The organism is Rhodanobacter soli, assembly GCF_039523495.1.
Taxonomy (GTDB): domain Bacteria; phylum Pseudomonadota; class Gammaproteobacteria; order Xanthomonadales; family Rhodanobacteraceae; genus Rhodanobacter; species Rhodanobacter soli.
The window spans coordinates 2,874,484-2,924,496 of the sequence record NZ_BAAAFK010000001.1; the positions used below are offsets into that span (position 1 = coordinate 2,874,484).

Genomic DNA, 50,013 nt, shown 5'->3' on the forward strand with positions numbered 1-50,013 from the left:
TGATCGCCTGCGCGGCATCGCCGAGATTGGCGTGGAACAGCGCGGCACTGGCGAGCGAGAACGCAGCGAGCGCCAGCGCGATCCAGCGGGTGAATACACCGGCGAGAATGGCCAGGCCGCCGCCGAGTTCGAGCGCGATCACCAGCGGCAGCAGTGCGCCAGGTACGCCCATCGCTTCCATGTACTGCTGGGTGGCGGCGTAGCCGGCGATCTTGCCCCAGCCGGAAATGATGAAGATGAGCGAGAGGCCGAAGCGGCCGAGCAATGCGAGTGGAGCGTTCATTGGGATTCCTTGGAAATGGGAGGTGGGCGCCGCGGTCGGGTCAGGCCTTGCTGATCCAGGTCGGCGCGATCGCGGTGCCGAGGCCGGCGCCGTAGCCGAGATAGATGTTCAGTGCGGCCAGCGGTTCGAGGTAGCGCGCGTTCTTCAGCGGGCCGGCATCGACCGGCGTGAAACCGAGACTTTCGATCAGCGCCTTCGCGGTCTGCTTCGCCCGTTCGCTGTCGCCGGCGAAGAACGCCGGGGCGACCTGGCCGTCGGCAAACTGCGGGCCGTCGGCCAGCACCTGCGCGAACAGCGTGTTGAACGCCTTGACCACCTCGGCTTCGGGCAGCGCCTTGGCGATCTCTTCGGCGGCCGAAGTGTCGTAACCGAGAGTCAGCCCCATGAAATCGGCGGTCAGCGGATTGGTGATGTCGATGACGACCTTGCCCGCCAGCGAACCCAGCGAACGCAACGCCGGCACCGCATCGGCGTAACCGGTCGCAACAATGACCACATCCGAACCGGCCAGCGCGTCGACGGGGGCCGCGGCCACTGCGCCGGGGTTCGCGGCGGCGAGGGCCTGGGCCTTGGCCGGATCGCGGGCGGTGATGCGCACGGCATGGCCGGCGCGGGTGAGTTGCTTGGCAAGCGCCGAGCCCATGTTGCCGGTGCCGATCAGGGTGATGTTCATGGAAGTCTCCGTCAGGTGCCCGGGACATCCGGGCATGGAGGTACTCTATTGGCCGGCCGTATATCGATAAACTGGCTTTGGATTGACTCACTGTCTCGATAAACGAGGCAATAGGATGACACCATGGACAAATTCCAGGAAATGGCCAGCTTCGTCGCCGTGGTCGAGGCCGGCAGCTTCGTCGGCGCCGCGGACGCGACCGGGCTGTCCAAGGCGGCGGTGTCGCGGCATGTCGCCGAGCTCGAACAGCGCCTCGGCGCGCGCCTGCTGCACCGGACCACGCGCCGGCTGTCGCTGACCGACGACGGCCAACTGTTCTTCGCCCGGGCCAAGGAGATGCTGGCTGCGATCGACGAGGCGGAGTCGGAAATCAGTTCGCGCAGCGGCGAACCCAGCGGACTGCTGCGGATCAACGCACCGCTCACCTTCGGCGTCATGCACCTGGCCCCGCTGTGGGGACGCTTCGCGCAGCTGTACCCGAAAGTGTCGCTGGACATCGAACTGAGCGATCGCGTCGTCGACCTGGTCGAAGAGGGTTACGACCTGGCGGTGCGCATCACCAACCTGCCCAGCTCGCAACTGGTCAGCCGGCAACTCGCGTCGACTCGCATGGTGGCGTGCGCGTCACCGTCGTACCTGGCGCTGCACGGCACACCCGCGCACCCACGCGAACTGGCGCAGCACGAGGTCATTTCCTACAGCTACTGGGCGGCCAGGAACGAGTGGACGTTCACCGCACCCGACGACAGCCCGGTCGTCGTGCGCACCCACGCGCGCATCCACGCCAACAACGGCGACACCTGCCGCGCGGCCGCGCTGGACCACCAGGGCATCATCCTGCAACCGGATTTCCTGGTCGCCGACGATCTGCGCCGCGGCGACCTGGTCGAACTGCTGCCGACCTACCGGGCGATGACGCTAGGCATCCACGCGGTGTATCCCTCGCGCAAACACCTGCCGATCAAGACGCGCCGGCTGGTGGATTTTTTGGTGGAGGCATTTGCGGTGCCAGTCTGGAACACGCCGCGCTGAGCAGTGGCGACCGCACGGCGGCGTGAAGTCGGACCGCCGGTCGCCTGAATGTTGGTTTCCAGCCAGGAGCGACCCTTAACGCCTCAGCCTAAATACCGACAGGCGGCGCGCGATGCCCAAATATGTTGTGACCAGGAACGTTCGGATTTGACCATCGAGCAAGAGAAGCTGAGTACCGAAAAGCAAGATCGCAACGTCAAGCATCACTGGGTCGAGCAGGAAGCCGAGAAAAGCGAGTTCGGGATTCAGAACGAGTATGGCCACAACCATGACAACTACCACTCCAAGTAGCGTCCGCAACCATGGTCGCCTCCATCTGCCAGCCGGAGATATTTTTTCTGGCATTTGGCTACCTGAGTTTGGAATGCTGCCGGCCTCATGCTTGGTGAGTGTAAGTTGCAAACGCCCGTTACGGGTCGACATCAACCCTTCGTAGCTTGCACAGCTGTCATCCAGCCCGCGACGGCGGCACGCTGCCAGTCATTACCCACACTGCTCACGAAAGCAAGTGTGCAGGTGCGCTGTCCTCGATGCTCCTCGACGTTAGTTCCGAGGCATTCACCTACTCATCGCCACTCATGCGGTGAAGTAAGCAGGAGACATGTAAGGGAATGCCATTTCCTTTTGTAGGTGAATTCTTATCCACTCGGGTAAACTCTCATTTTTGACCCACTGCCGAAGAGCACAATCATGACCATTAATCTCGAAACGCTGTCTCCTGCCGAACTCAAGGCACTCATCGCCAATGCCCAATCGCAGATGCAGGCTGCTCACGCCAATCACGTCAAAGAGGTACGGGAAAAAATCGAGCGTTTGCTGAAAAGCAACGGCCTCACCCTGGCCGACGTGTATCCGACACATGGCGGCAAAGGCGCCAAGGGGCCGAAGTCGGTAGTAGCCCCCAAGTATCGCAACCCTGCGAACGCCACCCAGACATGGTCGGGTCGTGGCAAGCGACCGTTGTGGTTCGTGCAGGCCTTGAAGAAGCGCGGCACCACCGCCGAAAGCCTCCTGATCGATGGCGCACCCAAGGCGGCTCCGGCGAAGGCCGTCAAGAAAGGCGCAGCCAAGAAAGCTGCAAAGACCGCTGCGAAGAAAGCGGCCTGAGGCCCAGGCGAGCCACCTATATAAGGCCAATGGGACCATTGGGGGGGTGCCCTCCATCGCGATGCCTACAATGCGGCCGGTGACAAACCCAACGACGGAGACCAGTAGCCATGCAACGCGTAGCTGCTCTTGTCTCCGTCGTTGTCGCCTTGACCTTCGGTCTGGCCCCTGTGGGGCATAGTGCCGAGCAGGTCAAGGGGTACATCTACGATGGGACCGGCAGAGCCAACAACCTATCCATCGTCATCGATGTTGCTACTCGCGATGTCGAGATACAGGGTACGGCGCGCGCGCATCAATACCTCACGTAGCGAGATCACCAGCGCCTATGAGGATTGCAGCAACGACGTCTTTTATTGCCTAAACGGCCTGCTCGAGATCGTCATCCCCAAAGCCATGCCAATGAAGCAGTGGAAATACCACGGCTTGTCTTGCCAAAGTGTCGCGCAACCGGGAGGCGACGCCTACCTCATCACGTGTCGGTCAACCAAGTACCGTGGGCGGCCCACCTATACGTATTCGCTCTCGCGTGGCGTCGTGTCCATACGAAAGCTCTCCCGTAGCGGGTAATTACAGATATGAGTTACGCGGCGAACATGGGCTGTTTTTCGTCGGGGAATAACCCTTGGGATTGACCCTCGGACGACTTGGCCGATGCAGCTGAAGCTGGTCAGCGCCAGCTATTCTTCGCTACGGCAGATGACAAGCTCGCCAAGCTCTACATCAAGAAGAGGGTTCTACCCCGTTTTCGCGGACAGTTGAGTTAAGGCCGTGAAGGCCCAAAGGCCAGATGAAGCTTGAGCAGGCCGGGATCGATCGGCTGAAGAAGGAAAATGCCAAGCTCAGGATGGAGCGTGACATCTTGAAAAAAGCCGCGGCCCATTTCGCCAAGGAGTCGATGTGAAGTTCGGCTTCGTAGCGGCAACGGGCCGCAAGATGGCGCACCGCTGACGGGGAAACTTCGCATCCGTGACGCGGTCACTACTGGACCGGCCGTCCAGCCGCAGGGGAATGCCATGCGCGCGATCGCGAAATTCCTGCTCCGCAACCGCGGTTTCATCGCCTTCATGCTGTGCATGATCGTGTTCCGCAGCGCGGTGGCCGACTGGAACGTGGTGCCAACCGGCTCGATGCAGCCCACCATCCGCATCGGCGACCGCATCCTGGTCGACAAGCTGGCCTACGACGTGCGCCTGCCGCTGACCCACGTTTCGCTGCTGCACCTGGCCGACCCGCAGCGCGGCGACATCGTGGTGCTGGATTCGCATACCGCGCGCGAGCGGCTGGTGAAGCGGGTGATCGGTCTGCCCGGCGACCAGGTGGCGATGCGCGGCAACGTGCTCTTCATCAACGGCCATGCGGCGCGTTATGTCACCGGCAGCTATGGCGGCATCGGCGACGATCTGCGCGATCCGGCGCACTACGAAATCGAACGCTACGGCGTGATGAACCACGCGATCCGCCTGTCCGACTACCGCCCCAGCCCGGCCAGCAGCTTCGGCCCGGTGCAGGTACCCGCCGGCCGGTACCTGCTGCTCGGCGACGACCGCGACAACAGCATGGACTCGCGCTACTTCGGCTTCTTCCCGCGCGACGAGATCGTCGGACGTGCCCGCCACGTGGTCGCCTCGCTCGACCCGGAACATCACTACCTGCCGCGCACGGATCGCTTCGCCGCGCCGCTCGACTAATGCAGTCGCCATCCATCAGGGAATCTCGAACAACCATGTTTCAAGTCGGTCATCCCCGCACAAGGCATGGATCTGGCGAATCCAAAGTCATTGAAGTGCAACGACGATCCCTGCTGGCAACGCGCCGCCAGCAACCAGGTCACCTTGCGCCGGTTGACCGCCGTCGAGAGCAGATGTCGAGCAACTGGCCAAAGGTGGCCTTAAGGTACCCTCACCAACGTCCCCTGATGGAACACGATCACCCACTCGTCGCCATTGCGCCGCCAGATGGTGCTGCGACGGCTGACCCGTTCGCCCTGCTCCAGGGTATAGGTGAGCAGGTACGTGTCCGGCCCGAGTCCGCGACAGTGGAAATCACGGGTTTTCCAGGTGTGTTCGGCGGGGTCGGGGGCGCGGTGTTCCAGCACGTCGAGCACGTGGGCGCGGCTGTAGCACCGGCCGGAGGCGCCGATTTCCCAGAAGTCGGTGGCAGCCATGCGTTCGAAATCGGCTCGGGTGCTGCCGAATTCGGGGCGGTGGAAGATCGGCTCGCGCCGGCGCAGTGCTTCCAGCACGGGCAGCAGCTCGGGTGGCGTGACCAGTTCGGGTTCGGCGGGATCGGGCGTCTGCTGTCGATCGCGATTCGATGTTCGGCTCACGGCTTTTGCTCCGCTGCGACGAAGACCCCGCTACTTTGACGGGTGCCGCGGCTGGATGCGAGTGCCTTCGGGCGTCGACCGCAGCCTCCTGCCGGCAGCCCCGACGGAAGCTACTTCAGGTAGCTCTTCAGCACGGCAAGTACCGGCAACAGCTCGTCCTGCTGCTTCGCGTTGCCGGTATCGGCCACGTGGGAACGCAGGTGCCCCTCCATCACCTGGAGGATCAGGCCGTTGACCGCACCGCGCACGGCGGCCAGTTGCTGCAGCACCGCGCCGCACTCTTCATCGCCTTCGATGGCGCGTTCAAGCGAAGCCACCTGGCCGCCGATGCGGCGAACCCGGGCGATCAGTTTCTTCCGGCTTTCCTGGATGTGGGACATGGCGACAGCCTGACGGTCATATACTATGGGGGAGTATATCGCCAGAGAACGAACCATGCCCGCCCCCGACGTCTCGTCATTCACCCACAGTCACCAGTTCAACCACGTCGACGCGAAGGCGGAGCGCAACACCCGGCGCGTGGTGCTCATCACGGCGGCCATGATGGTCGTGGAAATCGTGGGCGGTTACTGGCTGAACTCGATGGCCCTGCTGGCCGACGGCTGGCACATGAGTTCGCACGCACTGGCGATGGGGTTGTCCGTCATGGCCTACGTGTTCGCCAGGCGCTACGCGGAGGATCGGCGGTTCGCCTTCGGCACGTGGAAGATCGAGATTCTCGGTGGCTACAGCAGCGCCTTGCTGCTTGCAGTCGTCGCCGCGCTGATGATGATCCAGTCGATCGAACGGCTGTTCGCGCCCGCCGCGATCCACTATGACGACGCCATCCTGATCGCGGTGGTCGGCTTGGGCGTCAACCTGCTGTGCGCCTGGCTGTTGAAGGGAGAGCACAGCCATGAGCATGGACACCAACATGGGCACGGGCACGGCCATGGGCACGACGCCCACCATCACGATGTGAACCTGCGCGCAGCCTATCTGCATGTCATCGCGGACGCGGCAACCTCGGTGCTCGCCATCGTCGCGCTGGTCGGAGGCAAGCTTTATGGCGCCTCCTGGCTCGACCCGGTCATGGGTATCGTGGGTTCGGTCCTGGTGGCGCGATGGGCTTGGGGCCTGCTGCGCGAGTCCGGCAAGATTCTTCTGGACGCCGAGATGGACCAGCCGGTGATCGAGGAAATCCGCGACGTGGTGAGGGAGCATTTCGCGACGACGGTCGTCAGCGACCTGCACGTCTGGCGCGTCGGCCGCAACAGCTACGCCTGCATCCTCGGGCTGGTGGCCACCTCGGCCATCAGCGCCGAGGAGGTTCGCCGGCAATTGGCCGTCCACGAGGAACTGGTGCACGTGACGGTCGAGATCGCCGTTGTCTGAGGGTTGCCTGAGCCGACCTCACGACAGGGCGGAATCGCGTTGCTACGCGGGCGGTTGCCACAGTTCGATGCGAGTGCCTTCCGGGTCCGTGATCCAGCCGAAGCGACCGAACTCGCTCTCATCGACGCGCTCGTCCACCGCGACGCCGGCGCTGCGCAGTTGCGCCAGCAGCGCGTCGAGGTCGTCGACGCGGAAGTTGATCATGTACGGCTGCGCGCCTGGCCCGAAGTAACCGGTGTCGGCTGCGAACGGCGACCACAGCGTGTAGCCGGGGCGTCGTTCGTTCTCGTCGAAGCGGACGCCACCCCACTCCTCGACGTTCAGGCCGAGGTGCTGCGCGTACCACGCACCGAGTGCGGCGGGGTCGCGTGACTTGAAGAAGATGCCGCCGAGTCCGGTGACCTTGGCCATGGTGTTGTTCTCTCTCGATCGAGTCTGCTGGAAAGTGCGGTGATGTCCTTCGACTTCGCTACGCTACGCTCAGGACGAACGGGTTTCGAATACGGTCGCATCGGCAAAGAACGCCTGCACATCCGCCAGCTCGCGCGTGCGCGGCATCGGCGGCAGGCTGGCGAGGAACAGCTTGCCGTAGCCCTTGCTGGTGAGGCGCGGGTCGCACAGTACCAGTACGCCGCGGTCGTGCATGTCGCGGATCAGGCGGCCGGCACCCTGCTTCAGCGCGATCACCGCGCTGGGCACCTGCCAGCCCATGAACGGGTTGATGCCGGACTGCTCCAGCGCGGCGAGGCGGGCCGTCAACACCGGATCGTCGGGCGCGGCGAACGGCAGCTTGTCGATCACCACCACGCTGAGCGCCTCGCCGACCACGTCGACGCCTTCCCAGAAACTCGCTGCGCCGAGCAGCACGCCGTGGCCGCTGGCGCGGAATTCCTCCAGCAGCCTTGGGCGCGGCGCGGTGCCCTGCACGAACAGCGGCCACGGCACCTTGTCCTGCAGCAGCTCGGCCGCCCGGCGCAGGGCGCGGTGCGAGGTGAACAGCAGGAACGCGCGACCGTGGGAGGCGTGCAGCACGGGCAGCGCGGCTTCGATCACCTGCTCGGTGTAGTCGCGGGCGTTCGGATCGGACAGGCCGGACGGCAGGTAGCACAGGCCCTGGTGCGCGTAGTCGAACGGGCTTTCCAGGCTCAATGTCTGCGGCTCGTCGAGGCCGAGCTGGCGAGCGAAGTGGTCGAAGTTGCCGGCCACCGACAGCGTGGCCGAGGTGTGGATCCACGCCGCCTGGGTGCGCTCGCGCAGGCCGCGCATCGGCACGGCGAGATCCAGTGGCGTGGCGTACAGCGCGAAGCCGCGCGGAAAGGTTTCGTACCAGCGCACGTCATGGTCGCCGTGCGACTCGACGATGCGGTCCAGCCGTTCGGTGAACAGCTCGGCGCGCTCGTGCAGGTTGGCGAAGCCACGCGAGCGCTCGGCTTGCGAGGCGAGCAATTCGGCCAGCGTGGCCAGCAGCTCGCGCAGATCGTGCAGCGACGCGCGCACGTCGGCGCGATCCTCCAGCAATTGGAATGCGCCGCGCGCGGGCAGCGACTCCATCGCCAGCCGCAGCTTGCGCAGCGCATCCTGCAGCGCCTCCACCGGCTCCAGCAGCAGGCCGATCGCGCCGGTGATGCCGTTGCATTCGGTCAGTACATCCTTGGCCATGTCGGTGAGCTGGCGCGCGCTGATGCTCTGCGAGAAGAACTGCCCGGCCAGTTCGGGGATCTGGTGCGCCTCGTCGAGGATGAACGCCGCCGCGCCGGGCAGGATTTCGCCGAAGCCTTCCTGCTTCAGTGCCAGGTCGGCGAACAGCAGGTGGTGATTGACCACCACCACGTCGGCTTCCAGCGCCTCGCGGCGCGCCTTCACCACGTGGCAATCGTCGAAGAACGGGCACTCCACGCCGAGGCAGTTTTCCGGCGTGGAGGTGACACGCGGCCACAGCGGCGATTCCTCCGGCACCTCGGCCAGCTCCATGCGATCACCGCGCCGGGTACGCGCCGACCACGCGCGAATCGTCGCCAGCTGCGCCGCCTGCGCGCGCTCGAAGCTGGCGCCTTCGCGCACGGTCTGATCGAGCCGGTACAGGCACAGGTAATTCGCGCGGCCCTTCAGCAACGCAGTTTTCAGCCGCGCGCCGAGTACCGAACGCACCTTCGGCAGATCGCGGAAATACAGCTGGTCCTGCAGCGTCTTGGTGCCGGTGGAGATGATCACCCGCTCGCCCGACAGCAGCGCCGGCACCAGGTAGGCGAACGTCTTGCCGGTGCCGGTGCCGGCCTCGGCGATCAGCGTGTCGCGCCCGGCGATCGCCTGCTGCACCGCGCGCGCCATCGCCTGTTGCGCCAGCCGCGGCGCGAAATTCGGCAGTTCGCGGGCGAACGGACCGTCGGCACCGAGCAGGGCGCCGACGTCGTCGGACTCGGTGTCATCGAGATCGTTCATCCGTCAAGTATGGCGGAGCGGCAGCGTGCGACAAAGCAGCAACGGGAACCTCGACCAACGCCGACGCATCAACTTGGCAGCAACGCGCCGCCTACCGAAGGAGAACCGACGTGAGACTGTTCGCACCCGAACTGGCGCCCGCGCTCGACCTGGTCGACATCCACGGCCAGCCGATCATGACCAGCAGCCGCGGCCGCCTCACACTGCTGTCGTTCTTCCGCGACGCTGCCTGCCCGTTCTGCAATTTCCGCATCTACGAGCTGACCAACCAGCACGCAGAGCTGGCCGCGCGCGGACTGGACATCGTCGCCGTGTTCAGCGCCTCGCAGGCGGACGTGCTGCGTTTCTCCGGACACCGGCCACGCCCGTTCCAGATTGCCGCCGACCCCACGTCGAGTGCACACGAGATCTACGGCATCGAGCGCTCGCTGTGGCGCAAGCTGAAGGCGATCGTGACGCGCGTGCCGACCCTGCTCAAGGGCATGCGCCTGGTCGGTCTGGCTGGCCTCAACACCAGCAACCTGATGCCGGCCGACTTCCTGATCAACGAGCACGGCCGCATCATCGAGGCGTACTACGGCCGTGATGCCGGCGACCGCATCCCGCTGGAGCGGGTCGAGCAGTTCCTCTCCCGCGTGCGCGCCAGACGCGCGGCATAGCCTCCGTCGCGGTACTGGCGGCCGCGCCGGCCATGGTTCACCATGCCGGCACCGCCGCGGGGGAGACGCATCATGACGACCGAATTGTGCATGCTGGTGTGGAGTGTCGTGCTGGGGCTGGTGCAGATCGCGCTCGCCGCGACCTGCTCGGTCGGCCAGCGCGGACTGGGCTGGGCCGCCAGCGCGCGGGACGAGGTGAAGCCGCCGCTCAGCGGCATCGGCGGCCGGCTGGATCGCGCCCGCGCGAATTTCCTGGAAACCTTTCCGCTGTTCGTCGCCGTGGTGCTGGCCGCGCACCTGCTGCAGCGCCACGACAACATGACCGTGCTCGGTGCCCAGCTCTACTTCTGGGCCCGGCTGGCCTACGTGCCGGCGTATGTCGCCGGCATTCCCTACCTGCGCACCCTGATCTGGGCGGCGAGCGTCGTCGGTATCGTGCTGGTGCTGGCAGCGTTGTTCTGAGCCGGCGCGCCGATCTGGTCGCAGCGAACAACTACCCGGATCGTTCCGCCAGACGCTTCGCGGTGACGCCCGGCGACCCGCTCAGTAGCGCGGAATCCCCGCCTTGTGGCACTGCCCCACCCACTTGCGTGCGGTCTCGGCGCCGGCGTGGTCGCGTGCCTGCAGGCGCATCTCCACGATGGTCTGCCAGTTGCGCGCGCACAGCGGGCCCAGCCTGGGGCCAAGCGACCAGGACTTGTGGGCCAATTTTTCGGCCGCGGAGAAATCCTTCAGGCGCACCGCCATTTCGGCGCGTTCCTGCAGCAGGTCGGGCGAATCCGGGCTGAGCTTCAACGCCTGGTCCAGCGTGGTCGCGGCGTCGGCGTATTTGCCGGCCTGTTCGTCGCGCTTGGCGGCGTCCTGCAGTGCGCCGATGCCGGGGTCACGCAACGGATTCACGGCGATGATGGATTTCTCGCGATCACCGGCGGCACGGATCGCGGTGACCTGGTCGTAGGTCGGCAGCGGTGGTTGCGGGGCCGGTGGTGGCGTGGTGGCTAACATGCCGCAGCCGGCCAGCAAGCTCGTCGCCAGCAGCAGGGAAAAACCTTTGCCCAGGTAGTGCATGATCAATTTCCGCTCGGTACGCCGGGCGCGGCAGGTGCGGCGCCAGCGGCAGGTGGGGGTGGATTGTCGCTGCCGCCGAACAGGCTCTGGATACCCTGCCAGAAACAGCCCTCGGTATCGGCCGACAAGGTGCCGGCGATCACCGGCACCTGCTGCGCACCTTCGCACTGCGATTCGGTACGCCTGCCACTGGCCGGGTTGATCCAGGCCATCTCCAGCCCCTCGCCGGGTGCGGCCGACAGCGGTCGGCTCGGCAGCTTGGCGAACAGGTCGCGCCATGCACGCAGGCCGCCGCTGGAACCGAACAGGGTGGTCGGCTTGTTGTCGTCGCGCCCCATCCAGAACACCGCCAGGTGTTCGCCGGTGAAGCCGGCAAACCAGCTGTCGCGCATGTCGTCGCTGGTACCGGTCTTGCCGGCGGCGTGCAACGAGGCCAGCGCGGAATTGCCGAGCGCGCTGGCGGTGCCGTACTCGGCCACCTGCTGCATCGCCCAAGTGGTCAGGCGCACTGCTTCCTGGTACTCGCCGCGGCCGCCCTGCACCTGGTAGCGCTTGATCGTGCGGCCGTTGCCGTCGAGCACGCCGCTTACCGCCACCAGCGGCAGCGCATGGCCGTCGGCGGCGAGGTACTGGTACAGCTGGGTCAACTGCAACGGCGCCAGGTCGAGCGAACCGATCAGCAGTGACGGGCTGGGATTGATGTCGCCGATGCCGAACGATTTCAGGAACGCCTGGATCCGCGGCAAGCCCGCCTCCATGCCCAGGTGAATCGTCGCCAGGTTCCACGAATGCGCCAGTGCGTCGACCATGATCAGCGGATCGTGGCTGCGGTGGTCGTCGTTCTGCGGCGTCCAGTAGCTGCCATCCGGCTGTCGCATGCTGATCGGGCCGTCGTTCACCAGGCTGGCCAAATTCCAGCGCTCGGGCTGGGTCAGCGCGACCAGGTAGACGAACGGCTTGATCGTCGAGCCGATCGGCCGGCGCGCGTCGAGCGCGCGGTTGAACCCCGGATCGCCGGGGATCTTGCTGCCGACCACGGCCAGCACGCTGCCGGTCTGCGCGCTGGTCACCACCGCCGCCGCCTGCACGCCGTCGCCGCGTTTGCCGAGGCCCTTCAGCGTGCTGGTGATCGCCTGCTCGGTGTACAGCTGCGCGGCCGGATCGAGCGTGGTGAAGATCGACAGGTTGCCTTCGCGCAGCGCCTTTTCGTCGAAGTCGGCGGTGATCTGCTTGCGCACCAGGTCCATGAAGGCGGGAAAGCGGTTGTGCGGCAGCTGGCCGTTCTTGACGATGTCCAGCGGCGCCGCCTGCGCGGCATTGAGCTGCGCGGCGCTGATCAGGTTGGTCTCGAAGAATTCCTGCAGCACCAGGTTGCGTCGGGTCAGCGCGCGCTGCGGCGAGCGGCGCGGATCGTAATAGCTCGGCCCCTTCACCATGCCGACCAGCAAGGCGATTTCCTGCGGCCGCAGGTCCTCCAGCCGGCGGCCGAAGTAGAACTCCGACGCCGCCGCGAAGCCGTGCACGGCCTGGCCACCCTGCTGGCCGAGGAACACGTCGTTGACGTAAGCCTCGAGGATGCGCCCCTTGCTGTAATGCGCCTCCAGCAGCAGCGACATCAGCGCCTCGTTGATCTTGCGCGTGAGGTTCTGGTCGCGGCTGAGGAACAGGTTGCGCACCAGCTGCTGGGTCAGCGTGGAGCCGCCCTGCACGGTATGCCCGGCGCGCAGGTTGGCGAACGCGGCGCGCGCGATCGCGCTGACGTCGATGCCGATGTGATGGTTGAAGTCGCGGTCCTCGACCGCCTGCAGGCCGCTGACCAGCAATGGCGGCACGTCGGCCAGGCGCACGAAGCGGCGCTCCTCCTGGCTGGCACCGTACAAGGTGGCGATGCGCGCCGGGTCCAGGTGGGCCAGCTCGATCGGCTTGCCGCTGGTCGCATCCTGCACCGACTGCACCGCGCCCCGGCCCAGCGTGACGCGGATGCGCTTGGGCAGCTCACCGCCATCCGGACCGGCGTAGCCGCGTGAGGCAATCGTGTAGCGCGCGCCCTGCTTCACCCAACCGCCGGCGACCTGGCCCTTGCCGTCGTTGCTGTAGCCGGCGAAGGTCAGTTCCAGCTCCAGCGCCGCCGGCGTCATCGGCGTGCCGACGGCCAGCGGCAAGGGCCGCGCGTAGACCTTGGTGGGCACCGCGAACACCAGTTCGTTGAAGCGGTCCTGCACCCGCTTGTTCAGCACCAGCGTGTACGGCAGCACGAAGCCGAACAGCAGGCCCATGCCGATCCAGAACGGGATGCGCAGCCACGGCCAGCAGCGGCGCGCAAACAAGCGGGTACGGGTCAGGAAGGCCAACGTGGGGAAATCCGGCAATCGAATGGTTCGATCATAGGGCCTGCTACCCGGCGGGCATATGAACGTGGCGGGCGGTTTCGTGGCGAAACGCGGGCAAATCGCGCGCCTAGCGCGGCGGCAGCCACATCGCGGGGTCGGGGCGGAACGGCCGGGGACGAATGCCGAGCAGGCGTTGCAAGTCGCCGTTGTCGGCGATCAGGTCGCTGTCGAGCCGGCTCAGCGGACCGCGCAACGGCGGCAGCGCGCGCTGGCTTAGCCGCAGCAACCAGGCCGGCAACGGCAACGGCACGGTGCTGCGCGACAGGCTATCGCGCACCCGCGCGAACATCTCGCCGGAGCGCAGCCGTTCGCCGCCGCCGATCGGCAGGATCCTGCCGGCCGCGGCCGGGCATTCCAGCGCGGCCAGCACCGCCTGCGCGATGTCGTCCGCGTGCACCGGCTGGCGCAGGCCGCGCCCGGCCGGCAGCGGAAACACTCGCAGCCGCATCGCGCGCCGGGCGATCGGGGTGAGGCTCTTGTCCAGGCCGGCGCCGTAGACCAAGGTTGGCCGCAACACGGTCCAGGCGCAGCCGTGACGCTCGCAGGCGGTGGCCAGCGCGGCTTCGCCGTCGCGGAGCTGGCGCGCGAGGTTGCGCTCGGCCGGCACGCGGGAATCGCGTTTGCTTTCGGCGCTCATCGAGCTGGTGGCGATCACCCGTGGCGCGTCGGCCAGAGTGGTCTGCGCCAGCCAGTCGGCCAGCCCCTGCAGCGGGCCGAAGCTGATGATCGCCGACAACGGCGGCAGCACCGGCACGCGGTCGGGCAAGGTTCCCTGCAGCCATTCCACGCCGGCTTGCGCAGGTCGCGGCTGCCGGCTCAGGGCGAGCACCGACTCGCCGCTGGCACGCAGGCGCGGCAACAGGAAGTGGCCGATCTGGCTGCTGCCGCCCAACACCAGTACCGTCATGCCGCGCTCATCCGCCGCCCTGCAAGCGGACGCCAAGGTCCAGCACGCGCGGATTGGAGGGAGACAGCTTGCGCGCGCGCTGCAACGACTGGCTGGCGCCGATGCGGTCGCCACGCGCCAGCTGTTGCTCGGCCTGGTCCAGCCATGCGCCGGCCAGTCGGTTGCCCAGCGCGCCCTGCGCGGCATCGCCCGGCGCCAGCTCGGCCAGGTTCGCCAGCATGTCGCCGGCCTTGCCCAGGTTGCCGGCGGCGAGCGCCTGGTTGAATTGCTGCTCGACCTGACCGGGCAAGGCCTGCAACCCATGCAGTGCCGCCTCGTTGTTGCCGTCGATCGCCAGCGCGCTGCGGTACAAGTCGTACGCGCTGTCGCCGGGCGGCATCATGATGTCGCCGTTGTTCGTGGCCGCCTGCGCACGCTGCACCAGCCGCGCTACCGCCGCGCTCTGCTGCGGCGACACGACGGCCGGTGCGGGCGCCTCCTCCGCGGCCGCCGGTGCGGCCGCAGCTGGCGGCGCCTTGTCCAGGCGCGCCCGCGTCGCGGCGAGATCGGCCGATTTCGGCGCCAGCTCCGCCGCCCGGTCGAGCAGCTTCGCCGCCTGCATCGTGTCGCCGTCGTCGAGCGCGGCGTTCGCCTGCACGGTCAGCGCCTGCGCCACCTTGCCGAGCCCGATGTGCGCCTGTGCGTTGTCCGGATCGAGCTTGAGCACGGCCTGGAAGTGGGCGAGCGCGGTGTCGTCGCCGCTGCCGTCGATGCGCCCGGCGCGCAGCGCATCCTGGCCGGCCTTGAGCGCCGCCTCCAGCGTGCTGTTGTCCTGTTTGCGCGTCTGCGCCTGCAGCGCACGCAGTGCCGGCAGCGCACCGTTGTTCGGCTGCAGCGCGGCCAGTTGCTCGATGCGCGCGTCGGCCGTGGTGTTGTCCCGCGCATCCAGCGCCGCGCGCGCCTGCACCGCCAGTGCGTAGCCGACCTGGTCGAGTCCGTGCGCCGCCACCGCATTGTCGGGATCGGCGCGCAGCACGCGCTGGTACAGCGCACCGGCGCCCTCCGGGCCGTCCAGCTTGCCGGCGGCCAGCGCCTGCTGCGCCTGGTCGACCAGGTCCACCGTATGCACCTGGCGAGCGCGGGCACCGGCGATCGCGCGATCGAGCCGGTCGATGTCGCTGCCGCCACCGAGCAGTTCGCGGGCCACTGCCGCCTGCTGCGCTGCCGGGCCCAGTTGGCCCGCCTGCAACGCGGCATCGGCCTGTGCCAGCGTGGCCTGGCCGACCTCGCGCAGGCCGTCGCGGGCGCGGTCGTTATCCGGCTCCAGCGCCGCGGCGGCCTGGAACAGTTCGCGTGCGCTGGTGCCGTCCTGGCCGTCCAGACGGCCATCCTGCAAGGCCTGCTGCGCCTGCGTCAGCACCGTGTTGAAGTCGGTGCGCGGCAGCATCCCGCGCAGGTGGTTCTGGCTGAGCCAGAGTGTGCCGACCGCCGCGATCGCCAGCAGCAGCAACAGCGGAACGACCCAGCCACGGCGACGCTTGCGCCGCGGCGGTGCGGTCGCCCTTTCATGCGGGCGGCGCGGTTCGACCGATACCTGCGGCAGGCCGTCCGCAGCCGGCGCGCGCGGGGCATCCAGTCGATCGAGGTCACCCAGGGTGGGCTCGGTGCGAATCGGTGGATGTGCGTCGTGCTGGTCTCGGCGTCCGCTCATGATCCGTGGCTGTGAAGGGAGTCGACGCAGCTTAACATCGGGCCGCCAGCCACCGGCTCGCCTACCGGCCGGCATTGCGCGGTCATTCAGCCGACGCCAACCCGCCGCACGTCGATCACGTTCGGCAGCGCCAGCAACTTGCCGAGCAGGGTCGACAGCTGTTCGAAGTCGCGCACGCGCAGGGTGAAGCGCATTTCCACCTCGCCGGTGTGCACGAACAGCCGGCTGGACGAAGCGATGATGTGGGTGCCGGCATTGCTGACGACACTGGTGACGTCCTTCTGCAGGCCCTTGCGGTCGTAGCCGCGCAGTTCGATGTCGACCTCGTACGCCTGCGCGGCGGCGCTGCCCCAGCTCACCTCGATCACCCGGTCCGGGTCGCGCCGCGCCAGCCTTGCCAGGCTGCCGCAGTTGGTGCGATGCACCGAGACACCGCGCCCCTTGGTGATGAAGCCGCGCACCGGGTCGCCGGGCAGCGGCTGGCAGCAACGCGCCAGCGTGGTCAGCAGGTTGCCGATGCCCTCGATGCTGAGCGCGCTGTGGTCGAGCGTGGCATGACGCGAAGCCACCGGCGCGCTGGACTGGGTGACCGCCGGCTCCGGCGGCTGCGCCGCTTCCTGCAGCACGCGGGCTATCTGGCCGGGGGTGATCTCGCCCAGCGCCAGCGCGATCAGCAGCTCGTCCTGGTTCTTCAGGTGGAAGTGCGCCGGCAGCTTGCCCACGTCCGCATTCGACAGCGCCAGGCGCTTCAGCTCGCGCTCGAACATGCCGCGGCCGACCGCGAGGTTCGCGTCGTGGGCGATCTTGCGGAACCACGCGCGCACCTTGTCCTTCGCCCGCGCGGTGTTGAGGTAGCCATGGTGCGGCGACAGCCAGTCGCGGCTGGGCTCGGCCACCTTGGCGGTGAGGATCTCCACCCGGTCGCCACTTTGCGGCTGGAACGTCAGCGGCACGATGCGGCCGTTGACCTTGGCGCCGCGGCAGCGATGGCCCACCTCGGTGTGCACCAGGTAGGCGAAGTCCAGCACGGTGGCGCCGCGCGCCAGGTCGAACACCTCGCCCTTCGGGGTCAGCAGGTAGACGCGATCCTCCAGCAGTTCGGTCTGCAGCTCGGCGGCGAGCGCGCTGTCGTCCTCGCCACGCGGCTCCAGCAGCTTGCGCATCCAGGCGATCTTCGCCTCGAACTCGGCGTCGCTGCTGCCGCCTTCCTTGTAACGCCAGTGCGCGGCCACGCCCAGCTCGTTGGCGCGGTGCATCTCGTGGGTGCGGATCTGCACTTCCAGGGTCTTGCCGGATGGCCCCAGCACCGCGGTGTGCAACGACTGGTAGCCGTTCGCCTTGGGCCGCGCGATGTAGTCGTCGAACTCGCCTGGCAGGTGCGGCCACAACGAATGCACCACGCCCAGCGCGGCGTAGCAGTCGGTGATGTTGTCGACCAGCACGCGCACCGCGCGGATGTCATACAGGTCGGAGAAGTCCAGCGACTTGCGCTGCATCTTCTTCCAGATCGAATAGATGTGTTTCGGTCGCCCGGCCAACTCGGCATGGATGCCGGCCGCTTCCAGCGCGCGCTGCAGTTCGTCCAGCGAGTCGCGGATGAACGCTTCGCGATCGGTGCGGCGTTCGTCGAGCAGGTCCGCGATGCGGCGGTACGTTTCCGGTTGCAGGTAGCGGAACGCCAGGTCTTCCAGTTCCCACTTCAGCTGCCAGATGCCGAGCCGGTTCGCCAGCGGCGCGTGGATGTCGCGCGTCAACCGCGCCAGCGCCTGACGCTCGTCCTCCGGCGCGGTTGCCACCGCGCGCATCCGCGCCAGTTGCCGCGCCAGCAGCACGAACACCACGCGCAAGTCGCGCACGATCGCCAGCAACAACCGGCGCAGGCCCTCCGCCGCACCCTGCGGCGGCCGTTGCGCATGCAGCGCCCACACCTGCTCGGCTGCCTGCTGGCCATCGACCAGCCGCTGCAATTCGGCCGGCAGCTTCGCGCGGCGCTCCGCCCACAACGCGGGGTCGACCCGCGCCAGTTCGAACCATGCCGCCGCCGCCTGGGTTTGCGCATCGCAACCGAGCATGCCGAGCAGGTCCAGCACGTCGGTGCACCCGGCCTGGTCCACCGCACGGGTGGCGCAGGCGTCCAGCGCGTCGGCCAGTACCGGCGGCAACGTGCCGGCGCGGTCGCGCCATGACTGCAAGCTGGTGGTGGCAATGAAAGCGGTTTGAACCATGAAACGATCTTCCTCATCGGCCGCGCTACGGCAGGCATTGCATCCGTCGTCAGCGGCTGGCATGTTCCGCCAACGCTTGGCGCGCGACCAGCTTACCGCGCAGAATCAGCGTTCACCCGCGGCATGCTGCCCTACGGATTCGCATCGGTGGCGGCCACGGCCACCGCGGCGTCTGGCCGGGGAGCGGTTTATCGCGCAGAATCGTCCCGCCCGTTTCCCTGCCCGGAGAATGCACCCATGTCGACCCGTCCGCGTCACCTGATCCGGTCATTGCTGCTGGCGCTGCCACTGTGTTGCCTGTCCGTGCACGCGCAGCAGGCCGACGACCTGCAGCAGCGCATGAGCAGCGCCGAATTCAAGGCGGCCGGGCTGGACAAGCTGTCGCCGCAGGAACTGCAGAACCTCGACGACTGGCTGCGCAAGCACGACAAGGCCGTCACCAAGATGGTCGACGCCAGCGGCAAACCGGTGTTCTATACCGAGACGCAAAAGCGCAGCAAGATCAACGCGCATATCGCCGGTCACTTCGACGGCTGGCATGGCCGCAGCCAGTTCACCCTGGACAACGGCCAGACGTGGGAGCAGGTCGGCACGGACACGCCTTCCTGCATGAGCTCGGACAACCCTGCGGTCAAGGTCAAGCCGTCGATGCTCGGCAACTGGCTGATGTACGTGGACGGCTGCAACGATTCTGCCCACGTCAAACGCGTGCGTTGACCGGGAGATTCAGCCCAGCACCGCCAATGCCTTCGCCAACCGCTTGGCCGAAACCGGTTCGGCGGTCTTCAGTTCCTGCGCGAATAGCGATACGCGCCACTCCTCGATCAACCAGCGCAGTTCGGCCAGGCCCGCCGCATCGGCACCGGCGGCGCGCTGCTGCAGATACGCACGCCAGTACGGCATCACCTGCAACATGCGCTGCTGGTCCTTCGCCGGGTCCTGGCGCAACCGCTCGCCGCGCAGGCGCATTGCCTTCAGATAACGCGGGTAGTGCGCCAGCCGCGCCCGCGGCAATTCGCGCAGGAAGCCCGGCGTGAGCAGCGCGTCGAACTGTTCGCGCAGGTCGTCGTAGCTGGCGCGCGCGAAGCCCAGCAGCGGTGGCTGCAGCCACGGCTTCAGCTCGGCCTGCGCCTCGATCACGGGTTCGGCCAGTTTCAGCCGTTCGACACCGGCGCCGAACAGCTCGCGCGAAAACTGCATGCGCATCTTCTCGAACGCGCCGGCCGTGCGCGCGTCCAGCTCATGCTGTTCGAGCAGGTCGCCGAAGCCGCCTTCGAGCAGGTCCTCGCGCAGCCCGTCCACGCTGCCAAGGGGCGCGTACTGCAAGGCCAGTGCATTGCCGATCGGCAGGCGTCGGCGCGCCTGCTTCGCCTCGCTGGCCAGCGCATTGCGCAGCAGCCGCACCACGCCTTGCCGATGCGCCGCGCGCGCTTCGTCGCTGCGCTCGAACACGCGCAACGCCACCGTTTCGCCCAGATCTACCAGCGCCGGGAACGCGGTGAGGCCGCCGTCGGAACGCACCTGCGCCGGGATCTCCTCGAAATCCCAGCTGGTCACGTCCTCGCGGGTCAGCTCGATGTCGGTCTTGCGCGAGAATGCCTCGCGCGCCTGGCCTTCCCACTGTCCGCGCAACGCGGCCAGGTCGCGGCCGCTGGCCAGCGTCTTGCCGCGCTCATCGTGCAGGCGGTAGCGCATCAGGAAGTGCGGCGGCAGTTCGACGGCAGAAAATTCCGCCGCTGCAATGTCGACGCCGGTGGCGCGCTTCAGGAACGTGGCCAGCGCCTTCGCCAGCGACTCGTCGCGCGGCGACTCGGCTTCGACAAACGCCCGCGCGAAATCCGGCGCCGGCACGAAGTTGCGGCGTTGCGCCTTGGGCAGGCCACGGATCAGCTCCGCCACCTTGTCGGCGAGCAGGCCGGGTACCAGCCATTCGCAGCGGGCGGGCGACAGCGCGTTCAACATCGCCAGCGGCAGGTGCAAGGTGACGCCGTCGGCTTCGTCGCCCGGGACAAAGCGGTATTCGAGTTTGTACCTCTGCGGCGGTATTTCGATGGCTGCAGGAAACGCCTTCGCATCCAGCCCCGCGCCACCGACCATCACGTCATCCAGCGACCAGCGCAGTGCCGCCTGCTCGGCCGGGCGCGCCTTGCGGTACCACGCGTCCAGCGCGCGGCTGCTGGCGATGTCTTCGGGCAGCTTGCCTTCGAAGAACGCGACCAGGTCGTCCTCGTGGCGGATCAGGCCTTCGCGCCGCTGCTTCGCCTCGATGCCCAGCGCCTCTTCCAGCACGCGCTGGTTCGCGCGCACGAAGTCCGCCTTGCTCTCGATGTCGCCGCGCACCAGCGCCTCGCGCAAAAAGATCGCGTGAGCCAGCGCGGGATCCTGTTGCTGGAAGGTGACCGGCCGCTTCTCCACCAGTACCAGGCCGAACAGGCTGACCTGTTCGTACGCCACCACGCAGCCGCGCTTCTTCGACCAGTGCGCGTCGCGACAATTCATGCGCAGCAGGTGCGCCGCCTGCTGCTCGATCCACAGCGGCTCGACGCGCGCATTCGTCATGCCCCACACGCGCCCGCCCACGTCGAGGATCTGCGCGGAGAAGATCCAGTTCGGTGGCGCCTTGGACAAGGCCGAGCCGGGAAAAACGTGAAACTTGCGCTCGCGCGTGCTCTGGTACGCGCCCTTTTCGTCCTTGCGCCCGACCTGGGTTGGCAGGCCGGCCAGCAAGGCGCGATGCACGGATTCGTAAAGGCGACTTGCGTCTGTTTCGGCGGATGCTGCAACCACGGGCTCGCGCACAGCAATACGCTCCGGCCCTCTCCCCCGCTCGCGGGGGAGAGGGCCGGGAGAGGGAACCTGTGCATCCAGCTTCCATCCCAGCTCCTGCACTACCAGCAACAACTGCCGATGCAGCTCGCGCCACTCGCGCATGCGCATGAAACTGAGGAAATGCCGCGAGCACCAGTCGCGCAGCTTCGACTGGGTCAGTTCCTCGTGAGCGCCGTGGTAGGCACGCCACAGGTTCAGCACGCCGACGAAGTCGGACTTCGGATCGGCGAACACGGCATGCGCGGCGTCAGCCTGCTGGCGCGCATCGCCCGGCCGCTCGCGCGGGTCCTGGATGCTGAGGAAGGACACGATGGCGAGCAGTTCGCGCAGGCTATGCAGCTTCTCGCCTTCCACCAGCATGCGTGCCAGTTGCACGTCGATCGGCAGCCGCGCCAGGGTGCGGCCGATCGCGGTGAGCTTGCGCGCGTCGTCGATCGCGGAAATTTCGGTGAGCCGGCGGAAGCCGTCGGCAACCACGCGCGGGTCGGGCGCCTCCAGGAACGGGAACTCGTCGACCTCGCCCAGCTGCAGCGCCAGCATGCGCAGGATCACGTTGGCCAGCGACGAGCGCAGCAGCTCCGGATCGGTGAACGCGACGCGGCCGGCGAAATCCGCCTCGTCGTACAGCCGGTAGCAGATGCCCGGCCCGACGCGGCCGCAGCGGCCCTTGCGCTGGTCGGCGGCGGCCTGCGACACCGGTTCCACGTGCAGCCGTTCGAGCTGGCTGCGCTGGCTGTAGCGTTTCACCCGTGCGGTGCCGGTGTCGATCACGTAGCGGATGCGCGGCACGGTGAGTGAGGTCTCGGCGACATTGGTGGCCAGCACCACGCGACGCTTCACGCCGGGCTTGAACACGCGATCCTGGTCGCCGGCGGAGAGCCGCGCGTACAGCGGCATGATCTCGGTCTCGCGGTATTGCCGGCGCGACAGCAGCTGGTGTGCGTCGCGGATCTCGCGCTCGCCGGGCAGGAACACCAGCACGTCGCCGCGCGGGTCGTCGTGAGTGATCTCGTCGAGCACCGCGGCGATGTGCTCGGCGCTGCCCTGCTGGAAAAGGGGGTCAGAGTCACTTTTCGGCCGACGCGACGGTGCGCTGGACACTCCCTCTGCCGAAAAGTGACTCTGACCCCCTTTTCCTCGCCCTTGCCGCGCGGCGATCTCGTCCAGCGAGCGCCAGCGCAACTCGACTGGGTACGCACGTCCTTCCACTTCCACCACCGGCGCGCCGTCGAAGTGTTCGGCGAAACGCGCGGTGTCGATCGTCGCCGAGGTGACGATGATCTTCAGCTCCGGTCGCTTCAGCGCGAGCCGCTTGAGATAGCCGAGCAGGAAGTCGATGTTGAGGCTGCGCTCGTGCGCCTCGTCGATGATGATGGTGTCGTACGCGGAGAGCCACGGATCGCCCTGGGTCTCGGCGAGCAGGATGCCGTCGGTCATGAACTTGATCAGGCTGCGCTCGGACACCTGGTCGTTGAAGCGCACCTGGAAACCCACGATCTCGCCCAGTGGCGTGCCGAGCTCCTCCGCCACCCGGCGCGCCACCGAGCGCGCGGCCAGCCGGCGCGGCTGGGTGCAGCCGATCATGCCGGCCTCACCGCGGCCGGCGGCGAGGCACAGTTTCGGCAGCTGGGTGGTCTTGCCCGAGCCGGTCTCGCCGGCGATCACCACCACCTGGTGCGCGCGGATCAGCTTGACGATGTCCTCGCCGCGCGCGCTGATCGGCAGCGATTCGTCCAGCCGGATCGGCGGCTTGGCGGCGACCCGGGCACGACGTCTGGCCGCGGAGCGCTCGATATCCGCGACCAGCGCTCCCAACTTGTTCTCGTCCGGTCGGCGCGACAACGCACGCCAGCGACCCAGCAGGCGACCGAAATCGCGGCTGGACACCGCATCCAGTTGCCGGCGCAGTTGGCGCAAGCCGGGATCGGCGGCGGGATCGGTAGCGGGCGGGCGGGCATCATTCATCGGACCGCACATGATAGCCGCAGGCGACGCGCCAACTTGATAGTCCCCGGCTATCGGCTGCATCGGAAGGATTCATTTCATCGCCACCGACCGACCCGCTACCGTTGGCCCATGCCGTCAACCCGTCACCTGAAGGAGCAGCACATGGCCATTTCCATCGGTATCGCCAAGAAAGATCGCGAGCAGGTCGCCAAGCACCTGTCCAGGCTGCTGGCCGACACCTATTCGCTGTACCTGAAGACCCACAGTTTCCACTGGAACGTCACCGGCCCGCAGTTCAACAGCCTGCACACCATGTTCGAGACCCAGTACAACGAACTGTGGCTGGCCGCCGACGAGGTCGCCGAGCGCATCCGTACCCTGGACGTGTTCGCCCCCGGCTCCTACAGCCAGTTCGGCAAGCTCAGCTCGATCATGGAAGAGTCCGGCGTGCCGGAGTGGAAGGAGATGGTGGGCCAACTGGTCGAGGGCCACGAGGTCGCCGCCGCCACCGCCCGCGACACGCTGAAGGCCGCCAACGCGGCCGGCGACGACGGCACCGCCGACATGGCCACCGGGCGGCTGAAGGAGCACGAGAAGACGGCATGGATGCTGCGCTCGTTGCTGAAATAGGCCAGCCGGCGTCTTGCCCACCCATCGCAGGACACCGACGGCACCTTCCCGCGAGGGTGCCGTTTTCCTGCCAGCCACCTTCCGCACGCCGTCCCGGCTGACCTTGCGCTGACCGTGCCCGACGATCTTTATTGAGCCCGATGCCATGCATTGGTTAAGCTCCTCAAGCTTTGTCGCCTGTTGCGCAGGCTTCCTCCGGGGATTTTTTTGAGCGCCACCGCAGCAAACCACAACAGCCGGTATCCGCTGCTCACGGCAATCGTGCTCGCCCTGATCGTGGCCGCGATGAACATCGGGCTGTGGTGGTACGGCAACCTGCCGCGCGGCCCGGAGGACTGGCACGGCAAGGTCGGCGGCTATGCGCTGTCGGTATTCCAGCGCTACCAGAGCCCGTTCAAGCAGGACTATCCCAGCGACGACGAGATCGCTTCCGACCTCAAGCTGCTGCACCGGTACACGGACCACATCCGTACCTACACGATGCAGCAGAATCCGCAGCTGTACCGGCTGGCGCAGAAGGAAGGCCTGAAGGTGATGGCCGGCGCCGAGATCGACAAACGCCTGGACAACAACGAGCGCGAGATCGAGCTGCTGATCGCCAAGGCGCGTGCCTATCCGGACACGATCACCCGCATCATCGTGGGCAACGAGGTGCTGTTCCGCAACGACCTCACGCCTGAACAGATGATGGCCTACCTGGACCGCGTGCGCGCCGCCGTGCACCAGCCGGTGTCGATTGCCGAGCCTGACTACATCTGGCTGAAGTACCCCGAGCTGGCCCAGCACGTGGACTACATCACCATCCACCTGTTCCCGTTCTGGAACGGCGTGGTGCGCCACGACGCGGTGGACGCCGCCTACGGCGCGTACCAGTCGATCGAGCAGCACTATCCGGACAAGCCCGTGGTGGTCGGCGAGATCGGCTGGCCGTCGAACGGCGACCGCCACGAGTACGCCGATCCCTCGGTCTCCAACGAGGCGATCTTCATCCGCGACTGGATGAACAAGGCAAAGCTCGAGCACATCGACTACTACCTGCTCGAGGCGTTCGACCAGCCGTGGAAGGAAAACCTGGGCGAAGGCCGCACCGGCGCGTACTGGGGCATGTTCAACGCAGACCGCCAGCTGAAATTCCCGCTGACCGGCCCGGTCGTCGAGGACACCGCGTGGCCGTGGAAGGCGATCGCAGCGAGCCTGCTGGCACTGCTGCCGATGATCTTCTTCGCGCGCCGCTTCAGCCGCTTCAAGCTGATGGGGCGATTGTTCTTCTGCATGCTGATCCAGCTGGCCTGCGGGCTGATCACCTGGTCGGCCACGCTGCCGTTCAACTTCTACCTGAGCTGGGTCGACTGGACCATGCTCACGCTGCTGTTCCCGGCGCAGATCGCGATCCTGGCGATCCTGCTGATCAACGGCTTCGAGTTCACCGAGGTGCTGTGGCGGCGCGAGTGGATGCGCCATGCCGGCATGCTGAAACCCGATCCGCCCGAGAAGCAGCCGTTCGTGTCGATCCACCTGGCCTGCTACAACGAGCCGCCGGAGATGGTGATCATCACGCTCGATTCGCTGGCCGCACTCGACTACGCCAACTTCGAAGTGCTGGTGATCGACAACAACACCAAGGACCCGGCGGTGTGGCAGCCGGTGCAGGCGTACTGCGAAAAGCTGGGCAAGCGCTTCCGCTTCTTCCACCTGGCACCGTGGCCCGGCTACAAGGCCGGCGCGCTGAACTTCGGCCTGAAGGAAACCGACCCGCGGGCCGACGTGGTGGCGGTGATCGACGCCGACTACGAAGTGCGTGCCGACTGGCTGGCCACCCTCACCGGCTACTTCCACGACCCGAAGGTAGCCGTGGTGCAGTGCCCGCAGGCGCACCGCGAGTTCGCACACAACACCTTCCGCCGGATGACCGCGTGGGAATACGACGGCTTCTTCCGCATCGGCATGCACCATCGCAACGAGCGCAACGCGATCATCCAGCACGGCACCATGACGATGGTCCGGCGCAGCGCGCTGGAAGGCACCGGCGGTTGGTCCGAGTGGACCATCTGTGAGGACGCGGAACTCGGCCTGCGCCTGATGCACGCCGGCTACGAGCTGGTCTACGTCGACGAGCTGATGGGCAAGGGCCTGACCCCGGCCGACTTCAAGGCGTACAAGAGCCAGCGCTACCGCTGGGCGTTCGGCGCGATGCAGATCCTCAAGGGCCGCTGGAGCTGGATGACGAAGAAGGGTCCGCTGTCGGCCGGCCAGCGCTTCCACTTCCTCACCGGCTGGTTCAGCTGGTTCGCCGATGCGCTGCACCTGGTGTTCACCCTGATGGCGCTGTTCTGGACCGCCGGCATGGTCGCCTACCCGCAGTACTTCAGCCTGCCGATGCAGCTGTTCCTGATCCCGGTGATCGGCTTCTTCTTCGCCAAGGCGATCTTCGGCATCGTGCTGTACCGCGCCCGCGTGCCGTGCAGCTGGTACGACACCTTGATGGCTTCGCTGGCCAGCATGGGCCTGTCGCACGCGATCGCGCGCGGTATCCTGCACGGGCTGACCCGCGAGAAAACTTCGTTCGTGGTCACCGCCAAGAGCCGGCGCCTGGGCGGCAGCAACTTCGCCGCGTTCGCGCCGGTGCGCGAGGAGCTGCTGATGGCGCTGGCGCTGCTGCTGTGCATCGTCGGCATGGCCGAAGGCTATGGCACGCGCTACATCGAAGGCACCTTGTGGATGTTCATCCTCGCCGCCCAGTCGATCCCGTACGTCTCGGCGGTGACCGGCGCATGGATCGCGCACAAGGCAGGCGACAAGGCCGGCTGATGCGGCCTGCCGATGCGGCCTTGGCCGCATCGGCAAATCGAACATGACGCTCCGGCTCCGATACCGCGATGACCAGCGTGCATTCATGCGAAGCCGACCTCGACTTGGGTAAGCTCCTCCTCACCCAAGCACACACTTCGAGGACGGAACCCCACGCATGCGCCGAGCCCGCCGACGCCTGAGCCTTCTGCTGTTGCCGCTGTTGCTGCTGGCATCACAGGCCCATGCCGGGGTGCGATTGGTGGTGCAGGGCGTCGAGGACCCGCTGAAGGCGGCGGCAATCGCCGGCGTGGAGCTGTCGCAATACGCCACCCGTGAAGTCAGCGATGCGCAGGTGCGGCGCCTGTACGAGCGCGCGCCCGGCCAGGTGAAGTCCGCACTGGAGCCGTACGGTTACTACGACGCCAGCGTCACCGGCGACCTGCAGCAGGTCGGCAAGGACTGGCAGGTGACCTTGCGCGTGCAGCCGGGCGAGCCGGTCAAGGTCACCACCGTCGACGTGCAACTGGACGAGGAGGCCGCGCAGCTTGCCCCGCTGCGCCGCGCGAAGCGCGCGATCGAACGGCTCAAGGACAAGCCGCTGAACCATGGCGCCTACGACGCGGCGCGCGACGCGCTCAGCGCGCAGCTCACCGCCAACGGCTTCCTCGACGCCCGCCTGCTCACCCATCGGGTCGAAGTGACCCGCGCCAACCACAACGCGGCGATCAAGCTGGCGTGGCAAGCCGGGCCGCGCTACCGCTACGGCCGTGTGCATTTCGTCGGTTCGCAGTTCGACGACGGGTTCCTCGACCGCTACGTGCCGTTCAAATCCGGCGACTACTTTTCGCAGAACCAGCTGCTGGAGCTGCAGCAGGCGCTGAACGGCGCGGACTATTTCGCGGTGGTCAACGTGCAGCCGGAAGTGGATGCGGCGAAGAACGGCATGGTCGACGTCACCGTGCAGCTGGCGCCGGCCAAGCGCACGATCTACACCGGCGGCCCGTTCATCGGCACCGACACCGGCTTCGGCGTGCGCGGCGGAATGGAGCGGCGCTGGGTCAACCGGCGCGGGCACAAGTGGAAGAACGAACTGGTGGTGGCGCAGAGGCTGAAGACGCTGTCCACGCTGTACTCGATTCCGCTGCCCGGTGACAACCAGCGCAGCTACAACGTCGGCGCGAACTTCCGCGACGCGAACACCGCCACCTCGCGATCGCGCACGCTGGAACTGGTCGGCAACGAGGCCCGCCAATGGCATGGCTGGACCCGCACCCTGGGCGTGCACGCGTTGTCCGGCACCTTCACCGTGGGCAAGCGCGGCGGCGAACCGGACAACGCGCCCGGCATCGAGCACGGCCACAGCACGCTGGTATTCGGCGAGGCCGCGCTGACGCGCAAGCAGACCGACAGCCCCGACTTCACGCGCCGCGGCTGGTTGCTCAGCGTAGCCGCGCGCAGCACCGCCGGCAGCCTGCTGTCCGATGCCAGCTTCAGCGAACTGACCGCCGACGCGAAGTGGATCCGCGCGTTCGGCACGCGCGGCCGCAACCGGCTGATCCTGCGCGGCAGCGCCGGCATCACCTGGACCGACGACTTCGCCGCGCTGCCACCGCAATTGCGTTTCTTCGCCGGCGGCGATCGTTCCGTGCGCGGCTACGCCTACCAGTCGATCGGCCCACGCAACAGCGCCGACCGCGTCATCGGCGGCCACCACCTGCTGGTCGCCAGCACCGAGGTCGAGCATTACTTCACGCGCAACTGGGGCATGGCCGCCTTCGTCGACACCGGCAACGCGTTCAGCGGCACCGACTACCGACCGAAGATCGGCGCCGGCCTCGGCCTGCGCTGGCGCTCACCGGTGGGCATGATCCGCGTCGATCTGGGCACGCCGATCCACGACGATCGCGCGCACGGCATCCAGTTGCACCTGGTGATCGGGCCGGATTTGTGACAGACGGAAATCGGAAAAGGCTCAATCATTGAACGTCGCGCCCACCACCGTTCGCCCTGAGCGCAGGCCCGAAGGGCCGAAGTCGAAGGGCAGCCCTTCGGCTCCGCTGCACTACGCTCAGGGCCTGCCCCGGACTTGATCCGGGGACGAACGGTTACCGCAACAATGCCCCGGGCAACGTGAATTCAAGCGGAGAAGATTGAAGGCATGAAGTGGTTCAAGCGCATCGCCATCGCGTTCGTCGCGCTGCTGCTGGTCGTGGCGGCGGCGCTGTGGTGGCTGCTCGGCACCGGCTCCGGCCTGCGCTTTGCACTCGCCCGGGCCCAGTCCGTCACCGATGGCGCGCTGCATGTGCAACAAGCGCAGGGCCGCCTGCTCGGCCCGCTCGACTTGGCCGGCATCCGTTACGACGACGGCAAGGGCACCGTGGCGACCGTGGCGAAGGCGCATCTGGACCTGCGCTTCTGGCCGCTGCTGGCCAGACGCCTGCACGTGCTTGCGCTGGACGTCGATGGCGTCGACGTGATCCTGCCCAAATCTGCACCGAACGACACCGCCCGCTCCGCCAGCTTCTCGTTGCAGCCACCGATCGAACTGATCCTCGACCGCGCGCACGTGGGCGCGCTGAAGGTGGCGCAGGACGGCCAGCCACTGTTCGCCTCCCATCGGCTCGACCTGGCCGGCAGCTGGACCGACCGCGGCATCGAACTGCGCCAGCTCGTTCTACAGGCGCCCAACGGCCACGCCAATCTGGATGGCACCTTGGCGATCGGCGCAAGTTACCAGGGCAAGGGCAAGGCCGCCTTCGCCTGGAAAGTCGGCGACACCGACTACGCCGGCAGCCTCGATGCGCACAGCAACGGCAAGCAGGCGCGGCTCGATCTCAAGCTCACCGCCCCGGCGGTGATGCAACTGCATCTGGAGCTGACCCAGTCCGGCGACTACGTCTGGACCGGCCAGCTCGACGCGCCGCGCTTCGACCCGAAACCGCTGCTCGGCGACAGTTCGCTGAAGGCGCTGGCGCTCGCCGTGCAAGGGCACGGCGATCGTTACAGCGGCACGCTCGAGGGCCGGCTCGAGCTCAACGACTACCAGCTCCTGTTGCAGCCGTTGCGCGCGCAGTTCAGTCACGACTTCAACACGCTGAGCCTGCAGCAGCTCAAGCTCGGCTCGCCGCAGATCAAGGGCAGCCTGGAAGCCAGCGGTACCGTGCAACTGGCCGCCAAACCGATCAGCGCCGCACTGGATATCCGCTGGAACGACCTGCTGCTGCCGGCGGACCTGGCCGGCCAGGCGCTGGCCAGTCGCGGTGCGCTCAAGGCCAGCGGCAGCGCCGATGCGTACCACGCCGAAGGCGACGTCGACATCGGCCCGCCGGGCAAACCCGCGAAGCTGGCGCTGAACCTGGACGGCACGGCCCAGCTCGTCACCCTGCACACGCTGCAACTGAAACAGGCACAAGGCGGCCTGCAGGCGCACGGTACGCTGACCCTGCAACCGATGCTGGCATGGCAGGCCGAGGCCAGCGCCGACAAGGTCGACCCCGGCCAGTTGTTTGCCGGCTGGAACGGCGCACTGGATTTCGACATCGCCAGCCGCGGCAGCCTGACGAAGAACGGCCCCGAGGCCACCCTGGACATCCGCCGACTGGCCGGCAAACTGCGCGAACGCGCTCTCGCCGGCAGCGGCAAGTTGCACCTGTCACCGGACGACGTCGTGTACGGCCAACTCCAGTTGGCCTCGGGTGGCAGCACCATCGAGCTGACGGCCCGCCCCGGCGCCAGCAACGACGCCGACCTGCAGTTGGCCATCGCCTCGCTGGGCGATTGGCTGCCGAATGCGAGCGGACGTCTGGACGGCCATTTCAGCCTCCGCGGCAGGCTGCCGAAGCTGAGCATCAACGGCCAGTTGCATGGCCAGTCGCTGGCCTGGCAGCAACAGCGGATCGACACGCTGCGCTTGATCGTCGGTCTCCCCGATACCAGCCGCCTGGCGGGGAAACTGGAGCTGCAGACCGGCAACGCCTCCCTGCAAGGCCTGCTGTTCCGGCAACTGCACCTGCTCGCCGAAGGCGGCGAAGGCAACCATCGCTTCAGCGTGGACGCCCGCGGCAGCCAGCTCTCCGGCTCGCTCGCCCTGCACGGTGCGCTGAAAGGATCCGCATGGCACGGCACGCTCTCCACGCTCGACCTGGAACCGCAAGGCATGCCCGGCTGGCGCCTGCTGCAACCCTCGCAGCTAGGCTACAACGACGGCGCGATGAACCTGTCCGAACTGTGCCTGAGCGCCGGCGATCCGCAGCTGTGCGTGGCCGCGAGGCGGGACAAGCCCGGCAACCTCGACGCCAGCTTCCGGCTGCAGGCCTTGCCACTGGCGCTGCTGCTGAACGCCAGCGGCAACGCCGACCTGCCGATGCGCGCCGACGGCTTCATCGAAGGCAGCGGCAAGATTCGCCGCAGCGCCGCCGGCGCGCTCAGCGGCAACGCCGCGATCAGCTCCGCGCGAGGCACGATCAGCTATGCCGATCGCGCCGACGAGCCCCTGCTGCGCTATGACCACCTGCGCCTGACCGCCGACCTCGCGCCCGCCGGCCAGCGCATCGAGGCACATGGCGGTCTCGACGACGGCGGCCGTCTGGACGGCCAGGTCACGATCAGCGGCGCCCGGCAAGCACTTGGCGGACAGCTCGATCTGCGCCTGAACAACCTTGCCTTCGTCGAGCTGTTCACCAGCGAGCTGGCCAACGTCAGGGGCGGCGTCGACGGCAACTTCCGTTTCGCCGGCACGCTCGACCAACCGGCGGTCACCGGCCAGGCCCAGATGCGCGGCTTCGCCGCCGAAGTCCCCTCGGCCGGGCTCAAGCTCAGCGAGGGCCAGCTCACCGTGAGCACCATCGACGCGCGGCAGTTCCTGGTCCGCGGCCAGGTGAAGTCGGGCGCCGGCACGCTCGCCATCGCCGGCAACGCCGGCCTCGGCGCCGACGCACAAACCCTGCTGACGCTCAAGGGCAGCCAGTTCACCGCTACCGATATTCCCGCCGCCAAGGTGGTGGTCTCGCCCGACCTGACCGTGAAGCAGGACGGCAAAGGCATCGACATCGGCGGGGCGCTCAGCATCGACAGCGCCGACGTGAATGCCGACAAGCTGCCCGGCGCCGGCGCCACCCAGGCCTCGCCCGATGTGGTGGTGATCGACGAAAAACAGCAACAGCAGGCCGCCAGCAAGTTGCCGATCAGCGCCCTGGTCAAGGTCGACCTCGGCCACAAGACGCATGTCGTCGGCATGGGCCTGAACGGCCGCGTCAGCGGCACGCTCACCGTGAGCGAGCGCCCCGGTCGCGCCACCACGGGCCAGGGCCAGCTGGCGGTCGATGGCACCTACCGGGCTTATGGCCAGAACCTGCAGATCCAGCGCGGCCAGCTGCTGTTCGCCAGCACGCCGATCGACAACCCGGGACTGAACCTCCGCGCCGTGCGCAAGCTCAATCCCAATGCCACCATCGACGAAGGCCAGGAAGTCGGCCTGCTGGTGTCCGGCACGGCACAGCGGCCGATCCTCACCGTGTTCTCCAACCCGGTGATGGAGCAGTCCGACGCACTGTCCTACCTGGTCACCGGCAAGCCGCTGTCGCAGGTGAAGGGCGGCGAAGGCGACATGGTGGGCGCTGCCGCGCAGGCGCTCGGCTCGGCCGCCGGCGACCTGCTGGCCAAGAGCATCGGCGCGCGGATGGGCGTGGACGACATCGGCGTCTCCAGCAACGAGGCACTGGGCGGCAGCTCGGCGTTCACTGTGGGCAAGTACCTGTCGCCGCGGCTGTACCTCAGCTACGGCGTGGGCCTGTTCGAACCGGGCGAGGTGATCACCCTGCGCTACCGCCTCAGCAAGCGCTGGAACTTCGAGGCGCAACAGGCCACCGAGTTCAGCCGCGCCAGCCTCAACTACCGCATCGAGAAATGATTGCGCGGGCATCGCCGAACGCCGGTGATAGTCCATAGGTCATGCACACAAGGCCGGCATGGCGGACTATCGTGGACGCTCCCAAAGGCGGAGGAACGACCATGCAGCGCATGCGATGGGCATTGACGGCGGCGATCCTGTGCACTCCGGCGGCATGGGCGGCGACGCCGGCGAGCCAGCCTTCCGGCATCGATCTGGCCGGGATCGACCACGGCGTGAAACCGGGCGACGACTTCTTTCGCTACGCCAACGGCCAGTGGCTGAAGACGGCGCAGATTCCCGCCGACCGCTCCAGCACCGGCACCTTCCTCAAGGTGTTCGAGCAGGCCGAGAAGAACACTGCCGAACTGATCCGCCATGCCGGCGCCGGCCATCCCGCCGCCGGCAGCAACGCGCGCAAGATCGCCGACTACTACGCCGCGTGGATGGACACCGCCGCGATCGAGCAACATGGCCTGGCGCCGCTCAAGCCGGAGCTGGCGCAGATCGACGCGATCGCCTCGCGCACCGACCTGGCCCGCGTGCTGGGCAGTCGCCTGCGCGCCGACGTCGATCCGATGAACGCCACCAACTACCACACCGAAAACCTGTTCGGCCTGTTCGTGACGCAAGGCCTGGAAGATCCCTCGCGCAACCTCGCCTACCTGCTGCAGGGCGGCCTGGTCATGCCCAGCCGCGACTACTACTTGTCCGACGACGCGCACATGGTCGCGACCCGGGCCAAGTACCGGACCTACATCGGCGCGCTGCTGAAGCAGGCCAGCACGGCCGACGCGGAGGCAAAGGCGAAGACCATCCTCGACCTGGAAACGAAGATCGCCAGGGCGCAGGCGAGCCTGCTCGACAGCGAGGACGTGCACAAGGCGAACAACCCGTGGCGCATGGCCGACTTCGCGCAGAAGGCACCGGGGCTGGACTGGGCCGCCTACTTCAAGGCCGCGGGCCTGGACAGCCAGCCGCGGGTCGACGTGTGGCAACCGACCGCCATCACCGGGCTGTCCGCGCTGACCGCGAGCGAACCGCTGCAGGCGTGGAAGGACCTACTGCTCTTCCATACGCTGGACCAGAGTGCCAACCTGTTGCCCAAGGCCTTTGCCGACCTCGGCTTCGACTTCCACGGCCGCACCCTGCAGGGCACGCCCGAGCAGCGGCCGCGCTGGAAGCGCGCGGTGGGCGCCACCAGCAACGACCTCGGCGACGCCGTGGGCCAGCTCTACGTGAAGCATTACTTCCCGGCCTCGTCCAAGGCGGAAGTGGAGCAGTTGGTGCAGAACCTGCTCGCCGCGTTCGACGAGCGCATCGACACGCTGAGCTGGATGACGCCGGCCACACACGCGAAGGCCAAGGCCAAGCTCGCCACGGTGCGCGTCGGCGTCGGCTATCCGGACAGCTGGCGTGATTACGCCGCGTTGGAGATCCGTGCCGACGACGCACTCGGCAACCAGCGCCGCGCCGAGAAATTCGAGTACGAACACCAGCGCGCCAAGCTCGGCCAGCCGGTCGATCGCGCCGAGTGGTGGATGACGCCGCAGACCGTCAACGCGGTGAACCTGCCGCTGCAGAACGCGCTGAACTTCCCCGCCGCCATCATGCAACCGCCGTTCTTCGACCCGAATGCCGACGCCGCCACCAACTACGGCGCGATCGGTTCGGTGATCGGCCACGAGATCAGCCACAGCTTCGACAACACCGGCGCCGAATTCGACGCCGAAGGTCGTCTGGCGAACTGGTGGACACCGGAAGACCTGGCCCACTTCAAGGCCGCCGGCAAGCAGCTGGCGAAACAGTTCGACCAGTACGAGGCGCTGCCCGGCCTGCACGTCAACGGCGAACAGACGCTGGGCGAAAACATCGCCGACGTCTCCGGCCTGACCATCGCCTATCTGGCCTATCACAAGTCGCTCGGCGGCAAGCCGGCGCCGGTGATCGACGGCCTGACCGGCGACCAGCGCTTCTTCCTCGCCTACGGCCAGGCCTGGCGCTCGAAGATCCGCGACGCCGCCCAGCGCCAGCGCCTCGCCACCGACGTGCACGCTCCCGCCGACTTCCGCGCACAAACCGTGCGCAACCTCGACCCGTGGTACCCCGCGTTCGAAGTGAAGCCGGGCGAGAAACTGTACCTGGCACCGCAGGATCGGGTGAAGATCTGGTAGGCGTTTTTACACTGCGGAAAACAAAGGGCCGCATGCGAGTGCGGCCCTTTTGCGTGGAGCTCGAACGGCTGTGGCCGCGACAGGCCGCAACTCGACCGGGACCTACCTCTTCCTCACTGCCCGTTGAGCAAGCGCTGCGGCATTGACCGCCACGGCGGCCCGGATGAGTTGCCTGAAGGCAGCCGCATGGATCTTATCCCCTTCGCGCAGGTCGATTGCACGCCGCGTGTTCCCTTCCAGGCTGGCATTGAAGAGGTGCTTCGGATCCTTGATCGAGGCACCGCGGGCAAAGGTGAGCTTCACCTTGTCCTTGTACGACTCCCCGGTGCAGACGATGCCGTCATGCGACCAGACCGGCGTGCCTCCCGATGTGGGCTTGGCCCATTTCCATTCCTCGCGGATATCCGGGTCGGCCTCGCGGATCAGCTGGCGGACGTGCGCGAGCACCTCGCCCCGCCAATCGCCAAGCTCGTCGATCCGCGCGGTGATATGAGCAGAAGCATCCTCGCCATCGGGCTTGCCTGCTGTCTTCATGCATCCTCCGACACTCGTTTCACGTACCGGCCGCACGCCGGCCGGGCAAGCATAACTTGGTCCCGGGAGTGCGTTGCGTCCGCGCCACGCGCGAAGCCGAGTTTGCCAGCTGGCAACGCCAACACATCAACTCCGACGCCAAAAAGCGGGTGAACGAGCCGCGTGCGCGCTACGCGCGCTGAGGCTATCGGAGCATCGCACTCCCATCTCGAATCGTGAAGCAAGGCCGTCGATGCCTCAGCCTGGGAATTGTCCCCGGCACCTATCCCTTGCGAACTGGTGGACGCCGGAAAACATGGCCCACTTCAAGGCCCCCGGCCAGCCGTGATCCATCAGGATCACGGCCCTGTTTGTTCCGGCCTCGTGGCGGCGTAGCGGTGCCGGCCGGACCGTGGCTCAGCCCACCAGCATGAATGCCCGATTCGCGACTGCGACGAGAGCCTTGAACAACAGGCCGAGTACCCAGCGGATGAAGCTCACCGTCAGCGAGGCGCCAGCCGTAGCGGTACGGCCGAGAAAACGGAAGATCGCCGTGATGATCGCGCCGACGTAGGACGAAACCTCGATGGACAGCTCGGCCCCTTTGCTGAGCAGCCATGCCAGCTGATCGAGCACCGTCATTCCCATGGTAATTTGCAGGCCAAGTGTGTTGAGCGCCAGTGTGCCGATCTTGCCCATCAGCCAGTTCAGCGCCTTGCCGATCATCATCAGGCCCCACGCACCGCCCATCAGGATACCGCCGCCACCTGCGCTTACCTGATCCAGCCAGAGCTGGGCATTCATGTCGTCTTCCGCGCTTACGCCACGGCGTGCCAACGCCCGCCAGCTGTCCTGACCGACACCGGGGATGTAGCTCAACTCCATCGAATGTGCATCGATGTTGATCAACCCCGACGGACCTGCGGTCAGCTGGTACCCCGGCTCCGCAGTCGGCACGTGGTTGAACGGAAACAGGGGAATCTTCGGAACCGGATCGGAGCGATGATGCGCGCGGTACATGTTTTGTCGGCCGACCCGGCGAGTCAGGCTGCGCGCGAAAAATGCTCCGCCTGCGCGTGGCGAACCGAAGGTATACAGCTTCACCTCGGCCGCTCCGATACTGGAGAAGTAGTCGGCATTGAGCGTGGCCAGCGCACCGCCAAGGCTGTGGCCCACGCAGTGGATCACTGTGGGGTTGCGCCCTCGCAGGAAGTTGGCCACATCCGCAGAGAACGATTTCCACACTTCATGAAAGCCGGCATGGACGAGTTGCCCACCGGGTCCCAGCTGCATGCCTATGTTGAAATTGCTGAGCCAGTCATACATCGTCTCGGTGCCACGCGTGGCCACCAGCACCTCGTTTTGGTACGAACCGGTGCCCGCCGCGATGTAACCGAAACCACTGAGCTGCTTGACCGAGATCAGTCCGCCGGAGCGGCCGGTAAACCGTGAGCCATCGTCCACGGTGAACATGTCCTCGCAGCCGAGCTTCACGCCCCGATCCGCCGACTGACTGACGCTCCGTTGACGCAGGCTATAGACACCACTGGCGATCCGGGCAGCCTGATGAGGCGTAAGTGTGCTCATGAAACCCCTCCTGGTTGGGTAAACGCAGCGTCACTGCGGCTCGCAGATGCCGTAAACCTTGCCGTGATGTGTGACCTCTGCCTCCAATCGGCAGACCAGGGAAACCGGACGCCCCCCGAGCTCGCCGTTTTCGTTGTAATTGCGCTTGTCCAGCATCCACGCCTTGTAGGTATTGCCAGCGTGGTGAATCAGGATCGTCTGTTCCACGAAGGGTTCGTGCGGCAACAGCGACCCGAGCAGCGAGCGCCCCCAGATTGCAGGCAGCGCGAATGCCCCCTGTGCGTCGGTGGTGGCCTGATCACTCCCACCCTCGTTCTTCCAACTCCATTTGTAGCTGCGCTCGATTCGCGCCCCCTCGACCGGCTTGCCTTGATCGAGCACCACTCCGCGTACCGCCGAGAAAAGACACATCTTGCCCATGGCATTCGCCTCGTCAGCAGTCGTCAACAACAGCGCACACGCAAGCAGCCCGGGCAATAGACTTGGCCCGATGCGTGAAAAACGCCAGAAAGACTTTCCCCCCCCGAAACCCGCCACCCTGCGCCGGCTTGCGGCATCCCGCTCGCTCCGTTGCACTTCCATTGCCACCCCCGTGGCCAGCTTCCATGGAACGTCAAGCAGCCTGAATACCAAAACTGGCGACGCACCACAAGTCGGCCTTCGCTGCATCCGCCCGTTATGCGCTGGCGATCACCGTATTGCCCGGTGCATTCATCCGGGATCAGCCGATGCCCAAGCCTTCGATGCCGGTAATCGCTGCCGCATCGAAACCAGCCAGCGCGGCGAAGCGGCGGCCGCGCTCGGCGTAATCCTTGAACTGGTCGAAGCTGGGCGCGCCGGGGGAGAGCAGGATCACCCCGTCATGCGGGGTGTGCGTCTTTGCTTCGGCCACGGCGCCGGCGAGGTCGGCGACGCGCATGATCGGGCAAGGTATTTCCGCGCTGCGCAGTGCCCCCTCGATGCGTGCGCCGTTGGCACCCATGCAGACGATCGCGTTGGGTGGCGCACTGCGCATGGCATCGACGAACGGCGTCCAGTCCAGCCCACGGTCGTGGCCGCCGACCAGCACGGTCACCGTGCGGCCGTGCAGGCTTTCCAATGCGGCCAGCGTCGCCAGCGGTGTGGTGCTGATCGAGTCGTTGACCCAGTGCCAGCCATCGTGCGCGCCCAGCGGCTGCAGGCGATGCGGCAGCGGGCGGAAGCGCGCCAGCGCCGGCGCGGCAACCAACGCATCCATGCCGATGGCTTCCAGCGCAGCGAGCGCGGCGCAGGCGTTGAGTGCGTTGTGCAGGCCTGGTGCGGCCAGTTGCTCGATCGGGAAAACCGCCTGCGCACCGCGGCAGATGAAACCGTCACTGACATGCCAGCCTTCTGGCGTGCCGAACAGCAGGCGATGCGAATGCATGGCGGTACGTTCCAGCAGACCCGGCTGCTGGCCGTTGACCAGCAGCGTGCGCGCCGCGTCGGCCAGCTTCAGCTTGTCGGCCACGTAGCGCTCGCGCGAGCCGTGCCAGTCCAGGTGTTCCTCGTACAGGCTGGTGACCACGCCCAGTTCCAGCGGGCCGGCTTCGCCGGTCTGGAAGCTGGACAGTTCGATCACCCACAGATCCGCCGGCTGATCGAGCAGTTCCAGCAACGGCAGGCCGATATTGCCGGCCAGCGCGGTGCGCACGCTCAAGCTTCGCGCCAAATGCGCCAGCAACGCGCTGGTGGTGCTCTTGCCTTTGGTGCCGGTGACCGCGATTGCGCGTGCATCGGGATTCTCGCCGAACCACAGTGCGGTGCCGGAAGTGAATTGCGTGCCCTGCGCTTGTGCGGCCAGCAGCGCCGGCTTGTACGCCGAGATGCCCGGCGATTTCACCACCACGTCGAACTGGCTCAGCGCGGCGGCGTCCGGTTCACCGGCGACAATTTCCAGCGCGGCATCGAACGCGCGCGCCGCGTCGGCTTCGGCGACGCTGCAGAACAGGGTCAGCGCCTGCGCCGGCAGTTGCGAGCGCAGTGCCTTGATCACGGCATGGCCTTCGCGACCAAAACCCCAGACCGCAACGCGGCGGTTGCGAAGATCGGCGAAGCGCATCAACCGATCGCCGCCAGTGCGCCTTGCAGTCGCACCGGCACGCGATGTTCGGGCGACGGCTGCAGCCACGGCTCCAGTGCCAGCTGCGAAACGTCCAGCTGCGGCAGGATCTCATTGCGGAAGCGCTCGATCAGCGCGTCCTCCTGCCACTCCGGCCGCTCACTCAGCGCATGCATCGCGGCGCGCGCCTCGGCGCCCTCGCCCACGCACTCGAACGGCTTGTGGTCCTGGTATTCCAGCAGCGCGTCGAAGCCGGCGGCCTGGCCCTCATCATCCAGCAGGTTGCGCCCGAAGATCGTCAGCAGCCGCGGCTTGGGCAGGAACGGCGCCAGCGCGAGGAACACGAAGTGGCACTTCGGGCACTGCCCGCACCAGCGATCGACCGGCTTCGGACCAAGCAATTTGAAGTTGCGGTTGCAGCTGGAGAACACGTCGAAGTACGGCGTCAGCTTCGCGAACGCGCGGGTGATCGCCAGCTCCGAGTACGGCCGCAGCAGTGAGCAGTAGTCGAGGTCGGCGGCCACGTGCGTGTGCAGCCAGTCGCCCAGCAATGTTTCGAACGCGAGGCTCTTGCTCCACTGGTGGTTCACCTGCTGGCCGTCGTACTCCAGCGTGGCGGCCGAGGCGGAACGCTCGTTGGCGAACGTGATCGAGTCGTAGCCGTACAGAACCGCGGCCACGGCGAGGATCGCCGAGTTCACCGCGGTCACCGGGATGTGTCCGTTCCACGCGCCGAGTCGGTTCAGTTCGAACAGGCCCGGCGCCAGTTCGCGCTGGATGTTCAGCGTGAGCAGGCCGGTGCGTTCGGCGCAGGCCGCGATCAAGGCGGAATTGCCGACCCATACCGCAGTCGCCTCGCCGCCGATCGCCTTGATCGCCTCCACCGCGACCAGCGAATCCTTGCCGCCGCCGATCGGCACCAGGGTGCGTTTCGGCAAGCCCAGTGCGCCGACCACGGGCGCCACACCGCCACGCGGGAACGAAATCCGCCCGCGCAGGTCCAGCCCGTTGCGATAGGCGAACTCGGCCAGGCCGTGCAGGTACAGCTGATCCAGCAGCTCCGCGGTGGCGTCGTCGAGCGGGCCATCGGCCAGCTCGATCCGCGGCGGCACGCCCGCCTTGTAGTAGCTGACGCCGGCGATCAGGTGCAGCAGTTTCAAGGCCGCGTCGAACGCCGCCGCACGCGCGGCCGGTACCGCCGGCGCATGCGGGAAGCGGATCCGCTCGACCAGTTCCTCGCCGTCGTCGAACGCATACGCCAGCTCGGCCACGCCGTCGGCGTAATGGCAACGCACGAAACGGAATACCTGGGTCAGGCGCGGTTGGATCGTGTTGCTCACATCTTTCTCCATCGCCCGCTTCACGGGAGCGAACAGGCTGATTCTAGCTTCGAGCGATGCCGACTCGATGGCGTGCGGCGGGCAAAGCGCGGGGCAAACGACGATCCCGTGACTTTCGCCCTGCTCGCATCCTTGAACAGGCGCGTTCCGGATCAGCCGTCGATCACCACCTCGTCAGCCTCGTCGCGCAGGTTGTAGTGCGAGGACATCACCTTGCCATAGGCACCGGCCTGCGCGATCAGGATCACGTCGCCCTCCTGCGCCTCCTGCAGGCGACGGTCGGTGCCCAGCACGTCACCACTCTCGCAGATCGGGCCGACCACCTGGTACAGCGCCGTGGCCGGTTCGCCGAGCCGGCTGAGGTTGACGATCTTGTGCCAGGCGTCGTACAGCGCGGGACGGATCAGGCTGTTCATGCCGGTGTCCACGCCGAGATAGCGGAAACCACCCTTGTCTTTCTGCTGGGTCACCCGCGTCAGCAGCACGCCGGCGTCGGCCACCAGGTAGCGGCCCGGCTCCATCCACAACTGGTACTGCGGATAGACCGCCTTGACCTCGCGCAGCGCACGATCGAGCGCAGCTATGTCCAGCGGCGCCTCGCCCGGATGCGCCGGCACGCCGAGGCCGCCGCCGATGTTGAGGAACACCACGCTGCCGATACGCTCGGCCAGGCTGGCCAGCTGCGCATATACCTCGCCCCAGTGCGCGGCATCGAGCACGCCCGAGCCCAGATGCGCGTGCAGGCCGCGCACGCTGACGCCATGCGTCTCGGCCAGCTGCAGGAACAGCGGCAGTTGATCCAGCGGCAAACCGAATTTGCTGGCGCTGCCGCCGGTGCGTACCTTCTCGTGATGGCCCAGGCCGCGACCCAAGTCGACCCGCAGCACTATCTCGCGACCGCGAAACAGTTCGCCCCAATGCTGCAGCGGATGCAGCGCGTCGAGTGTGATGGTGGCGCGGGTAGCCAGCGCGTGGACGTAATCCCTGCGCGGCGCGAAGTTCGGCGTGAACAGCAGCGGCACCGACTCCGCCACCACCGCGCCAACCGCCTTCAATTCACCCGGCGACACGCACTCGAACGCAAACCCCTCCGCCGCCAGCGCGCGCAGGATCGCCGGATGGGTATTCGCCTTCACCGCGTAGTGCAGCCGATCCACCGCCGCCAGCGATTTCAGCTCGCGCGCCTGCTGGCGCACCGTGGGCAGGTGGTAGACGTAGCGCGGCGTGGCCTCGGCGGCCAGTTCCAGCAGGCGTGGACGCTGCGCCTGGCGCCACCATGCCGGCACGGCGGGAACGACTTCGCCACCGCCATACAGCATCTGCCAGCTGGGACCGAACAGCGCGCTGTCATCGGTGCGCAGGGCGCCGGCGCCGATCAGCAGGTCGTGCAGGTGCGGTAGCAGCGCATCAACCACTTCCTCGTCCACCACGAAGGTGAGGTTCAAATTATTCGACGACTGCGAAATCATGTGCACGCGCAACTGGCCGAACTCGGCCAGCACGCCGGACAAGGTGTGCAGCAGCGAGCGCATGCCGCGCCCGACCAGGGTGATCGCCGCGCACGGCGCGATCACCTTGACCCGGCACACCTTGGCCAGGTCGCTGGCCAGCGCGGCGATCGCGTCGGAGTCGAGCAGGTTCTCGGTGGGGTCGAGCGACACCGTGACATTGGTCTCGGCCGAACCGATCAGGTCCACCGACAAGCCGTGCGTCTTGAAATGCGCGAACACGTCGGCGAGGAAGCCGACCTGCTGCCACATGCCCACCGACTCCATCGAGACCAGGGTGATGCCCTTGCGCGCACTGATCGCCTTCACGCTGGGCGCATGCGCGCGCACCTCGGGGCCGATCACCGTGCCGTCGAGTTCCGGCCGGTTGGTGTCCTTGATCAGCAGCGGCACGCGCGGCTCGCGCAGCGGCGACAGGCAGCGCGGGTGCAACACCTTGGCGCCGGTGGAGGCGATTTCCTGTGCCTCCTCGTAATCCAGCCGCTGCAGCAGACGCGCACCGGGCACCTGGCGCGGGTTGGCGCTGAACATGCCGGCCACGTCGGTCCAGATCTCCACGCGCGCCGCCTTCAGCAGCGCGCCGAAACACGCGGCCGAGGTGTCCGAACCGCCGCGCCCGAGCAGCACGGTGCGGCCGTGCGCTTCGCGCGCAATGAAACCTTGGGTGATGAACACGTCGCCGAGTGCGGCCAGGCGTGCGTTCAGCGCCGGATCGGGCTTCGCCGCGACCATCGCCGAGAGCAGCCGGGTGCGCTCGTTCTGGTTCGGCAGCGCCACCGCCGTCAGGCAGTCGCGCGCGTCCAGCCACTGCGTGGGCAGGCCGCTGTGGCTGAGGAAGGCCGCGCCGAGCGCGCTGGACATCAGCTCGCCGTGCGCCTGCACCTGCGCCTGCCAGGCCAGCTCGCCGCGCGCGGCGGGACCGACCTCGGCCAGCCGGGCCAGCTCGCCCAACCGTTCGCCGAGCGTGTCCGGCAACGCCAGCTGCATGTGCTCCAGCAGGTCGTAGTGGCGTTGCGCGATCGCGCCGGCCGCCGCCTTGCGCTTGTCCTGTCCGCCCTCGCCGCACAGTTGTTTCAGCGCGTCGGTAACGCCGGTCAGCGCGGAAACGACGACCAGTACGCGCGCGCCTTCGGCGCGGCGGCTGGCGACCAGCTCACGGATGTTCTGCCAGCGCGGCAGCGTGGCGACGCTGGTGCCGCCGAACTTCATCACGATCCAGGGAGCGTCGGGGGGCAACGGCGAGGAGGTTGGCGAGGTCACGTGGGTTCGCTGTCAGGGGATGGATATCCGGCCAGTGTTGCGCTGCGGCATTGGAATTGCAAATGATTTTGCGAGAGCGATTCGTTTGGACGTTTGGACGTCCGAATCGCCGCGTACCCTCCCGCAAACATGAGAAGCGCCGATCGGGGCTCCCTCCCCTGCTCGCAGGGGAGGGTTGGGGTGGGGTGCTCTGGACTTTCGGGCTCGTGTTCGGGTTTCGATGGAGAGCTGAGGTGATCCTGAAGCTCCCCTCCTCAATCCTCCCCCGGAGGGAGAGGAGGCAATGGCGTGCGGTACGCGCACATTGTTATTGGATAACTACGGGGATCTTCCCGATCCTCGCCTGCCATTCGCGCGGACCGGTCTGGTGTACCGAGCTGCCGCCCGAGTCGACCGCCACGGTGACCGGCATGTCCTCCACGGTGAATTCGTAGATCGCTTCCATGCCCAGGTCGGCGAAGCCGACCACGCGCGAGGCCTTGATCGCCTTCGACACCAGATACGCGGCGCCGCCCACGGCCATCAGGTACACCGACTGGTGTTTCCTGATCGCCTCGATCGCGGCGGGGCCGCGTTCGGCCTTGCCGACCATGCCGAGCAGGCCGGTCTGCGCCAGCACCTGCTCGGTGAACTTGTCCATGCGCGTGGCGGTGGTGGGGCCGGCCGGGCCGACCACTTCCTCGCGCACCGGATCGACCGGGCCGACGTAATAGATGAAGCGGCCGTTGAAATCGACCGGCAGCGGCTCGCCCTTGTCGAGCATCTCGACCATGCGCTTGTGCGCGGCGTCGCGGCCGGTGAGCAGCTTGCCGTTGAGCAGCAGGGTCTCGCCCGGCTTCCAGCTGGCGACGTCGTCGCGGGTCACGGTGTCGAGGTTCACCCGGCGGCCCTTGGACGCGTCGTAGGTGAGCTTCGGCCAGTCTTCCAGCGACGGCGGATCCAGCATCACCGGGCCGGAGCCGTCCAGTACGAAATGCGCGTGGCGGGTGGCGGCGCAATTGGGGATCAGCGCCACCGGGAGGTTCGCCGCGTGGGTCGGGAAATCCTTCACCTTGACGTCGAGCACGGTGGTGAGTCCGCCCAGCCCCTGCGCGCCGATGCCCAGCGCGTTGACCTTCTCGAACAGCTCGATGCGCAGTTCCTCGGCGCGATTGGCCGGGCCGCGCGCGATCAGTTCCTGGATGTCGATCGACTCCATCAGCGCTTCCTTCGCCATCAACATCGCCTTCTCGGCGGTGCCGCCGATGCCGATGCCGAGCATGCCCGGCGGGCACCAGCCGGCGCCCATCGTGGGTACGGTCTTCAGCACCCAGTCGACGATCGAGTCGGACGGGTTGAGCATCGCGAATTTCGATTTCGCCTCGGAGCCGCCGCCCTTGGCCGCCACGATCACCTCGACGGTATCGCCGGGCACGATCGACATGTTGACCACCGACGGCGTGTTGTCCTTCGTGTTGATGCGCTTGCCGGCCGGGTCAGCCAGCACGCTGGCGCGCAGCTTGTTGTCCGGGTCTAGGTAGGCGCGGCGCACGCCTTCGTTGGCCATGTCCTCCAGCGACATGGTGGCGTCGTCCCAGCGCACGTTCATGCCCACCTTGAGGAACACGGTGACGATACCGGTGTCCTGGCACAACGGCCGGTGGCCTTCGGCAGCCATCCGCGAGTTGATCAGGATCTGCGCCATCGCATCCTTTGCGGCGGGGCTTTCCTCACGCTCGTACGCGGCGGCGAGGCTCTTGATGTAGTCGACCGGGTGGTAGTAGCTGATGTATTGCAGCGCGTCGGCGACGGACTGGATCAGGTCTTCTTGCTTGATGGTGGTCATGGGGCTCGGGCAGGCGGCTTCGGTCGGGGAATTCAGGCGCCGGCGAACGGCTGATCACGGCGCATAACCCTCTTATTGTGCCGCAAATCGACCTGCCACCCGAAAGCACGCCCACGGCCGCATGCCGCGGGCATCGTGTGGCCGCACCCCGGGGCGAAGCAGTCGGCAACCACGCCGCACACCGATGCACCAGGCGCATTCCGCAGAAATTTCGCGCGGTCAGGCACTTCCCTGGTCAACTCTGCGGGTCTAGGCTCGCCGAACCAGCGCGGATGGTCTTCAGGGGCCGCGACTGGGTGATGGGGATCGACTCGATCCATGGCCACGGCCTGCCGCAAGGCACGGCGTCACTCCATTGACGTCCGCGTCCGCCAGCGGCGACCGCCTCTACCCTTGGAGATAAAGACATGCTCAAGAAATTGCATCGCACGTCGCTCGCGGCTTCGGTGGCGCTGCTGCTTTGTGGCTTCAGCACCCTCAGCTTCGCTGCCGGTGGCTCGGCTCCCACCGATCTTGGGGCAAGCAATCCGGGCCAGACGGTAAACGTCACGCTGGTGCTCGGCCTGCACAACCAGGACGCCCTGGAAAACTTCATCTACAGCACCGTCACCCGCGGCAGCCCCTCGTTCCACCGCTTCCTCACCACCGCGCAGTTTGCCGACCGCTACGGCGCCACCGCCGGCGAGATCGCCGGAGTCCAGGCCTTCCTCAAGCAACAGGGGCTGACCCAGGTCGAACTTCTGCCAAACCACCTGGCCATCAAGGTCAGCGGCACGATCGGGCAATTCAACGCGGCCTTCCATACCTCCATCCACGACTATCGCGCCAGCGACGGCTCGACCTTCCATCAACCAAGCGTGACGCCCACCGTTCCCGCGGCGCTCTCCGGCACGCTGGTGGTGGCTTCGGGCCTGAGCAGCGAGGCGCGTTATCACTCGCACCACGTCAAGGCGATCCTGCCGCCGCAGCTAGGCCCCAGTGCCAACGCCCTGGCCAGGAGCGCGGCACCGGCCACGACGTGCACCGGCAATCCCACCGCCACCTGCACGGTCGGCGAATTCACCGTGGGTGACGTGGCCAACCGCTACAACATCAACCCGCTGTACAGGCTCGGCGTGAACGGCAAAGGCTCCACCGTCGGCATCGCCACCCTGGCCGACTTCATCCCGGCCGACGCGTACGCCTACTGGAGCGCGATCGGCTTGCCCGTGAAACCCAACCGGATCACCCAGGTGCATGTGGACGGCGGCGGACCGCTCAGCGGACCTGCCGGCTCGGGCGAGACGTCGCTCGACGTGGAGCAATCCGGTGGCTTGGCGCCATGGGCGGACATCATCGTGTACGACGCGCCGAATACCGATGCCGGCTTCTTCGACGTGTTCAACCGGGCGGTGTCCGACAACAAGGTCGACAGCCTGTCGGTCAGCTGGGGCTCGCCGGAAATCTTCTACTTCCCGCAGCTCAACGGCGGCGTCGACTTCACCGACGAACTGCGCGCATTCCACCAGGTCTTCCTGGAGGCGGCGGCGCAGGGCATCTCGATGTTCGCGACCTCGGGTGATTCCGGCGCCTACGACACGGTGCGCTCGCTTGGCGGCTTGCCCACCGACCCGGTACCGCCGCCGCTCACCGCCGACGCCCCCGGCTCCGACCCGTTCATCACCACCGCGGGCGGCACCACCGTGCCGTTCTCCTACAGCTTCAGCGGCGGCCCGACGGCATCGCTCACCCGGGAAAGCGTCTGGGGCTGGGATTACATCTCCAGCTACTTCCAGACCAATTTCGGCGTGGACATCACCGATGCCGTGTTCTCGGTCGGCGGCGGTGGCGGCGTGAGCGTGTTCTGGCAGTTGCCGCGCTATCAGCTGTTCACCGGCGGCATCCGCAGGAGCGAGAAGAACCAGACCCTGCTGTTCCCGCCGTTCGACATCAACTACACGCTGCCGGCGAACTACCGCGGCCGCAACGAGCCCGACGTTTCGTTGAACGCCGACCCGGAAACCGGCTACAGCATCGTCTCGTCGCTGGATGGCCCGGGCCTGCTGACGTTTTTCGGCGGCACCAGTTTCGTCGCGCCCCAGCTCAACGGCATCAGCGCCCTGCTGAGGCAGTCGAGCCACGGCCGCGTCGGTTTCTGGAATCCGCAGGTCTATGCCCTGCAGAACATCTTCGGCTACGGCCCCTTCTCGGCCTTCAACGACATCCGCTCGGGTGACAACTGGTTCTACGTCGGCAAGCCCGGCTACGAGCCGGGCGCCGGCATCGGCACGCTCAACGTGAGCAATCTGGCCGTGTTCCTCGGCGTGTTCTGATCGGCATGTTCTGACCGCGCTTGCGGGCGCGCTGCACGGCAAGCCGCCGCCGCGAGGTGTCGGCTTGCCGCTTTCAAGGCGATGCTGCCCCACGCGCGGCTCGGCCACTTGCCGGGAACGCCCGCCGGGGCGATCGTCGAATGCTTGTTCGCCGGAGAACCGCCATGTCCCGCAGTCGCCGCTTCATCCAGCTCGACGTGTTCTCCGGCAAGCCGCTGCTGGGCAATCCGCTGGCCGTGGTGGTCGATGGCGACGGCCTCGACGACGCCACGATGCAGGCGTTCGCGCGCTGGACCAATCTTTCCGAAACCACCTTCCTGCTGCCGCCGACCAGCATCGCGGCGGACTACCGCGTGCGTATCTTCACTCCGCGCCAGGAACTGCCGTTCGCCGGCCACCCCAGCGTGGGCAGCGCGTACGCCGCGATCGAATCCGGACTGGTGCCACCGGACAAGCAGCAGCTGCTGCAGGAATGCGCGGCCGGGCTGCTGCCGGTGCGCATCGAAGGCAGCGGCAGCGGGCGGATCATCCACGTGCAGGCGCCGCAGGCCGAACTGCAGGCCGTGGCGGCGCACCAGCGCGTCCTGCTCGGTCGGGCCGTGCACGCCGAGCTCGCGGAAAACCAGCTGCGTCTGGTCGACAACGGGCCGCAGTGGTTCGTCTGCGACCTGCGCGAGGAAGCCGCCGTGCGCCAGCTGCAACCCGACCTGGCCGCGATCGGCGCGCTCTGCCGGGCCACCGGCGCGGTCGGCGTCAGCGTGTTCGGCCGGCAGCGCGCGGGCGAGGCGAGCATGGCGGTGCGCGCGTTCTGCCCGGCCGACGGCATTCCCGAGGATCCGGTCACCGGCAGCGCCAACGCCGCGATCATGGCCTTCCTCGCCGACATCGGCGATCCCGCCGGTTATGGCCTGCGCTATCGCGCCAGCCAGGGCCGCGAGGTGGGCCGCGACGGCTACGTCGAGGTGGTGCGCGACACGATGGACGGCAGCATCAGCATCGGCGGCGCCTGCACCGTGGGCATCCGCGGCGAGCTTCAGCTGGACTGAAAGAGCCTGTTCCAAATCTCCGAACGCTTGCCCGCCCAGGCGACGCCCGCCAAGCTACGGCTCCTTCCGCCAGCGACCTCCCTGCATGAACGACACTTCTCCCGGCTACGTGCGCAGCCTGCGCCCGTGGGACGCCGCCCTGATCGTGGTCGGCGGCGTCATCGGCGGCGGCATCTTCCTCAACCCCGGCATCGTGGCGCAGCGCACCGAGTCGGGGCTGGCGCTGCTGCTGCTGTGGGTGGCCGCCGGCGTGCTCACCCTGATCGGCGCACTGTGCTACGCGGAGCTGGGCGCACGCCGGCCGCGTGCCGGCGGCACCTACGTCTACCTGCGCGAGGCGTTCGGGCCGCTGGCCGGCTTCCTGTTCGGCTGGACCATGCTGCTGGTGATCTACTCCGGCTCCAGCGCGGCGGTGGCGACGATCTTCGCCAGCTACGCCGCCGCGCTGTTCGGGCTGCCGCCGGCCTGGGCGCTGCCGTTGACCGTCGGCGCGCTGGTCTTCGTCGGCGGCATCAACCTGTTCGGCATCCGCCTCGGCGCGCAGATCCAGAACCTGTTCGCCCTGCTCAAGCTGCTGGCGGTGGCAGTGCTGGTGGTGTGCGGCCTGTTCCTCGCCGGTGCCGGACACGGCCAGGTGCTGGCAATTGATCCGGCGCGCCACGGCGTCGGCTTCATCAGCGCGGCGCTGCCGGTGCTGTTCGCGTACTCCGGCTTCACCTACCTCAACAACCTGGCCGGCGAAGTGCGCGACCCGCAGCGCACGCTGCCGCGCGCACTGACCCTGGGCATGCTGCTGGTGATCGGCGCCTACGTGCTGGTCAACGTGGCTTACCTTGCCGTGCTCGGTCACGCCGGGCTCGCCGCCAGCACCGCGCCGGCGGCGGACGTGATGCAGCAGGTAGCCGGCCCGGTCGGCGCGAAAGTGATCGCGCTGGGCGTGGCGATCTCCACCCTCGGCTTTTGCAACATCACCCTGGTCGCCGGTGCGCGGGTGCTGCAGGTGATGGGCGAGGACGGGCTGTTCTTCCGCGCGGTGGCGCGGCTGCACCCGCGCTGGCGCACGCCGAACACCGCCTTGCTGCTGCTGTCCGGCTGGGCGATCGTGCTGGCGCTGTCGGGCAGCTACGGCCAGCTGCTGGACTACGCCACGTTCGGCGACTGGCTGGCCTGCGCAGTCGGCGTGGGCACGCTGTTCTGGTACCGCCGCCATGACGGCGCGTCCAGCGGCTTCCGCGTGCCCGGCTACCCGTGGCTGCCGCTGCTGTTCATCGCCGCCGTGACCGTGGTGGTGCTGCTGTCGCTGCGCGACAACCCGCGCAACACCGGCATCGGCCTGCTGATCATGGCCGCCGGCGTGCCTGTCTACGTGGTCTGGCGTCGCCTGTTCAGCCGCACGCTGCCCTAAGCAACCGGCAGCAATGCCACAATGTGCGGATCGACTTCAAGGAGATGATGGATGGCGCCCGTGCAAGCCCAGGTTCTGCCGACCAGCCAGGAAAGCGGCATCGTGGCCGAGAAGGTACGTGACGGCATCGACCTGCAGGTCAACGGCGAGCACTTCCGCCACACCGGCGATCCGCAGATGCCACTGCTGTGGTACCTGCGCGACGTGCTGCGGCTGACCGGCACCAAGTACGGCGGCGAGCAGGGCGGGAACGGCGCCGACCTGGTGCTGCTCGACGGCAAGGCGGTCTCCGCGATCACCGTGCCGATCGCCAAACTGGCCGGCAAGGCAGTGACCACGGTGGAAGGCCTGGCCGCCAACGACGGCAGCCTGCACCCGCTGCAACAGGCCTTCATCGACGAGGATGCGATCGGCTGCGGCTACTGCACGCCGGGCTGGCTGATCGCCGGGATCGACCTGCTGCGGCGCAAGCCCAATCCCAACGACGGCGACATCGACCAGTTGCCGAACCTGTGCCGCTGCGGCTGCCAGAGCCGCGTGCGCCGCGCGATCAAGCGCGCCGCCGCCGGCAAGGCGGGCCGGCCATGAACGGCAACGGCATCCGTCTCTCGCGCCGCCGTTTCCTGCAGGTACTGGCCGGCAGCGCCGGCGCGCTGGTGGTCGGCATCCGTTTCGCCGACGCCGCCGACGCGCCGCTGCCGCCG

General features: G+C 67.3%; 36 protein-coding genes and 1 pseudogene (1 of these 37 only partly in view). 18 read left to right on the top strand and 19 right to left on the bottom strand.

Going from position 1 to position 50,013, the window contains the following annotated elements:
* Both ABD024_RS13150 and ABD024_RS13155 read right to left on the bottom strand, forming a co-directional pair.
* Nucleotides 1-283 carry the 5' portion of a DoxX family protein gene (locus ABD024_RS13150; RefSeq protein WP_343853395.1) on the bottom strand. It extends 107 nt beyond the left edge of the window, so 283 of the gene's 390 nt are visible here — the first part of the coding sequence; its start codon is at nucleotides 281-283; the stop codon falls past the left edge of the window.
* Between the two features lie 40 nt (nucleotides 284-323).
* Complete coding sequence (locus tag ABD024_RS13155) at nucleotides 324-956, bottom strand: NADPH-dependent F420 reductase (RefSeq protein ID WP_343853397.1); 633 nt, start codon at nucleotides 954-956, stop codon at nucleotides 324-326.
* A gap of 123 nt (nucleotides 957-1,079) precedes the next feature.
* Here ABD024_RS13155 and ABD024_RS13160 point away from each other — a divergent pair, with 123 nt between their 5' ends.
* The 5 genes and pseudogenes from ABD024_RS13160 (at nucleotide 1,080) to lepB (ending at nucleotide 4,786) form a co-directional block, all read left to right on the top strand.
* A complete protein-coding gene (locus tag ABD024_RS13160) occupies nucleotides 1,080-1,988 on the top strand; it encodes a LysR family transcriptional regulator (RefSeq protein WP_343853399.1) in 909 nt (302 codons plus the stop codon).
* 48 nt (nucleotides 1,989-2,036) lie between these two features.
* The gene (locus ABD024_RS13165; protein WP_343853402.1) at nucleotides 2,037-2,279 is read left to right on the top strand and encodes a hypothetical protein; all 243 of its coding nucleotides are present in this window, start codon (nucleotides 2,037-2,039) and stop codon (nucleotides 2,277-2,279) included.
* Between the two features lie 399 nt (nucleotides 2,280-2,678).
* Nucleotides 2,679-3,095: an H-NS histone family protein gene (locus ABD024_RS13170; RefSeq protein WP_343853404.1), complete on the top strand. Its 417-nt coding sequence runs from the start codon at nucleotides 2,679-2,681 to the stop codon at nucleotides 3,093-3,095.
* 784 nt (nucleotides 3,096-3,879) lie between these two features.
* A pseudogene (locus tag ABD024_RS13175) lies at nucleotides 3,880-4,016 on the top strand (IS3 family transposase); the annotation flags it as partial.
* Nucleotides 4,017-4,111: 95 nt separating this feature from the next.
* A complete protein-coding gene (gene lepB, locus ABD024_RS13180; RefSeq protein ID WP_343853406.1) occupies nucleotides 4,112-4,786 on the top strand; it encodes a signal peptidase I in 675 nt (224 codons plus the stop codon).
* 200 nt (nucleotides 4,787-4,986) lie between these two features.
* Here the strand turns inward: lepB and ABD024_RS13185 are convergent, their stop codons facing one another.
* Together ABD024_RS13185 and ABD024_RS13190 are read right to left on the bottom strand one after the other, a co-directional pair.
* Entirely contained in the window at nucleotides 4,987-5,424 is a 438-nt protein-coding gene (locus ABD024_RS13185) for a nuclear transport factor 2 family protein (protein WP_343853408.1), read from the bottom strand.
* Nucleotides 5,425-5,534: 110 nt separating this feature from the next.
* Nucleotides 5,535-5,804 (bottom strand): metal/formaldehyde-sensitive transcriptional repressor, encoded by a 270-nt coding sequence (locus ABD024_RS13190; protein ID WP_343853411.1) that lies wholly within the window; start codon nucleotides 5,802-5,804, stop codon nucleotides 5,535-5,537.
* Nucleotides 5,805-5,859: 55 nt separating this feature from the next.
* On the opposite strand from ABD024_RS13190, the gene dmeF reads away from it, so the two are divergent.
* Nucleotides 5,860-6,798 carry a CDF family Co(II)/Ni(II) efflux transporter DmeF gene (dmeF, locus tag ABD024_RS13195; RefSeq protein ID WP_343853414.1) on the top strand — a complete coding sequence of 313 codons (939 nt, stop codon included), beginning with the start codon at nucleotides 5,860-5,862 and terminating at the stop codon, nucleotides 6,796-6,798.
* A 42-nt stretch (nucleotides 6,799-6,840) separates the two neighbouring features.
* Here the strand turns inward: dmeF and ABD024_RS13200 are convergent, their stop codons facing one another.
* Together ABD024_RS13200 and yoaA are read right to left on the bottom strand one after the other, a co-directional pair.
* Nucleotides 6,841-7,209, bottom strand: a complete 369-nt coding sequence (locus ABD024_RS13200) for a VOC family protein (protein WP_343853416.1) — start codon at nucleotides 7,207-7,209, stop codon at nucleotides 6,841-6,843.
* 69 nt (nucleotides 7,210-7,278) lie between these two features.
* Nucleotides 7,279-9,237, bottom strand: coding sequence for a DNA repair helicase YoaA (gene yoaA / locus ABD024_RS13205; RefSeq protein ID WP_343853418.1), 1,959 nt, complete (start codon nucleotides 9,235-9,237; stop codon nucleotides 7,279-7,281).
* A gap of 110 nt (nucleotides 9,238-9,347) precedes the next feature.
* Between yoaA and ABD024_RS13210 the strand changes: the two genes are divergently transcribed.
* Nucleotides 9,348-9,896 (top strand): redoxin domain-containing protein, encoded by a 549-nt coding sequence (locus ABD024_RS13210; RefSeq protein ID WP_343853420.1) that lies wholly within the window; start codon nucleotides 9,348-9,350, stop codon nucleotides 9,894-9,896.
* A gap of 72 nt (nucleotides 9,897-9,968) precedes the next feature.
* Nucleotides 9,969-10,358 (top strand): MAPEG family protein, encoded by a 390-nt coding sequence (locus tag ABD024_RS13215; RefSeq protein WP_343853422.1) that lies wholly within the window; start codon nucleotides 9,969-9,971, stop codon nucleotides 10,356-10,358.
* Nucleotides 10,359-10,439: 81 nt separating this feature from the next.
* On the opposite strand, the gene ABD024_RS13220 is transcribed toward ABD024_RS13215, so the two are convergent.
* The 5 genes from ABD024_RS13220 to ABD024_RS13240 form a co-directional block, all read right to left on the bottom strand.
* Complete coding sequence (locus ABD024_RS13220; RefSeq protein WP_343853424.1) at nucleotides 10,440-10,964, bottom strand: tetratricopeptide repeat protein; 525 nt, start codon at nucleotides 10,962-10,964, stop codon at nucleotides 10,440-10,442.
* 2 nt (nucleotides 10,965-10,966) lie between these two features.
* The gene (mrcB, locus tag ABD024_RS13225; RefSeq protein WP_343853426.1) at nucleotides 10,967-13,315 is read right to left on the bottom strand and encodes a penicillin-binding protein 1B; all 2,349 of its coding nucleotides are present in this window, start codon (nucleotides 13,313-13,315) and stop codon (nucleotides 10,967-10,969) included.
* Between the two features lie 106 nt (nucleotides 13,316-13,421).
* Complete coding sequence (locus ABD024_RS13230; RefSeq protein ID WP_343853428.1) at nucleotides 13,422-14,261, bottom strand: SDR family oxidoreductase; 840 nt, start codon at nucleotides 14,259-14,261, stop codon at nucleotides 13,422-13,424.
* Nucleotides 14,262-14,268: 7 nt separating this feature from the next.
* Nucleotides 14,269-15,951, bottom strand: coding sequence for a hypothetical protein (locus ABD024_RS13235; RefSeq protein WP_343853430.1), 1,683 nt, complete (start codon nucleotides 15,949-15,951; stop codon nucleotides 14,269-14,271).
* An 86-nt stretch (nucleotides 15,952-16,037) separates the two neighbouring features.
* Nucleotides 16,038-18,176 (bottom strand): RelA/SpoT family protein, encoded by a 2,139-nt coding sequence (locus ABD024_RS13240; protein WP_343853432.1) that lies wholly within the window; start codon nucleotides 18,174-18,176, stop codon nucleotides 16,038-16,040.
* A gap of 237 nt (nucleotides 18,177-18,413) precedes the next feature.
* Here ABD024_RS13240 and ABD024_RS13245 point away from each other — a divergent pair, with 237 nt between their 5' ends.
* A complete protein-coding gene (locus ABD024_RS13245) occupies nucleotides 18,414-18,893 on the top strand; it encodes a hypothetical protein (protein WP_343853434.1) in 480 nt (159 codons plus the stop codon).
* 9 nt (nucleotides 18,894-18,902) lie between these two features.
* Here the strand turns inward: ABD024_RS13245 and hrpA are convergent, their stop codons facing one another.
* On the bottom strand, nucleotides 18,903-22,970 hold the full coding sequence (gene hrpA, locus ABD024_RS13250) for an ATP-dependent RNA helicase HrpA (protein ID WP_343853436.1): 4,068 nt from the start codon (nucleotides 22,968-22,970) through the stop codon (nucleotides 18,903-18,905).
* A gap of 144 nt (nucleotides 22,971-23,114) precedes the next feature.
* Here hrpA and ABD024_RS13255 point away from each other — a divergent pair, with 144 nt between their 5' ends.
* The 5 genes from ABD024_RS13255 (at nucleotide 23,115) to ABD024_RS13275 (ending at nucleotide 34,433) form a co-directional block, all read left to right on the top strand.
* A complete protein-coding gene (locus ABD024_RS13255) occupies nucleotides 23,115-23,582 on the top strand; it encodes a Dps family protein (RefSeq protein WP_343853438.1) in 468 nt (155 codons plus the stop codon).
* Nucleotides 23,583-23,789: 207 nt separating this feature from the next.
* The gene (locus ABD024_RS13260) at nucleotides 23,790-26,390 is read left to right on the top strand and encodes a glycosyltransferase family 2 protein (RefSeq protein ID WP_343853440.1); all 2,601 of its coding nucleotides are present in this window, start codon (nucleotides 23,790-23,792) and stop codon (nucleotides 26,388-26,390) included.
* Between the two features lie 157 nt (nucleotides 26,391-26,547).
* On the top strand, nucleotides 26,548-28,323 hold the full coding sequence (locus ABD024_RS13265; protein ID WP_343853442.1) for an autotransporter assembly complex protein TamA: 1,776 nt from the start codon (nucleotides 26,548-26,550) through the stop codon (nucleotides 28,321-28,323).
* 207 nt (nucleotides 28,324-28,530) lie between these two features.
* Nucleotides 28,531-32,280: a translocation/assembly module TamB domain-containing protein gene (locus ABD024_RS13270; RefSeq protein WP_343853444.1), complete on the top strand. Its 3,750-nt coding sequence runs from the start codon at nucleotides 28,531-28,533 to the stop codon at nucleotides 32,278-32,280.
* 101 nt (nucleotides 32,281-32,381) lie between these two features.
* A complete protein-coding gene (locus tag ABD024_RS13275; RefSeq protein WP_343853446.1) occupies nucleotides 32,382-34,433 on the top strand; it encodes a M13 family metallopeptidase in 2,052 nt (683 codons plus the stop codon).
* A gap of 102 nt (nucleotides 34,434-34,535) precedes the next feature.
* Here the strand turns inward: ABD024_RS13275 and ABD024_RS13280 are convergent, their stop codons facing one another.
* The 7 genes from ABD024_RS13280 to ABD024_RS13310 form a co-directional block, all read right to left on the bottom strand.
* Nucleotides 34,536-34,967 carry a DUF1801 domain-containing protein gene (locus ABD024_RS13280; RefSeq protein ID WP_343853448.1) on the bottom strand — a complete coding sequence of 144 codons (432 nt, stop codon included), beginning with the start codon at nucleotides 34,965-34,967 and terminating at the stop codon, nucleotides 34,536-34,538.
* Between the two features lie 396 nt (nucleotides 34,968-35,363).
* Nucleotides 35,364-36,533: a lipase family protein gene (locus tag ABD024_RS13285; protein ID WP_343853450.1), complete on the bottom strand. Its 1,170-nt coding sequence runs from the start codon at nucleotides 36,531-36,533 to the stop codon at nucleotides 35,364-35,366.
* A gap of 30 nt (nucleotides 36,534-36,563) precedes the next feature.
* A complete protein-coding gene (locus ABD024_RS13290; protein ID WP_343853452.1) occupies nucleotides 36,564-36,953 on the bottom strand; it encodes a DUF6795 domain-containing protein in 390 nt (129 codons plus the stop codon).
* 301 nt (nucleotides 36,954-37,254) lie between these two features.
* Nucleotides 37,255-38,613, bottom strand: coding sequence for a UDP-N-acetylmuramoyl-L-alanine--D-glutamate ligase (gene murD / locus ABD024_RS13295; protein WP_343853454.1), 1,359 nt, complete (start codon nucleotides 38,611-38,613; stop codon nucleotides 37,255-37,257).
* Entirely contained in the window at nucleotides 38,613-39,953 is a 1,341-nt protein-coding gene (murL, locus tag ABD024_RS13300) for a UDP-N-acetyl-alpha-D-muramoyl-L-alanyl-L-glutamate epimerase (protein WP_343853456.1), read from the bottom strand. The genes murD and murL overlap by 1 nt, the downstream gene beginning before the upstream one ends.
* A 152-nt stretch (nucleotides 39,954-40,105) precedes the next feature.
* Nucleotides 40,106-42,670: a bifunctional aspartate kinase/diaminopimelate decarboxylase gene (locus ABD024_RS13305; RefSeq protein WP_343854700.1), complete on the bottom strand. Its 2,565-nt coding sequence runs from the start codon at nucleotides 42,668-42,670 to the stop codon at nucleotides 40,106-40,108.
* Nucleotides 42,671-43,028: 358 nt separating this feature from the next.
* On the bottom strand, nucleotides 43,029-44,546 hold the full coding sequence (locus ABD024_RS13310; RefSeq protein ID WP_343853458.1) for a fumarate hydratase: 1,518 nt from the start codon (nucleotides 44,544-44,546) through the stop codon (nucleotides 43,029-43,031).
* 407 nt (nucleotides 44,547-44,953) lie between these two features.
* Here ABD024_RS13310 and ABD024_RS13315 point away from each other — a divergent pair, with 407 nt between their 5' ends.
* The 4 genes from ABD024_RS13315 (at nucleotide 44,954) to ABD024_RS13330 (ending at nucleotide 49,897) form a co-directional block, all read left to right on the top strand.
* Nucleotides 44,954-46,858, top strand: a complete 1,905-nt coding sequence (locus ABD024_RS13315) for a S53 family peptidase (protein WP_343853460.1) — start codon at nucleotides 44,954-44,956, stop codon at nucleotides 46,856-46,858.
* 164 nt (nucleotides 46,859-47,022) lie between these two features.
* Nucleotides 47,023-47,904: a PhzF family phenazine biosynthesis protein gene (locus ABD024_RS13320; RefSeq protein ID WP_343853462.1), complete on the top strand. Its 882-nt coding sequence runs from the start codon at nucleotides 47,023-47,025 to the stop codon at nucleotides 47,902-47,904.
* 85 nt (nucleotides 47,905-47,989) lie between these two features.
* Nucleotides 47,990-49,309, top strand: a complete 1,320-nt coding sequence (locus ABD024_RS13325; protein WP_343853464.1) for an APC family permease — start codon at nucleotides 47,990-47,992, stop codon at nucleotides 49,307-49,309.
* A 51-nt stretch (nucleotides 49,310-49,360) separates the two neighbouring features.
* Complete coding sequence (locus ABD024_RS13330) at nucleotides 49,361-49,897, top strand: (2Fe-2S)-binding protein (RefSeq protein ID WP_343853466.1); 537 nt, start codon at nucleotides 49,361-49,363, stop codon at nucleotides 49,895-49,897.
* Nucleotides 49,898-50,013 lie beyond the last annotated feature (116 nt).

Excerpts from the sequence above, each read along its gene's own strand:
- ABD024_RS13315 (WP_343853460.1), top strand. The coding sequence starts at position 44,954 with ATGCTCAAGAAATTGCATCGCACGTCGCTCGCGGCTTCGGTGGCGCTG.
- dmeF (WP_343853414.1), top strand. The coding sequence starts at position 5,860 with ATGCCCGCCCCCGACGTCTCGTCATTCACCCACAGTCACCAGTTCAAC.
- ABD024_RS13325 (WP_343853464.1), top strand. The coding sequence starts at position 47,990 with ATGAACGACACTTCTCCCGGCTACGTGCGCAGCCTGCGCCCGTGGGAC.
- ABD024_RS13200 (WP_343853416.1), bottom strand. The coding sequence starts at position 7,209 with ATGGCCAAGGTCACCGGACTCGGCGGCATCTTCTTCAAGTCACGCGAC.
- lepB (WP_343853406.1), top strand. The coding sequence starts at position 4,112 with ATGCGCGCGATCGCGAAATTCCTGCTCCGCAACCGCGGTTTCATCGCC.
- ABD024_RS13165 (WP_343853402.1), top strand. The coding sequence starts at position 2,037 with ATGTTGGTTTCCAGCCAGGAGCGACCCTTAACGCCTCAGCCTAAATAC.
- ABD024_RS13155 (WP_343853397.1), bottom strand. The coding sequence starts at position 956 with ATGAACATCACCCTGATCGGCACCGGCAACATGGGCTCGGCGCTTGCC.
- ABD024_RS13160 (WP_343853399.1), top strand. The coding sequence starts at position 1,080 with ATGGACAAATTCCAGGAAATGGCCAGCTTCGTCGCCGTGGTCGAGGCC.
- ABD024_RS13270 (WP_343853444.1), top strand. The coding sequence starts at position 28,531 with ATGAAGTGGTTCAAGCGCATCGCCATCGCGTTCGTCGCGCTGCTGCTG.
- ABD024_RS13235 (WP_343853430.1), bottom strand. The coding sequence starts at position 15,951 with ATGAGCGGACGCCGAGACCAGCACGACGCACATCCACCGATTCGCACC.
- ABD024_RS13215 (WP_343853422.1), top strand. The coding sequence starts at position 9,969 with ATGACGACCGAATTGTGCATGCTGGTGTGGAGTGTCGTGCTGGGGCTG.
- ABD024_RS13240 (WP_343853432.1), bottom strand. The coding sequence starts at position 18,176 with ATGGTTCAAACCGCTTTCATTGCCACCACCAGCTTGCAGTCATGGCGC.
- ABD024_RS13285 (WP_343853450.1), bottom strand. The coding sequence starts at position 36,533 with ATGAGCACACTTACGCCTCATCAGGCTGCCCGGATCGCCAGTGGTGTC.
- ABD024_RS13290 (WP_343853452.1), bottom strand. The coding sequence starts at position 36,953 with ATGGGCAAGATGTGTCTTTTCTCGGCGGTACGCGGAGTGGTGCTCGAT.
- hrpA (WP_343853436.1), bottom strand. The coding sequence starts at position 22,970 with ATGAATGATGCCCGCCCGCCCGCTACCGATCCCGCCGCCGATCCCGGC.
- yoaA (WP_343853418.1), bottom strand. The coding sequence starts at position 9,237 with ATGAACGATCTCGATGACACCGAGTCCGACGACGTCGGCGCCCTGCTC.
- ABD024_RS13320 (WP_343853462.1), top strand. The coding sequence starts at position 47,023 with ATGTCCCGCAGTCGCCGCTTCATCCAGCTCGACGTGTTCTCCGGCAAG.
- ABD024_RS13265 (WP_343853442.1), top strand. The coding sequence starts at position 26,548 with ATGCGCCGAGCCCGCCGACGCCTGAGCCTTCTGCTGTTGCCGCTGTTG.
- ABD024_RS13255 (WP_343853438.1), top strand. The coding sequence starts at position 23,115 with ATGGCCATTTCCATCGGTATCGCCAAGAAAGATCGCGAGCAGGTCGCC.
- ABD024_RS13275 (WP_343853446.1), top strand. The coding sequence starts at position 32,382 with ATGCAGCGCATGCGATGGGCATTGACGGCGGCGATCCTGTGCACTCCG.
- ABD024_RS13330 (WP_343853466.1), top strand. The coding sequence starts at position 49,361 with ATGGCGCCCGTGCAAGCCCAGGTTCTGCCGACCAGCCAGGAAAGCGGC.
- ABD024_RS13170 (WP_343853404.1), top strand. The coding sequence starts at position 2,679 with ATGACCATTAATCTCGAAACGCTGTCTCCTGCCGAACTCAAGGCACTC.
- ABD024_RS13190 (WP_343853411.1), bottom strand. The coding sequence starts at position 5,804 with ATGTCCCACATCCAGGAAAGCCGGAAGAAACTGATCGCCCGGGTTCGC.
- ABD024_RS13245 (WP_343853434.1), top strand. The coding sequence starts at position 18,414 with ATGTCGACCCGTCCGCGTCACCTGATCCGGTCATTGCTGCTGGCGCTG.
- ABD024_RS13280 (WP_343853448.1), bottom strand. The coding sequence starts at position 34,967 with ATGAAGACAGCAGGCAAGCCCGATGGCGAGGATGCTTCTGCTCATATC.
- ABD024_RS13310 (WP_343853458.1), bottom strand. The coding sequence starts at position 44,546 with ATGACCACCATCAAGCAAGAAGACCTGATCCAGTCCGTCGCCGACGCG.
- ABD024_RS13305 (WP_343854700.1), bottom strand. The coding sequence starts at position 42,670 with ATGAAGTTCGGCGGCACCAGCGTCGCCACGCTGCCGCGCTGGCAGAAC.
- ABD024_RS13220 (WP_343853424.1), bottom strand. The coding sequence starts at position 10,964 with ATGCACTACCTGGGCAAAGGTTTTTCCCTGCTGCTGGCGACGAGCTTG.
- ABD024_RS13230 (WP_343853428.1), bottom strand. The coding sequence starts at position 14,261 with ATGACGGTACTGGTGTTGGGCGGCAGCAGCCAGATCGGCCACTTCCTG.
- murD (WP_343853454.1), bottom strand. The coding sequence starts at position 38,613 with ATGCGCTTCGCCGATCTTCGCAACCGCCGCGTTGCGGTCTGGGGTTTT.